Origin of the sequence: Bradyrhizobium sp. HKCCYLRH3099 (assembly GCF_051167855.1) — a bacterium.
Classification (GTDB): domain Bacteria; phylum Pseudomonadota; class Alphaproteobacteria; order Rhizobiales; family Xanthobacteraceae; genus Bradyrhizobium.
The window spans coordinates 394,792-446,397 of record NZ_JBNPTW010000002.1 but is presented as its reverse complement, the minus strand read 5'-3'; the positions used below and the strand labels follow the sequence as shown (position 1 = coordinate 446,397).

Genomic DNA, 51,606 nt, shown 5'->3' with positions numbered 1-51,606 from the left:
GTTGTTGCAAACCCGACATCGGAACGCTTCGCAAGATCGCGCGCGGGGCCGCGCTGTCCGAAACGACACAACGGCCGCTGTTTTCCTGCGGAATCGGAGCCGGAACGGGATTTGCTAGATCCTCGTCGCAGCCTTGCGGCCAAGGATCTTGCGATTTGAGGAGGATGCGATGCAGATCGGAGTTGAAACGGCGAAAGCGGTGGACCAGCGGCGCGTGTTCGTGATCGACGATGACGAGATCACCCGCGCCGCCCTGCAGTTCATGCTGCACGATGAGATCGAGACTCACGAGCTGGCGACACCGGAAGAAGCCTATGAGAAGGGCGTCGACTGGCTGGCGCCGAACGTGGTCCTGCTCGGGGTCTCCTTTCTCAAGCAGCGCGGGCCTGAGCTGGTGCGCGAGATCGCCGCCAAGTTCAAGGGCGTTCGGATCCTGATCGTGACCGCGAAGGCGGACGAGGCGATCGCCATCGAAGGGCTGAAGGCGGGCGCGCATGGCGCAGTGGTCAAGCCGCTCACCATCGAGTCCGTGCGCAAGAAGGTCGACACCATTCTCGGCCGCGCCGGCGGCGCGCAGTTGGTCCAGCTCGGCGGGCTCTGACGTGGCCACCGTCGTGTTCTACGAGAAGCCGGGCTGCGGCACCAACGCCCGGCAGAAGCTGATGCTAACGCGCGCCGGCCACGAGGTCGTCGCGCGAAATCTCCTGACCGAACCGTGGACCGGCGAGCGGCTGCGCGCCTACTTCGCCGGAACGCCGGTGTGGTCCTGGTTCAACCCGGCCTCGCCGCGCGTCAAATCCGGAGAAATCGAGCCGGAGGCGACCAACGCGGTCGCAGCCATCGACCTGATGCTGGAGGACCCGCTGCTGATCCGGCGTCCCCTGATCGAGGCCGGCGGCCAGTGCTGCGCCGGCTTCGATCGCGAGCCGGTGCTGTCGCTGCTGCAGCGGGAGGATGATCTCGACGACGTCCAGGGCTGCACGCGGCCCGAGGCCTCACCCTGCCCGGAGCCGCGCTGAGCGGCTCCGGTCGAAGCCTCAGCGCTTCAGCACCATCACCAGCCGGTCGACGCGCTTGCCTTGCTTGAAGTGGGATTCGACGATCTCGTCGATATCCTCGGGCTTGGTCGGCCGATACCAGATGCCATCGGGATAGACCACCATCATCGGCCCGGCGCTGCAGAAGCCGAAGCAGCCGGCCGCGGTGACACCGACATCCGTCAGCCGCTGCGCCTCGATCGTCTTGGTCAGCCGGTCCCACAGCGGCTGCACGCCGAGCGCGCCGCAGCTGCCGCGCGGATGGCCCGGCGGACGCTGCGTCAGGCAGACGAAGGCGTGATATTTGTAGAGCTGCGGAATCTCGAAATCGTCATCCGCCTCTGCGACACCGCCGTCGCTCATGATGCGGCCGCCTTGATGCCCTTGTCGGCCAGCAGGGTCGCGAGCTCGCCGGCCTGGAACATTTCGCGCACGATGTCGCAACCGCCGACGAACTCGCCCTTGATATAGAGCTGAGGAATGGTCGGCCAGTTGGAGAACTCCTTGATGCCCTCGCGGATGAAGGGATCCGCCAGCACGTTGACGCCTTCATAGGGGACGTCGAGCTTAGCCAGGATCTGCGCAACGGCAGCCGAGAAGCCGCATTGCGGCGCCGCCGGCACGCCCTTCATAAAGAGAACGATGTCATTGCTGTCGATCAGCTTCTGAATGCGTTCGGATGTCGACATTGTATTATCCTTTCGTCCCTGGATGTGTCGCGGCAGCGATCATTTCGGCAATGACGTCTCGAGCGCCAGCGCATGCAGCACGCCGCCCATCTGGCCCTTGAGGGCCGAATAGACCATCTGATGCTGCTGCACCCGGCTCTTCCCGGCGAAAGCCTGCGAGGTGACGCGTGCCGAATAATGGTCGCCGTCACCGGCCAGGTCTTCGATCACGACGACTGCATCCGGGAACGCCTCCTTGATCAGACGTTCGATATCAGTTGCTGCCATCGCCATCGTTGTGTCTCCCGCTGGATTGATGATGGCGTCATGCAAGCTCCGAACCAGCGATTTGCGGGTACCGGACGCTGTCCCGGCTCTGCTCAAGCGGCGATTTGACGACGAGCGCGTCGGCTTTGCGACAAGGACGACGATGCGACCCAGGCTCGGCGTTCAAAATCCAACAGGCCCGCGCGTTTTCGCCGGCTTCGCGGCGATGACGGCCTCCGCTGCACCACCGCAAAACGGTCCGCGTCTTGCAACGATTTGATCGAGGTCAATGCAGATGCTCGAACTCGTCAGTGAACCCGACACGATCAACTTCGGCGATCTTCCCGAGGAGATCGACGCGCTGCTGCAGCAGGGCGTGGCGGCCTATCGCCGCGACCACGCCCGCGCCGACCGGCTGTTTCGCCAGGCGCTCGCTGCCGCCCCGCAGGAGCTGCCGACCTATTTCTGTCTCTATAAGATTCACACTTATCAAGGCCACCTCGACGAGGCCAAGGCCGTTGCCGAGCTCGGCCTCGCCGAGGCGGCGCGCCAGGCTGGCTGGTCTTCGGATTGGCGGCAATGGGTGCCGCAAGATCCGCTGCCCGACGGCGCCGGCCGCTTCGCGCTTTACACGTTGAAGGCACTGGCCTTCATCCATCTGCGCAAGAACGATCCCGACAGCGCGGCCGAGATGCTGGCAGCGCTGCGCCAGCTCGACCCGTCCGGCGCGGTCGGATGGCCGGTCGTGGCGGCGCTCGCCGACGGGCTCGGTGCGGAGTGAGGCCCCGGCCATGCAGCATCCCACGCGCGATCTCGACAGGACTTCCAACGACCATCCCCCGGTGCGAACCAGGACAATGAGAGGACCCAACGCATGATGAGCATGCACGCCGCTCCCCCTCCCTCCCCGTCGCAGAGCGCGCTGGCGACCGGCTCCCAGGATGCCGCCGAGAGCGTGATCGCCGCGCTACGGACGGTGTACGACCCGGAGATTCCGGTGAACGTCTACGACCTCGGTCTGGTCTATCGCATCGCGCATGAAGGCGGCGGCGCGGTCGAGATCGACATGACGCTCACGGCGCCCGGGTGCCCGGTCGCGAGCGAGATCGTCCGCATGGTCGAGGACGCGGTGCAGGCCGTCGAAGGTGTCGTCTCCGTCAAGGTCACGCTCGTGTTCGAGCCGCCGTGGGACAAGTCGCGGATGTCGGAAGAGACCGCCCTGGAGCTGGGCTTGTTGTAACGCGCGCGGGCCGCGCCGAACGAAGCAGGAGCATCACATGGCTACCGAGAGCACCATCAAGCTCACCGCTCATGATGGACACACCTTCCAGGCGTTTCGTGCCGATCCAGCCGACACGCCCAAAGGCGCCATCGTCGTGCTGCCGGACGGCAACGGCAGCAGCAAGGTCCGCAAGGTCGCCGACGCCTTCGCCGCGAGCGGCTATGTCGTGATCGCGCCGGAGCTGACACCGCCGGCGGCGGTCGAGACCACGGCAGACGGCGAGGCGCCGGCAGCGGCACAGGATCCGGTCGCCCCTCTGCTTGCAGAAATCCAGTCGACCGTCGACAGCGTCAAGGACTGCGGCAAGGTGGCCGTGGTCGGCTACGGTGCCGGCGGCGGCCTCGCCTACAACGCCGCGAACCGCGTGTCCGGGCTTGCCTGCGCCGTCAGCTACTACGCGACCGGCGTGGTCGACGCCGCCGGCGCCAAGCGCAAGGTCCCGACCTTGCTGCACTTCGGCGAAGCCGATGCGGTCGTGCCGTTTCCAGCCGTGAGCATGTTCCGCGCCGATCATCCCGAGGTCAGCGCCTTCTCCTATCCGAACGCCGCCCACGACTTCGACGCCGAGGGCGAGACCTATGATGAGACCGCAACGGCCCTCGCCCAGGAGAGAACGCTCGCCTGGATCTCGCAATACGTGGTCGGCCAGCCACCAATCACCTTGAAGAACGCCGGCGCCTATGCGCTCGCCAAGGTCGACAAGAAAAAGAAAAAGAAGACCGATGACGACATGGGACCTCCGGCTGATTGAAGACGCGATGGAGTGAGAGCACGCGATGCTGCCGACCACCATCCTGATCGACGAACGGCCGCGCTGCGTGGTGCGGCCCAACGACACCAAGGACCTCAACCGCTTCATCCGCAACGGCAAGACCTATCTGCTGGCGGAGATACCGGACGGCAAGATCACTCATCGCAACGCCAGCGACGCCGAGCTGATGCAATGGCAGAACGCGCTGGCCTTGCACCGGGCCTGGGGCGGCGACGATGAGAGCTTTTTCGGGGTACCGTTGTATTAGTTGAGCTCACGGAGAATGGGCAAAGGCGCCACCGGCGGTCGTGAGTTAGCACCGCAGTGCGCCTTGCCCACCACCCCGACGCCGGCGTCTGTTGATCGGGCCGCGGTGGGCACGCTTCGCTTTGCCTACCCTACGCCTCGTATCTCCGTCATTGCGAGCGAAGCGAAGCAATCCAGTTGCTAAACTGCACATCCTCTGTGTTGCCGCTTGATCGCTTCGCTGACGCTCGCGATGACGACTATGATTAACGCTCCGCTGTCATGCCCGCGCAGGCGGGCATCCAGTACGCCGCGGCCTCCCGGTGGACCCACAGGCGTCTCGGCGTACTGGATCGCCCGGTCAAGCCGGGCGATGACCGTGGCGGGGCGACACTGTCCACCATCGTCATTGCAAGCATAGCGGCGAAGCGAAGCAATGCAGAGTCCCGGGACGACTCTGGATTGCTTCGTCGCCTTCGGCTCCTCGCAATGACGCCTGGGACGGTGACCCGGCCTCACGGCCGCGCGGTACGTGCATCATGCGGATTGCCAGCCTGGTTGCGCATCCAATCCGCGAGCTTGGACATCGCGGCGTCGACATCCTGCCGCGCGGCAACATCCGCCACCGTCTCCTCGAGCGCGCCGCGCATGCAGAGCAGCCAGGCGTCGCGCTCGGCGTTGCCGATGGCAAATCCCATGTGGCGCTGGCGCAGCCGCGGATGGCCCTTCTCGGGCGAGTACAATTTCGGGCCGCCGAGCCATTCGGAGAGATAACGCTTCAGCACGACCTTGATTGGTCCGAGATTGGTGCCGTGCATGTCGCGGATCGTCTTGGCCTCGGGCAGCGTATCCATGCGGTGGTAGAACAACTCGACCAGGCGGTCGACCACGACGGCGCCGCCGATCCGCTCATAGGGCGTAATCACCGGCCCTGCCGCCGACGTGTCCGTCTCTGTCGTGCCTGCGTCCGCCATCGCTCCGTTCCGTCTCTATTCGTCCAAGCTAGGCTGCAGGATCACCTCGGCCGGCGCGCCCGGCCCCTGCTCGGCCACGAGCTCCAGCGCGTCGACCCGCGACAATCCGGCGCCGGAGTCCATCAGCACGATAGCGTCCTTGGGCATGCTGGCAAGGGCCTCGATCAGCTTGGCGACGGTCACGGCGCTTCCCTCATGCGGCGTCCTGGCCGGCAACGGCTGCGCCGGTCTCATCGAAATGCAGTGTCGCCGGCTCCTCGTCGAGCATGACGATCTCGGCGCTGCGCAACGCTCCGTTGGCATGGTAGCTGTAGCGGTGCGTCAGCTCGACCTCGCCATACACCACCTTCTCGAACCCGGTCAGCACGCCGGCGGCATTGAAATAGCCGCGGATGAACGTGTTGCGGTTCGAGAGCTGCTCCGGCGCGATCGGCGTCACCAGCCGCAGCGGCAGCTTGACGCCCGTATACGAGACGAAGAACTGACAGTCCTGTCCTGTATCCGTCATCGCGCCGCCGCTTCGCTCTTGGTTGAGGACGCAACCGATCAGGCCGCGGTCTTCAAGGCCTCGATCTGTTCGCGCGTGGTCTTGAATACGCCGCGGCCGCCGGCAAAGGTCTGGTAGGCCTTCAGGCCGATCGCCTCGCTGAGCTTGTTGAACCATTGCTGCGGCGTCAAGGTCGCCGGCCGCTCGCTGATCTCGGCGACGGTGCCATCCGGGGCGAAACGAACGTGAAGCGTGACATTGTCCATGATGTCCTCCTGTTACAGACCTGACGAGAAGCCGAGCAGCTCGATCTTGACGTTCTCGGTGCCGAGGATCGTCGCCTGGCACGCGAGGCGGGACTTGGAGCCGACGCCGACGATGGTATCCAGCTTCTCGTTCTCGAGCTTGCTGACCTTCGACACGCCCTTGCGTCCCTCCTGCAGGAAGATGTGGCAGGAGCCGCACTTGGCCTGGCCCTCGCACTTATGCGGGATCTCGACCTCGGCCGCGAGCAGCGCCGCGAGAATGGTGGTGCCCTCGCCCACCTCGATCGTCTTTCCAGAGGGCATGACCGTCAGAGTTGCCATTGATGTTCTCCTTTAGTGGGTTGAGTTCATTTCACGTCAGTAGATCGCAGCGCCCGCTCCGACATTGACCGAGGCGTCCTTCATCGTCGCGACGATGAAGGCGATCTGGTCGGTGGTCAGATGGACGTGGAACGGCAGGGCCACCACGCGATCGGCGACCTTCTCGGTCACCAGATAGTCGCCGCGCCTGTAGCCCATGTCGAAATAGTGGCGCTGCAGGTGCAGCGGATTGGAATAGGCGACAGCCTCGACCTGCTCGACGCGGAGATCCTCGACGATCGAGTCGCGGCTGGACTTCGAGAAGCGAGTCCCCAGATGCACCTGGTACAGGAACCAGTTCACCTCGGTGACATCTGGACCGACATAGGGATCCTTGATGCCCTCGAAGGACTGCACCTGGCTGTAATAGATCTGCTCGATCAGCCGGCGCCGTTCGAGGATCTCGTCGATCCGCTTGAGCTGCGCGAGCCCGAGCGCCGCGGTGACGTCGCTCATGACCGCCTGATGCGACGGCGTACCGCTGACCACGACCGAGCTCCGCTCGTCGAGCCGGTGCGAGCGGTGGCGCCGCACCGCCACGGCGATGTCGACATCGTCGGTCACGACCATGCCGCCCTCGCCGCAGGTCAGCGCAAACGGCTGCGAGAAGTCGAACACCGAGGCCGCGCCGAAGGTGCCGACCAGCGCGCCCTTGTACTTCGAGCCAATCGCCTCGGTCGAGTCCTCGAGCAGCGTCAGGCTGTGCGCCTTGGCGATCGCGTGCAGCTCCGACCACTTGGCCGGATGGCCATTGGTGTTGCCGGCCAGAATCGCTTTGGTCTTGGCCGTGATCCGCGCCTCGATCTTGCTCGGCGCCAACGTGCCGGAATAATAGTCGATGTCGGCGAACACCGGCTTGGCGCCGACGATGCTGATCGCATGCGCGACCTCGCGGAACGAATAGGACGACGCGATCACTTCGTCGCCGGGACCGATTCCCAGGCCCTTCAAGACCAGGACAAGGCCGAGTGTTCCGCTCGGCACAGCAATGGCGTATTTGCGCCCGAGATAGGCGGCGAACGCCGCCTCGAACTCCTCGACCAGCGGCCCGTGGGACAGCCGCGGCGAGCGCAACGCGGCATCCACGGCCGCGATCTCCGCCGTCGTGATATCCGGATCGGACAGCGGGATGAAGCTCGCCTCGACCGGCGTCAGCTCGGCCTCGTCCTGCTCCTGCCGGTCGGCGTCATGCACCAGATAGGGCTTGGTCATGATCAGCCCCGCTTCGCCAGGATGAGGCCGGTGGCCTTGGCCGGGTCGTCCGTGACTCCCGCGCAGTGCTCGCTGGCGTCGAGCAGATGCAGGTCGAACGCCGCGTAGCTGCGGAACGGCACTTCGGTGACATCCGAGGCATCGCACCGCGTCAGAACCAGCTTGGGAAAGCGGCGGCGCAGCTCGCCGAACGCGGTGCTCCCGGCGTCAGGTTGCTCGAGCACCTGGGCGATCTCATTCAGTTCCTGCTCGGCCAATGCCATCTCACCCGTCCTCCTCGTTACTGCCAGAAGATCCGCTCGGGGTCGGCGTTCAGCTCGTCGACCGCCGCGGTCAACCGCTGGTGCACACTGTGCAGCTCCCAGATCCCCTTCGCGTGATCTCTCCAGAACAGCTTCCACATCGTCTTCGCGGGATCATGACGCAGCAGCGCCACGTCGATCACTCCGCCGTCCTTGTCGATGTTGCGCGAGCAGCACGGACTGCGGACCTGATAACCTTCATCGACCGGCACGACCGTCGGCTCGACGTAGCGGTAGCGTTTGCGCGACTTCAGCGCGCGCTCGATCCGCTTGCGATCCAACTCGTTGGGATGCGCAGGCAGGACGAAGCTGGGCTTAAGCGCGGCTGCCACCATGATCGATCATCGCCCTCAGACCGGGACGATCTCCTCCTCGAGACACCCGACGACGAGCTGCTCGCCGAATTCGACGAGATAGATCGGCATGTTCGCTTCGGTATGGGTGCCGACCTGCACGATCTCGCCCATGTCGCCGATGCCGACCAGCTTGGCTTCCGCCGGCGCATTCGGGAACGAGCCGTCATTGACGAGGTCGATCAGCGCCTTGACGCGCTGGCCCCATTGGTATTTCGGCATCCGCGGTTCGATCATGATCTGTACGCTCCCGGCAGCGGCAGCTCGTCCTCGGCCTCCCCGCGGGGAACGGTGGATTCGAGCTCCTTGCGTTTCATGCCGACGCGGTTTCCGCTTTCGAGAAACTCGACGCCGTAGATGTAGAACTGCTGCAGGAAGGAGCCGATCGAGACGACGTAGCCGATCTCCCCCTTCTTCGCGAGGATCTCGCCGATCTCCTTGCCCGCATAGGTGCCGTCGTTGCGGATGGTCCGCTTCGCCTTCACCTTCTCGCCGAAGGTGAAGTAGGGCGGCGCCGACAGCTCGACGACCTCGCTGTCACGAACGATGTTGCTCATGCCGGTTTCTCCATCGCAGCTCCCGAACGGTTCTCGAGCCGGCCGCGCGCCATCTCCTGCACCAGCGGATCCTCATCCCGCGCGAGTTCGGCGAGTTCGCCGAGCGGGATGCGGCTCGCGACTTCGTGGCGCACGCGCCAGTCGGCATCCTTGCGCATCGCTGTCAGCAGATCCGGCGCCAGGCGCTCGGCGATCTCCAGGCGGACCCGCGCATCGGGATCGCTGATCATGCCGAGCAGCCAGTCGCTCGGAATGCGGCGCGCGACGACCCGGCGGACCTCGGCTTCGGGATCGCCCATCATGCGGCCGAGCACGGACGGCACGATCCGGCGCGCGACGACCAGACGGACGTAATAGTCGTCATCCATCATCATCGGCATCAGGTCTTCGGGATCGAGCACGGTGGCGATACGGATGCGGACCTCGCGATGCGGATCATGGCGCAGACGCAGCACCAATCGCTTCGGCAGCCGCCGCGCCGCATTCCAGCGCACCGTCTCCTCCGGGTCGTCGAGCAGCGGCGGCAGATAGAACGGGCTCGCATGCTTGGCCGCGATCGCCCGCACCTCGAAATGCGGGTGCTTGACGTAATCGTTGGCGAGCCCCGGATTCCAGTTGAAGAAACGGTCGATGCGCCGCGCATAGCGGTCGTGCACGCAGGCGTGGCGGAGCTTGCAGCCACCGGTCGCGCTCAGCTGCTCGTGGGCGCAGCCGGTGCAGCTGATCTCGTTACCCTGCCAGTCAATGGCTTCGTCGATGTCGTCACTCATCGTCGAGCTCCACCCGGTCGACGACCTCGAGCAGCACGCGCGCGCCGATCTTGTCGGTAGGATCGAGGTCGAGCAGCTTCTGCACCGCAAGCCGCCCCTCGACGAGATTGCCGAGCCGCATCTGCAAGTAAGCGTAGCCCTTCAAGGTGAACATGAAGAAGCGCGGCAGCATGTGGTCGAAGCTGCCGAACTCGGCATGCTCCGGCCGGACGTCGCGCCAATGCGGCGGCAGATGGTTTTCAATCGCGGCCTTGGCGAGGCAGCGCTTGGCGATGCGCAGCGCGTCGTTGAGCCGCCCCTTGTAGAAATAGAACCGATAGAAGCCGATCAGGACCGCGGCATGATCCGGCGCCAGCGCCTCGGCCTGCTTCAGATGCGCCTCGGCGATGTCGTCGAGGTGATAGCTTTGGCCCGCCTCCCAGAGATGTCGCTCGGCCTCCTCCGGCAGTCCGCCACCGAGCAGCGCGTCGGCAAGCAGCGCGTCCTCGATGGCAGTCTGGGAGCTGGGCCGGGCATCGGTCGGCATTGTTGGTTGTCCTAGTCCTGCAGCGCCTTCAGCGCGTGGCTGGAGCACGACACCTGCTTCGGGTCGTGGAACACGAGGCCGGTCTGGGTCGCGGTGTCAGCGAAATCGATCGTGACGCCGTCGAGCAGCAGGCGGCTTTCCGCCGGCAGGAACAGCTTGACGCCGTCGCGCTCGACCACGGCGTCGCCGGCGAGTGGCGTCGCGAGCACGCTGATGTCCGCGGCGAGACCCGAGCAGCCGCCGGGCGACACCGCGAGGCGGAAGCCAGCACCGGCGCCGCCGTCGGCCCTCAGCATCATGCGCATGAATTTCTGCGCAGCTGGCGTGAGCGTAAAGTTCATCGGGGTCTCCTCAGGCCGGCGGCTGATAGCGCGGGAACGAATTGTCGATGACGCAGGTGTTGTCGACCGGGCAGACCGCGGCGCATTGCGGCTCGTCGAAATGGCCGATGCACTCGGTGCACTTCTTGGGGTCGATCACGAAGGTGCCGTTCTTCTCGGAGATCGCCACGTTCGGGCATTCGGGCTCGCAGGCCGAGCAGCTCGTGCATTGCGAAGCAATGATCTTCAAAGTCATGAAACGCTCCTGTCGAAAGGGGCCGGCGGCGCCGGAGCGCCGCCGGGATCGGATCTCACGCCGCCGAGGTCAGAGCGCCCTGGCGGATCTCGGCGTCACCGCGCACGACGTGCTGGATCTCGCCGCTGTTGACCTTGTCGAGATAGCTCTTGAACCAAGCGATCGCCGACTTCTCGATGAACTCGTGGGCGAACTGGTCGACCGGCTCGATGCCGGCGGCCTGCAGGTCGCTCTTCGGGCAGCCGCCGATCTTGGCCACGAACACCGCATGGCAGTCGTTGATGGCGCGGATCACGGTCTCCAGGCTGTCCTCGTCGCCATAGCCGCCCTGGCAGTACAAATCGACGCGGCGGTGACCGACGAACTTCGCACCGGCCGTGGAGAGTTCGTAGACCTGGAACTCCTTGGCGTGGCCGAAATGCTCGTTGATCAGGCCCGAGCCCTTGGTCGCCACCGCGACCAGCAGCTTGATGTCGCTGGACTGGCCGGCGAGCGAAGCAAGCTCCTCCTGGCGGGCGACGACCTTGGCGACGCGCTCGCTTTCGACCGCCTCCTGATAGGCCTTGCGGCTGTCGATGTCGTAATTCACCTCCATCGCCATGATCTTGTCAGTGGTGAACTCCGCCGAGCGGTCCTCGCCGAGCAGGCCGACGGCGTCGGCGCGGCACTGGCGGCAGTGCCGCATCATGTTCATCTCGCCTTCGCACTCGTCCTGCAGAGCCTTCAGCTCCTGCGCGGTCGGGCCGCGCTGGCCGGTCAGGCCGAACACGGTGCCGTGCTCTGGCGAGGAGATCAGCGGCATGATGTTGTGCAGGAAGGCGCCACGCGACTTCACCGCCTTGTTGACCTCGACGAGGTGCTTGTCGTTGACGCCGGGGATCATCACCGAGTTGACCTTGCAGAGGATGCCGCGCTCGGTCAGCATCTCCAGGCCCTGCAGCTGGCGGTCGGTGAGCAGCTTGGCCGCTTCGACGCCGGTATAGCGCTTGTGCTTCCAGAACACCCAGGGATAGATCTTGGCGCCGATCTCGGGATCGACCATGTTGATGGTGATCGTGACGTGGTCGACGTTGAAGCCGGCGATGGTGTCGACATGGTCGGGCAGCGCGAGACCGTTGGTCGACAGGCAGAGCTTGATGTCGGGCGCGGTGCGCGCGATCAGCTCGAAGGTCTTGAAGGTCTTCTCGGGGTTGGCGAGCGGATCGCCCGGGCCGGCGATGCCGAGCACGGTCATCTGCGGAATGGTCGAGGCGACGGCCAGCACCTTCTTGGCGGCCTGCTCCGGCGAGAGCTTCTCGCTGACGACGCCCGGACGCGACTCGTTGGCGCAGTCATATTTGCGGTTGCAGTAGTTGCACTGGATGTTGCAGGCGGGCGCCACCGCGACGTGCATGCGCGCGTAGTGATGATGCGCCTCCTCGCTGTAGCAGGGATGGTTCTTCACCTTCTCCCAGATCTCCGGCGGGAGGTCGTTCTCGCCGGCGCCGGAGCCGCAGCTCGCCTTGCCGCTGCCGCCCGAGGTGCCGCAGCCCTTGTGTTCTGCGATGGTCTGCATCACCGAGCTCAGCTTGTCGCTGTCCGGTATCGTCGCCTGTTCGTGCTGCACTGACGCGTCCATGTCCGCTCCTTAACGTTGCTGGCGAGCCGCAAACCGCCTTGGTAAGGAGTTCAGCAACTCGCGTGCCACGCGCCGGACAAGATCATTCCTGCGAACTATCAACGCCTTAGCAAAATCATCGCGGCTGTCGCCTTGCCAACATGCGAAAGCCTCTCGTTTGATGCGTTGTTAGAAACGTTACAGACTCGGATCGCGGAGACGACGCACAGCAAAACAGCGCGGCCTTGGGCCGCGCTGTTCGTGATTGAAACGCATCGCGTTCAGCCGCCGATGATGATCTCGGTGGCGCGGGCCAGCGGAATCGCGATCGGCGTCAGCCGCTCGGCGATGAAAAATTTCAGCTCGTTCTTCGACAGCGTATCAGGCTCGACCAGGACGTAGTGCTCGGTGCCCGACCGCTTGATGACCTGGCGGCCGTAGGTGCGCAGCAGCTGGTCGTTGAAGCGGCAGCCGATGAACAGGAATCCGCGATCGGTGCGGCGATCCTTCACGGTGTCGGGAATCGGCGTCTGGATGTCGATGTCGGTCAGGACCTCGACATAGTCGGCGTCGGTGATCAGGAAATTCTTCGCCGGCGTGATGCCGCCATGCGGCTTGTACAGCAGCGTGGTCCAGCCGTTGGCCTTCTCGCGATCGCTCTCGCCGCCATCAGCGTCGTAGAAGCGATACCAGCGGTCTTCGCCGATATGGGCGCGGGTGATGCCCTGCACCTCGCCCCAGTCGCTGCGGCCGGCCAACGCAGTGCGCATCGCGCCGTCATACCAGCTGTCGACGATCATCGGCAGCGGCAGCGACGCGAGATGCTGCTGCAACGGCGTCGGCGCGACCGGCGCCGCGAAAGCTTCCGCCATCAGCGCTGTCACCGTCGAGCGGTGCCGCGTGCTCTCGATATGCTGTGCCGAGGCCCAGGCATTTCCCTTCGCGCGGCGCGGCAGCGCCACCTTGGTGCCGAAGAACGCGGCCAGCGCCTCCGGATTCATCGGCACGGCGGCGCCGGACTGCTCCGACACCGCGGGACCGAGGAACGGAACGATTTTGCCAGCCTTGAGCTTGGCGACGACGTCCTTCAGCAGCGCCTCGGCGTCGGCCTGCTTGATGATGTCGATATGAGGAAGCGGCGCATTCATCACTCGTCCCCTTCTCCACCGCGCTTGCGCGCATTGATCGTGATCGGCAGCCGCGTGTCGGCGGCCATCTGCGGCAGCTCGAGCACCCAGCCATTGGCGATGCGGATCCAGCCGCCCCACAGGGTCTCGTGCTCGGTCTCGACGATCGGCTCCTCCAGGTCCTTCTTGGGGACGTAGATGGAGAGGCCGGTTTCCGGCGAGCGGCGGATCATGACTTTCATTGCGTAAGCTCCGTGGGACGAAGGGCGTCCGCCGCGTTTGACGGATGATGTTGCAGCCAGGACGGCGAGGTCTCGCGGAGACGGCTGACGATGTCGGGCAGCACGGCCAGCACGCGCGTGATGTCGTCGTCGGTGGTGTCGCGCGACAACGAGAAGCGCACCGCGCCGCGCAGCAGCTCCGGCGGCACGTTCATTGCCCTGAGCACGTGCGACGGCTCCATCGAGCCGGAGGCGCAGGCGGAGCCGAGCGAGGCGGCGATGCCGGCCTGGTTCAGCCGCATCACGATCGGCTCGCCTTCGAGATGCAGGAACGCGATATTGGCGGTGTTCGGGAGGCGCTGCGCAACATCGCCGAGCACGGCGCAATGGCCGACGCCCTGGATGATGCCCTGCTCCAGCCGGTCGCGCAGCGCGCGCACCCGGCCCTGCTCGTCGGCGAGATGCTTCGCGGCGAGTTCGGCCGCCTTGCCGAGGCCGATGATGGCGGGAACATTCTCGGTGCCGCCACGCCGGCGGCGCTCCTGCGGGCCACCGCGCACCAGCGGCGCGAACGGCGTGCCTTTCCTGACATAGAGCGCACCGATGCCCTTGGGCCCGTGCAGCTTGTGTCCAGACAATGACAGCATGTCGACGCCGGCAGATTTCAGGTCAATGGCAATCTTGCCGACCGCCTGCACGGCGTCGGTATGGAACAGCGCACCAGCATCATGTGCGAGCTTCGCCAGTTCCGGAATTGGATTCAGAGTACCGGTCTCGTTGTTCGCCCACATCACGGAGGCGATCGCGGTGCGCGGCCCAAGCGCGCGCTTGTAGGCGTCGACATCGAGCCGCCCGGCGGCATCGACACCGATCAGGTGCACCGTCACTCCACGCTTGTCCCTGAGATACTCGACCAGCGACAGGATTGCGGGATGATCGACCGCGGTGGTGACGATCTCGTCACGCCCCTCCTGCGTCTCCAGCGCCGACAGGATCGCGGTGTTGTCGGATTCCGTCCCACCCGAGGTGTAGACGATCTCGTGGTCGAAGGCGGCGCCCAGCAGCGCCTGCAGGCTCTTGCGCGCCTGGCGGACGGCGCCCGCGACCTCGCTGCCGAAGGCATGCGAGGACGAGGCATTGCCGAACTGGTCCGTGAAGAACGGCAACATCGCCGCGACGACATCGGGGTCGACGCGCGTCGTGGCGTTGTTGTCGAGGTACACCGGACGCACGGCCGCTCCTTAATGCCGCGCCTTCGCAGCGCCGGCCACCGGAATGAGACGGACGAATTCGCCGAGCTTCTCGATCATGCGGGCCTGGATGCCTTCCAGGGTCGCGCTGGCGAGCTTGCAGAAGATGCAGGCGCCGGCGAGCTTGACCATGATCTTGTTGCCGTCGATCTCGACGAGTTCGCAATCGCCGCCGTCGCGCTTGAGGTTCGGACGAACCTCCTCGATCACGGCCCGGATGATCCGCTCGCGTTCGCTCATCTGAGCCGGCGCCTCGACGACGCCCTGGGTTTCGACCAGCATGATGTCACTTCTCTCGTGTTGATGGATCAAGCGAAGGATTTAAACGAACGACTGCTCAGGCGAAGGACTTGCCGCAGCCGCAGCTCGACTTGGCGTTGGGGTTCTCGAAGGTGAAGCCGGAGCCTTCCAGCGCGACGACGAAATCGATCGTCGTGCCCTCGAGATATTCGAGGCTCTTGTGATCGACGAGCACGCGCACGCCCTCGCGCTCAATCACGGTGTCCTCCGGCTCGCTGCCGCTGACGAGACCCATGTTGTATTTGAGCCCGGCGCAGCCGCCGGCTTCGACCATGATCCGCAGGCCGTCGACCGGCTTGTCGGAGGTCGTGATCGCGTTGCGTACTGCGTTGACGGCGCTGTCAGTCAGGTTGATCATCATCGTCTGGCCTTTCCCATTCGGCTGTTGCGAACGGAATTGGCAAGTCTCGTGCCATGCATCAATCGCCTGAAAGAACACGGCTTTTCGCGATGTCGCTGTGGCGTTTCCGACGCGTGTCGGCTTTGCGACAGGCGCGCCTCGCGTCGTGTCGCGCCCGTGACGTCAGAATGTCGCGGCGCAAACGCGACAATCGGCCGGCCCGGCGGACGAAAATCTCAAGCAAATCAACGCGCAACAAACATCGGCAGACAACTTGCATCACCGCCTTTTGACCGCGCCGTGCGGCGAACGGCTCATGAAGGACATGCGAGGGGATTGCTGATGACGACATTGGAGAAGACGGTTGCGATCGAGACCACCGCGCTCGCGCAGCTCGACAAGGAGGGCCGGCTGCTCAACGCCGTGCTGAAGGCGCCGACCACGAAGCCGGGCCGGTTCGGCTTCCGCGGCGACATCGCGCTGAAATTCCAGACCCAGGTGGCCGACGAGAAGCGCCCGCCGGATTTCTCGATCGAGCAGGTGCTGACGATCGTCAACGACGGCGAGCCGACCATCCCGGTGCTGGTCGGCTACATCCACTCGCTGGCCTACCTCGAGACGGCGGTGGAGGTTCTGAAGGGCCTGCTGAAGCCTGACGGCAGCTACTTCATGTTCTGCAACAACATCGACCTGCTGGCGAAGTATCGCATCAAGATGGGCGATGTGACGTTCTACGTCCTGCCGTGCGATGAATCGACGGTCTGGAAGGAGATGATGGATCTGTTGTCGATCGACAAGAACGACATCAAGAAGCTCGATACCGCCGGCAAGCTGGACTACGTGCTCGACGACGCCGTGAAGTTCAGCGAGAGCTATGAGCTCATTGCCTATGCCGACGCGCTGGCCAAGATGGAGCCGGTGAAAAACCGCAACGAGAACCGGCCGGTTTGACCGCCGTCTCCTCCTCACACGCCAAGTGAAGTCCCGGTCCTTTCGCCGGGACTTCATGTGAGACCTCAACCTTCCTCACACTGCATACCGGCCTCTTCCTCGTCGTCCTCGTCATCCTCCACCAGGGTCACGCCGGTGACGCAGATGTCACCGTCGATCACCGACAAGGCCACTGGCGTCAGGCTCTCGCCCTTGCAGGGGCCGTCGACACACATCCCGGTGCCGATCTCGAACAGCGAGCCGTGCTTGCCGCAGAGGATGCGCAGGCCGTTGCCGTCCATGAACTGGTTGCGCTCCCAGTCCAGATTCACCTTGTCGTGCGGGCACATGTTCAGATAGCCGAACACCTGCTTGCCCCAGCGGATCACGAAGATCGGCCACGGGCGATGGCTGCCGTCCTCCGCGACGATCATGAGCTGGAAGCCCATGGCGCGGCGGCTCGGGATGTCGTTGAAGCTGCAGATGGCGTAGGCGACGTCGGTCGTCATGTCAGGCCTCATCGATGTCTGGCGCATGTCCGACATTGCCGCTTTCGGTGCGATGAGAGCGGCGGTCGGCTCGCTGACGGATCACGTTGCAAGATTCGCGCAACTCCGCGTTCCGGCATCTGTCTCGCTGTTGCGAGAGACTGGCACAGAATTTGAAAATTTCTCCTGCAAAGGCCTCTCTTTGTAAGGAGATCGACATGAACGTGACATTGGACTTCGTCGAAAGCTCGCTCGACGACATCAAGGCCGCTTTGGACGGCGGCACGCTGACCGTCTACTCGGTGGCGCGTCCGACCACCGCCGACAAGGCGGTCGACCGCAGCGGCGTGCTCGCGACCTTCACCTTCGCCTCGCCCGCCTTCGGACCCGCGGTCGACGGCCTGGAGCAGCCGAATTTCGTCGCCGCCGCCGTGCCCGCCGCCACCGTCGGCACGCCCGGCTTCGCCCGCGCCCGCAAGGCCGACGGCACCACGGTCGCCGATTTCTCGGCCGGCCCCGGCGAGCGCGAGATCAAGTTCACCGAAGTGTCCTGCTCGCCCGGCGCGCCGGTGACGGTCGCGACCTTCAAGATCATCGCCGATGGCGGCTGGCCGGAGCGCCCGGAATATTACGACAGCCATCCGCGCCCGGGCTACGCGATGCCGAAGACGCTCTGACGCGCTTTGCGCGTCAGCCTTTCCGTTGGCCCCTCATCGAGAGCGCATGCATGAGCAGAGATCCATCCGACGCCCTGGTCAGCTCCGAATGGCTGGCGCAGCATCTCGCCGATCCCGGCATCAAGATCCTCGATTGCACCTGGCATCATCCGAGCACCAATCTCGACGGCCGCACACAGTATCGCGGCCGGCACCTGCCGGGCTCGGTGCATTTCGACATCGACCAGGTCGCCGACAAGACCAACCCGCTGCCGCATATGCTACCGACGGCGGAGGATTTCGCACACAAGGTCGGGCTGCTCGGCATCAGCAATGCCGATCGCGTCATCGTCTATGACCGCCACTATGGCGGTTCGGCCGCAGGCCGCGTGTGGTGGATGTTCCGCGTCTTCGGCCACGACAATGTCGCTCTGCTCGATGGCGGCTTCGGCAAATGGACCAAGGAGAAGCAGCCCGCCGAGATGACGCCGGTGCGCCCGGCGCCGGCGAGCTTCACGGCGAGCTTCCGGCCCGAGCTGGTTGCGACCTCGGCGCAGGTGCAGGCCGCGCTGCAGAGTGGCGCGCAGCTCGTGGACGCCCGCGGCCCCGGCAAGTTCGACGGGACGCAGCCCGACGTCTTCACCTTCAAGCGCCAGGGTCACATTCCCGGCGCCATCAACCTGCCCTGGGCCGATCTGGTCGATCCCGATACGGGCGTGCTGCTGCCGCCCGACGCACTCGCCGCGCGCTTCGCGGCCGCTGATATCGATCTGGCGAAGCCGATCGTCACCACCTGCGCCTCGGGCATCACCTCGTGCATGCTGGCGCTGGCGCTGTACCGCCTCGGCGTTCCCAGCGCCGCCGTCCATGACGGCGCCTGGGCGGAATGGAGCCAGCTCGACGACACGCCGGCGGCGGCGTGACCTCAGGACATCAATGACGGGAGCACAGGCATGGCAAAGACGTTGGTCAAGACCACGCAGGACGGCCGCAAGGTCGAGGTGATCGGCCTCGCGATCTGCCTCGACGGCGAGCTCGAGGCGTTCGAGCTGGTCGAGGTCAAGCTGCATCCGAACCGGCGCAAGATCTGGGAGGCCGCCCCCGACGCCACCCACATGGCCGGCCGGATCACGTTGACGAAAGAGGAAGCCGCGATCGTCGAGGGCGCCTTCGCCGGCGCCCAGTCCGAGATCCTGGCCAGCCCCGCCGCGATCAACGAACGCTTCCGGATCGCCGCGATGTGGAAGGCCAGGGAACAGGGGATCGAGTAGGTCCCATCTCCAGAACAGCCCGCACCTCTCCGTCATTCCGGGGCGCGCACAGCGCGAGCCCGGAATCCATAGGCACAGGCGGTGATGAAGCGCGAGTTGCGTGTGGCGCTTTTCTCGAAGGACAATATCCGTTCGTGGATATGGATTCCGGGCTCATCGCTCCGCGATGCCCCGGAATGACGGGAGGATAGATGTTGCCCACCATGGTCGCTCCGCGCGTGCGGACAGACGGTGGGCACGGCGCGTGAGACTGAGCGCTTAACGAAGGACCACCCAGGCGCCTTTGCCCACCCTACTGGCTACCAACGTCATCGCGAGCGCAGCGACGCGATCCAGGGCCGCGCGGAGTTCTGGATTGCTTCGTCGCCTGCGGCTCCCCTCGCAATGACGGCTATGGCTGGATATCCAGTCGACTATTGGAAAACCCGCCCGCGGTAATGATAGCTCCCGCCATCATCCACATCGAACAGCTCGCCGATGTCCGGATGCTTCACCGGGTCGCCTGAGACGTCCGCGATCAGGTTCTGCTCCGGCACGTAGGCGATGTAGCTGCTATCGCCGCATTCGGCGAGCAGGTAATAGAACGGCTGCTCCTTGTCGAGCCGCTTGTCCATCGTGATGGCGCGCCAGCCTTCCTCCTCGGAGAAGGACAGGTCGACATCGAACACGACACCGCGCAGGTCGTAGACGCGGTGCCGGGTCACCTGGCCGATCGTGAATTTTGCTTCCATCCGCAGCATGCCCGCACGCTCGATAGGATCACGCCGGCGAATGGGTCTGGCAGTTGGTCGGGCAGACCCGGGCGCAGGCGCCGCAGCCGATGCAGGCGCCGGTGTCGTGCATGACCATGATCTTCTTCTCGACCTCGTCATCCTCGTCGTCGTCGAGCTCGACGAACTCGCCCTCGTCGTTGATGCCCTTCAGGGTCATCACCTCGCGGCCGCAGACCTTGTAGCAGCGGCCGCAGCCGATGCACTTGGCCGCGTCGATGGCGACCAGATAGTCCGGCCGCCAGTCGCGGCCGTCGCGGGTTGAATTGGACATGGTGACAGGTCCTTGTGCGGGCTTTACGCGGCCTCGAGCTTCTTCAGCTCGGCCCGCTTCTTCTCCAGCTCGGCGAATGCCTCGTGCGCCTTCTGCGCGGTCGGCAGGATCTGGTCCCAGTTGACGGGCAGTTCCTCCGACAGATCGTGCAGGTTCATCTTGGCATCCATGGCGCGGGCCGACAGCTTCTTGATCTCGGCCTTCAATGTATCCAGGTCGCTCATCTCTCTCATCCTCGCCGTTAGTAATTCGCGACGTCCTTGAACTTTTCGATCATCTCGACGCCGGCCTTGACGAACTTGTCGCCCTCGTCGGCCAGCTTGCCGAGATTGTCGAAGCCGAAGCGGTGCACGTCGCGCAGCTGCTTGTTGACCACGATCAGCCGGCCGCCGATCAGCACCATGCGGCCAAAGCCCTCATGGCTCATCTTCAGCATCGGCGAGATCATCACGCCGGTGGCCTTCTCGATCGACAGCGCGATCGCGTTAAAGAACAGCTCGAGCCGCCAGATCGTCTCCGGATCGGGGTCGCCGATGATCGGCAGCGCACGGCGCTTCTCCTTGTCCAGGATGTAGGGCTCGAGCAGCTCGACGTCCTTCTTGCCCTCCCAGGCGCCATGGGTGTCCTGGGCGCGCCAGACCTTGATCAGCTCCTTGACGAAAGGCCGCTGCTCGGCGGGGACGACTTCTTCTACGACTGCGGTATCAGACATGTTCGTTTCCTCATTCCTCGAAATCGAGCGCGCGTTCCTGGCCTTTTGCCAAGGCTTTGCGCAGCCACGGCGGCGGCGTGCCCTTCAGCACCGCCTGCAGCTTGCCGAGGAGATCGGTGATGTCCTCGGGCTGGGTGACCTTCATGGGGTGGATGTTGTTGGCGACCACGCGCGCCGCGCCGGAGCCGCCGATCGCGGCGACATAGAGGATCGCGCAATCCTTGATCGCCTCGATCTTCGGCGCCAGCTTGTCCTCGTTGCCGTCTTCCTTGAGATCGCCGTCGAACTCGACGGTCTCGACGAAGCGGTAGCCTTCGGGATCGAGATCGTAGATCGCGATGTTCTTGGCCCAGCCGAAATGGGCGTCGACGCGTTTCAGATCCTGGGTAGCGAATGCGACTTTCATGTCGTCGGTCCTTTCTCCTGACGCGTCAATGCAGCGGTGCCACGACCGCCGGCTCCGGCGAGACCTGCTGGAAATCCTTCCAGGGATCGATCCAGGTGTCCGGCGTCGGCTGATGGTTGTCCTCGCGGTCGGCGATGATCAGGTTGGCGAGCGCAAACACCAGGTCGCGGGTGCCGCGATAGCCGACGGTCAGCAGATGCCCAGCGCCCAGCCGGTCGAACATCGGGAAGCCGACCCGGTAGAACGGGATCTTCAGCCGCGCCGCCGCCTGGCGGCCGTGCGAATGCGTCATCATCAGGCCGCAGTCGCGCGCCTTGGCGAGGTTCTCCAGATCCTCGAGGTCGCCGATCAGCACCTCCTCGCAGGGCATCCGCTCCAGCACCGGCGACTGCGTGGTGGTGACAGCGACCGAGATCTCGGCGCCCATGTCGTGCAGCATGCTGGCGACGTCGAACAGCAGGTCCGGCTCGGCGCCGATGGCGAGCTTGCGGCCGCCGATGTGAAAATGCGCGTCCAGCATCGCGTCCGCGAGCTGGCCGCGCTGGCGGCGATATTTCGCCGGCACCGGACGGCCCGAGATCTCGCTCAGGAAGGACATGAACTCGTCGTTCGGCAGCAGGCCGCAGAGCCGCTCGAACAGCCGGTACGGCACGCCGGTCTTCGCCTGCATCGCCTCCGCCGCGCGCTTCATCTGCGCGCCGATCGCGATCGTCCAGGACGCGCTGCCCATGGTCGCGATCTCTTCGAGACCGATGCCGCCGATCGTGGTCGGCGTGAACTCGTCGGGGATATGACCATCGAGCGAGCCGCCGATGTCCGGCAGGAACGACGGCTCCAGGCCGAAATCCTCGAAGATGGTGCGGAGCTCCTCGATGTCCCCTGGTGTCAGATGGCAGCCGGGCAGCACGTTGACCCTGGCGGGATCGCGCCGGGTCGAGGTCGGCTTGTCGACGAGTACCTCGACCATCTTGGCGACGGTCTTGTCCCAGCCGTCCTGGAACGCATCCTTGAAGTCCGGGGTCGAGACATAGACGAGCGGATAATTGGCGAGCTCCGGATGCTTCTCGCGGATCAGCTTGATGTAGCCGTCGACGTCGTCGCCCTTGGTCTCGGTGACGCCGGTCGAGCAGATGCCGATGATCTCCGGCTTCTGCTTCTTGTAGATGTTGAGGATCGCCTGCTCGACGTTCTCGTAGCCGCCGAGCACAGTGGCGACCTCGCTCATCGCCGTCGTCTGCATCGGCACCGCTTCCTTGAAGTGGCGCACGAACAAAGTGAGGCCGAACGAGGTGCAGCCCTGCGAGCCGTGCAGCAGCGGCATCGCGCCGCGCAGGCCGAGGAAGGCGAACGAGCCGCCGATCGGCTGGCTCATCTTGAGCGGATTGACCGCGCAGGCCTTCTTTCCAATGGTGACCTTGGCCATGAGCGCCGCCCTATTCCGCTGCCTGCAAGAGCGGCGCAGCCGGTGCCTTCTGCGCCGCAAGAATGTCCTCGACCCGGCCGGCGCAGGCGCCGCAGCCGCCCGAGGCGTTGGTGTGGGTCCGGACGCCGGCGACGTCGGTCAGGCCGTGCGCCTTGATCGCATCCTCAATGGTGCCGAGATCGACCGACTTGCAATGGCAGATCTTCTTGGCGCGGCGCGCGGCTTCCGCCGCCACGGGATCAGCCGCGAGCGCAGCAGCTTCCGCATCGGCCTGCGCAATCGCCTTGGCCTGCCAGTTGTTGCTGGCGCTCTCCCAGGGCGCCCGCTTGCGCAGCTGCTCCCACATCGGGTTGTAGATCGCCTTGTCGATCTCGGCGACCAGCTTCACCATGCCGATATAGCCCATGAAGGCGTGCGAGCGCTCCTGGTTGATGTCGAGCCAGGGCATCGCGGCCTTCAGCGCCACGAACTGCGACTTGCCGCCGGAGAGCATGATGTCGGCCTTGGCGTCCTTGAGCATCTTGTACATCTCGCGGGGCGCCATATCGTCGATCATGTGAGCGTCCTGGCCCATCAGTTCCTTGATGCGCTCCTTGTCCTCCTTGGTGGACTTCTTCACGGAGGTGCCGACCAGCTCCATGCCGGCCTCCTGCAGCGCCGCCACGACCGACCACGACTTCACGCCGCCGGTGATCAGCAGGACCTTCTTGCCGGTGAGCCGCTTCTTGAACGGCTCGATCGCGGCCCAGGCTTTGGCTTCTTCGCGGGCGATCACCGCCTCGGTGCGGTCCAGCAGATCCGCCGGCGCGCCGCGCTCGACCAGGAGACGCGCGATCTCGCGCAGCGAGTCCGAGGAGTCCTGGATGCCGTAGAACGAGCCCTCGAAGAACGGAATGCCGTAGCGCTCCTCCATCTTGCGGGCGACGTTGATCATCGCCTTGGAGCACACCATCATCGCCGCGCGGGCGCGGTGCGACGACGCGACCTCCTTGTAGCGGCCGTCACCGGAGATGCAGGCGGAGATGCGGATGCCGAGTTCGTCGAACAGCGGCTTCACCTGCCAGAGCTCGCCGGAGAGATTGTATTCGCCGATGATGTTGAGGTCGTAGGGCGTCGTGACCTCCGGCTCGACGGTGCCGATGACGTGGTCGAGCAGCGCCTCGCCGGCCAGCTTGTTGCCGAGATTCTTAGGGCCGACGAAGCCGGGCGAGTTGACCGGAATGCAGGGCTTGCCGAACTTGGCCGAAGCCGCCTTGCAGACCGCGTTGATGTCGTCGCCGGTCATGGCGGGCACGCAGGTCTGGTAGACGAAGACCGCCGGCGGATCGTATTTCTCAATGATTTCCTTGATCGCCTTGTACAGGCGCTTCTCGCCGCCGAACACGACGTCGGTCTCGTTGATGTCGGTGGTGAAACCGGTGCGCCAGATCTGCGAGCCAGACGAGGCCGCGCCGCGGTTGTCCCAGGAATTCCCTTCGCAGGCGATCGGTCCGTGCACGAGATGCGCGACGTCGGTCAGCGGCTGCAGGGCGACCTTGGCGCCGTCGAAGGCGCAGCCACCGGCCGCGCCGCCCGGCTGCAGCTGCTTGGTGCAGCCCTTCTTGCGCTCGGCCTCGGACTTGTTGGCGTTCTTGCCGCAACCCGGCTCGTTGAAGACGTTCTGGATCGTGGCAGACAGCGAGCTCATCGGCTTCTCCTGTTGGCGGACGTTCGGCGCGTCTTGGTGGAATGAGGCGGCTCAGGCTTGGTGCCTTCCCACGAGCCGCATCGTCCAGAGCGAAGCGCGGCGGCCCCTGGGGACCGCCGCGCGCCGTGACTTAGCGGATGATGTCGAAGCTGTAGTCCGACTTGGCCGGCACGTTGGTGTTGCGATCGATCTCGTCGAAGATCTTGTCGAGGATCGTGACCAGCACGTTCAGGCCGCCCTGATAGCCCCACACCGGATAACGGTGCTTGTGGTGGCGATCGAAGATCGGGAAGCCGATGCGGATCAGCGGCGTGCCGGTGTCGCGCTCCAGATACTTGCCGTAGGTGTTGCCGATCAGGAAGTCGACCGGCTCGGTGAACAGCAGCGAGCGCATGTGCCAGAGATCCTTGCCGGGATACACGTGGCAGTTCTTGCCGAACGGCGAGGCATCGAACACCGCCTGCACGCGCTCCGCCCACTCCTTGTTGCCGTTGGTGGCGAGCACATGGGTCGGCTCGGCGCCGAGTTCTAAAAGGAACGAGGCCAGGCCGAGGCAGAGGTCCGGATCGCCGTAGATCGCGAACTTCTTGCCGTGGATGTGGGCGCTGGAGTCGGCGATCGCGTCCACCAGGCGGCCACGCTCGACGGAAAGCGATTCCGGGATGTCCTTGCCGGAGATGCGCGACAGCGCCATCAGGAAGGCGTCGGTGCCGGAAACGCCGACCGGGTGATGGAACGAGACCACTTCCTGGCCGTGATTGCCGATGAAGGGCAGCGTCTTCTCGGTGCAATAATGCTGCATCGAGATGGTCGCCTTGGCGTGCACGGCATTGGCCGCGTCCTCCAGGGTCGTGCCGCCCTCATACATGCGGAACTCGCCGTCGGTCGGCGTGTCGAACACGTTCGAGTTGTCGCCGAGTATAGTGTACTCGATGCCCATCTCCTCGAAGATGTGCTTGACCTCACGGATGTTGCCGACGGTGTAGCCGTCGAAGCCGCCGATGAAGTTGATCTTCTCGTTCGGAACGCGCTCCAGCTTCGGCGCGGTGCCGGCCTTGCCGTCCCAGAAGTGCTCGAGAATGCCCTTCATCGCATTGTCGTAGCCGGTAACGTGGCTGCCGACGAAGGCGGGCGTGTGGGCGAAGGGAACGTCGTACTCGGCTGGAACCGAGCCCTTTTCCTTTGAGGTCTTGATGAAGGCGTTGAGGTCGTCACCGATGACTTCCGCCATGCAGGTGGTCGAGACCGCGATCATCTTCGGCTTGTACATGTTGTAGGCGTTGGCGAGGCCGTCGATCATGTTGTTGAGGCCGCCGAACACGGCCGCGTCCTCGGTCATCGACGACGACACGCAGGAGCTCGGCTCCTTGAAGTGGCGCGACAGATGGCTGCGATAATAGGCGACGCAGCCCTGCGAGCCGTGCACGAACGGCAGGGTCTTCTCGAAGCCGACGGCGACGAACACGGCGCCGAGCGGCTGGCAGGCCTTGGCCGGGTTGACGGTCAGCGCCTCGCGGGCGAAATTCTTCTCGCGATATTCGGGCGTCTTGGCCCATTCGCGGATGCGCTCGACTTCCGCGGGATCGCGCGGATTTTCGAACATCTTCTTCTTGTTGGCCAGCATCTGCTGGTATTCGGGACCACGGAAAAGCTCGAAGTGATCGAGCACATGTTCGGCAGACTGTGTCATGGGAAAACCCTCTCTATGTTCCTGTGTCGATCAGGGAGCACTGGCTCTCCGCCGAAGGAGAGCCAGGCCGTGGGTGGTGCAGGTTACTTTGCCAGTTACTCGGCCGCCTGGAGCAGCGGCTTGGGAGCCTGCTTCCAGGGAGCCTTGGTCATCTTCCAGACCGGCGAGTTGATCGCCATGTCCATGTCGCGGGCGAAGATCGCGAACCCGTCATAGCCATGGTAGGGACCCGAGTAATCCCAGGAGTGCATCTGGCGGAACGGCACGCCCATCTTCTGGAATACGTACTTTTCCTTGATGCCCGAGCCGACCAGGTCCGGCTGGACCTTCTCGACGAATTTCTCGAACTCGTAGCCGGTCACGTCGTCATAGATCAGCGTGCCGTCCTTGACGTAGTGCTGGGCGGTGCGCTGATAGTCGTCGTTGTGGGCGAACTCGTAACCGGTGCCGACGACCTCCATGCCGAGGTCCTCGTAGGCGCCGATCACGTGGCGCGGACGCAGGCCGCCGACGAACAGCATCACGGTCTTGCCTTCGAGGCGCGGCCGGTACTTGGCGATCACGGCGTCCATCAAGGGCTGGTACTTGGCGATGACGCGCTCGGCACCTTCCTTGATCTTGTCGTCGAAATAGCTGGCGATCTTGCGCAGCGATTCGGCGATCTTGCTCGGCCCGAAGAAGTTGTACTCGCACCACGGAATACCGAACTTCTCTTCCATGTGACGCGAGATGTAGTTCATCGAGCGGTAGCAGTGCAGCACGTTCAGCTTCGCCTTCGGCGTCGCCTCGAGCTCGGCCAGCGAGCCGTCGCCCGACCACTGGGCGATCACGCGCAGGCCCATCTCCTCGAGCAGGATGCGCGAGGACCAGGCGTCGCCGCCGATGTTGTAGTCGCCGATGATCGCGACGTCGTAATCCGACGGCTCGAAGCGCGGCGCGGCGTCGGCCGGCAGCTTGTCGAACACCCAGTCCCGGATCGCGTCGTTGGCGATGTGGTGGCCGAGCGACTGCGACACGCCGCGGAAGCCTTCGCAGCGGACGGGGACGATGGTCTTGCCGTCATACTCCTTGGACTTCGTCTTCGACACCGCCTCGATGTCGTCGCCGATCAGGCCGATCGGGCATTCCGACTGCACGGTGATGCCGTTGTTCAGCGGGAACAGCTCCTGGATCTCGTCCATGATCTTGGCGAGCTTCTTGTCGCCGCCGAACACGATGTCCTTCTCCTGGAAGTCGGAGGTGAACTGCATCGTGACGAAGGTGTCGATGCCGGTCGTTCCGATGTAGTAGTTGCGGCGCGCCGCCCAGGAGTACTGGCCGCAGCCGACCGGGCCGTGGCTGATGTGGATCATGTCCTTGATCGGACCCCAGACCACGCCCTTCGAGCCGGCGTAGGCGCAACCACGGATGGTCATGACACCCGGGATCGACTTGATGTTCGACTTGACGCCGCAGTCCGACTTGCCGGACTCGTGGACGTTGAGATGCTTGGCGCGGCGCTTGGCGGTCTTCTCGGGATAGACCTTGAGGACCTCGGCGATCAGTTCCTTGTTGCGTGCCTTGATCTCGGCAACGCTTTGTTTCTCGATAACGCTCATCTGGCTTTTTCCTCGATGATCGGTTGCGGAGATCGCCCGGCCCGTCGAACCGACGGGCCGGATGACCGGTGACGCTTCAGGCCGTGGCGGCGAGCTCGGCGGCGGTCTTGCCGATCTGGGTCTCGTCGACCGCCTTCATGATGCCGTGCTCCATCAGCATGTCCTCGAGCTCGTCCATCGTGATCGGGGTCGGGATGATGCCCTTGCCGGCATTGCCGTGGATCTTGGTCGCCAGGTTGCGGTAGTGGTTGGCCTGGACCGACTCCGGCGCATATTCCAGCACGGTCATACGGCGCAGCTCGGCGTGCTGCACGATGTTGTCGCGCGGCACGAAGTAGATCAGCTGGGTGCCGAGCTTCTTGGCCAGAGCCTCAGCCAGCTCCAGCTCCTTGTCGGTCTGGCGCTCGTTGCAGACCAGGCCGCCCAGGCGCACGCCGCCGGAGTTCGCATACTTCAGAATGCCCTTGGAGATGTTGTTGGCGGCATACATCGCCATCATCTCGCCGGACATCACGATGTAGATCTCCTGCGCTTTGTTCTCGCGGATCGGCATCGCGAAGCCGCCGCAGACCACGTCGCCGAGCACGTCGTAGGACACGTAGTCGATGTCCTCATAGGCGCCGTTCTCTTCCAGGAAGTTGATCGAGGTGATCACGCCGCGGCCGGCGCAGCCGACGCCCGGCTCCGGACCGCCGGACTCGACGCAACGGATGTCGCGATAGCCGACCTTCATGACCTCTTCGATCTCGAGGTCCTCGACGCTGCCGGCGGCAGCGGCCAGGCTCAGGATGGTGTCCTGGGCCTTGGCGTGCAGGATCAGGCGGGTCGAATCCGCCTTGGGGTCGCAGCCGACGATCAGGATCCGATGACCCATCTCGGCGAGTGCCGCCAGAGTGTTCTGCGACGTCGTCGACTTGCCGATGCCGCCCTTGCCGTAGAATGCGATTTGTCGAAGTGATGACATTCTGCTCTCCATCAACCGATTGCCAATGTCCCGCATGCGCCTTGCATGACCAGGACCGCGTCCTCTCTCCAGAACCGGCAGACGGGTTATTGGGAAGGAGAGCATCGCTCGTCCGAAGCGTCGGCGTGCACTCAGCCCTCAACCTTTGCCTGACCAGAGTTTTGCAACGGCTGTGCCAGAGCTTTGGAATCGTTAAAAAGGCCATGTTTTGAAAGAGATGCGGCCAAGCTCGAAGCTAGGATGACCTTGTTGCAAACCCGACATCTGGGTTTTTCACCCGACGCTCCCGCGACGTGCTGTCCGAAACGACACATGTCGTCGCAGGCTCCACGCAGCGCTGCAGCGATCCTCTCTCGCAGCGCATGTATGAAGCCTGCTCAGGCCGGCGGTACGGAGTTTGCTTGATGTAGATCAAACCCGCTTTACGAACGGGCCAGAAGGAGCATTTCGATGTCGAGCAGGACGTGCGTCTTTGTCATTGAATCCGATCAGGTGATCCGCTCGGCGCTCGGCTATATCCTCAGCGAGCGTCACGAGACCTTCACCTTCGCGGAGACCGCGGATGCGCTGAGCAAGGCGGCACGAGCGACACCGGATGCCGTGCTGGTCGGCAGCAGCATCCTGGAGGACGACGGCGCCGAGACCGTCGGCATGCTCGCCCGCAAGCTTCATCAGGCCGGCATCATCGTCGTGGCCGGCTCGACCAAATCACCGCTGGCGCTCGCAGGCCTGCGCCAGGGCGCCGAGGCGATCATCGCCAAGCCGATCACCTTCGACGGGGTGACTCACGCGGTCGACACGGTGCTGGCGCGCCGCGGCACTGAGCCGAGCCTCGCGACGTAGCCACGCCTCAAGGCGGATTGAGATCAGCAGACGACCAGGAGAGGATCATGTTGAAGATGGTGCAGACGGCAGCTCCCGCGAATCCGGATATCGAGGACATCGTCGAGAATTTTACCCTGCTCGACGACTGGGACGACCGCTACCGCTACGTCATCGAGCTCGGCCGCGGCCTGGCGCCCCTGCCCGACGCCGACCGCAACGACGGCAACAAGGTGCAGGGCTGCACCAGCCAGGTCTGGGTCGCCACCTCGGTGCGCCACGGTGCAGCGCCGATGCTGGACTTCGTCGGTGACAGCGACGCCCACATCGTCCGCGGCCTGGTCGCGATCCTCTTGGCGATGGTCTCCGGCCGCACCGCGCCCGAGATCCTCGCCGCCGATCCAATCGCGCTGTTCGAGAAGCTCGGCCTGCGCGAGCATCTGACCCCGCAGCGCTCCAACGGCTTCCGCTCGATGGTGAACCGGATCAAGGCCGATGCGCAGGCCGCGATGGCCGCGGCGGCGTAGATTTGATGAGCTGATTTGCTTGGTTGATTAGCCCGCCTCGCGCGGCGCATCCGGTCCAAGCCTCTCCCCGCGTGCGGGGAGAGGCCGGATTTCATCGCAGATGAAATCCGGGTGAGGGGGACTCTCCACGAGTCTGGTGCATATGTCACACCCACCGACCGTGCGGAGAGTCCCCCTCACCCCAACCCTCTCCCCGCAAGCGGGGCGAGGGAGCGCACCGCCGGCTTGGTGAGCGCTCGACTCCAACTTGCAAGATTTAAGTCAGGCGGGGCCTATTGCAGGGCGGTACACGAGCGGCTCTACGAGAAAAACTCCTGCGCCTTCCTCAGCGCGCGGACCAGCACATCGACCTCTTCCCGCGTGTTGTACATCGCGAATGACGCCCGGCAGGTCGCGGTCACACCGAACCGCTCCAGCAGCGGCATGGCGCAATGGGTGCCGGCGCGGACCGCGACGCCGGCACGGTCGATGACGGTGGCGAAGTCGTGGGCGTGGGCGCCCTGCATCTCGAACGACACGATGGCGCCCTTGTCGGCGGCGTTGCCGATGATGCGCAGCGAGTTGATCTCGCGCAGCTGCTCGGTGGCGTAGACCACGAGGTCATGCTCATGCGCGGCGATGCGCTGCTTGCCGATCGAGGCGACGTAGTCGATGGCAGCGCCGAGACCGGCGGCCTCGACGATCGGTGGCGTGCCGGCCTCGAAGCGGTGCGGCGGGTCGCCATAGGTCACGAAGTCGCGTGACACCTCGCGGATCATCTCGCCGCCGCCGTTGAACGGCGGCATCGAGGCCAGCAGCTCGCGCTTGCCATACAGCGCGCCGATCCCGGTCGGGCCGTAGATCTTGTGCCCGGTGATGCAGTAGAAATCCGCATCGAGGTCGCGGACGTCGACCTCCATGTGCACGGCGGCCTGCGAGCCGTCGATCAGCACCGGAATGCCGCGGTCATGCGCGATGCGGATGACCTCCTTGACCGGGACGACGGTACCGAGCACGTTCGACATCTGCGTCATCGCCACCATCTTGGTGCGCGGTGTCAGCAGCTTTTCGAACTCGTCGAGCAGGAAATTGCCGTCATCATCGACGGGAGCCCACTTGATCACAGCCCCCTGGCGCTCCCTGAGGAAATGCCAGGGAATGATGTTGGCATGGTGCTCCATGATCGAGAGCACGATCTCGTCGCCCGGCCCGATCCGCTCGCGTCCGAAGGTCTGCGCGACCAGATTGACGGCTTCCGTGGCACCGCGGGTGAAGATGATCTGCTCGGAGCTCTCGGCATTGAGGAACGTCGCCACCTTGGCGCGGGCGCCCTCATAGGCCTCGGTGGCGGCGTTGGCGAGATAGTGAAGCCCGCGATGCACGTTGGCGTATTCTGAGGTGTAGACCTGGTTCATCCGGTCCAGCACGGCCTGCGGCTTCTGCGCCGAGGCGGCGTTGTCGAGATAGACCAGCGGCTTGCCGTGGACCTGCATGCCGAGAATGGGAAAATCCGCCCGGATGCGGCCTACGTCGTAGCCGCTCCCGTTCACCGCTGCATACATCGTCTACTCCCGTCGTCCGAGCCAGCCCAGCAGCGCCCCGGTCAGCGCGTCGCGCACGCTCTCGTTGGCCGCGCCCTCGATGATCTCGCCGATGAAGGCCTGGATCAGCAGCGCCTTCGCTTCTGCCGGCGGGATGCCGCGCGCCATCAGGTAGAACAGCAGCTCATCGTCGATCGCGCCGGTCGTGGTGCCGTGGCCGCACTGCACGTCGTCGGCGAAGATCTCGAGCTCCGGCTTCGAGTCCGCCTCGGCCTCATCGGACAGCAGCAGCGCCCGCGACATCATCTTGGCGTCGGTCTTCTGCGCACCGGGGGCGACCGTGATCTTGCCCTGGAACACCGCGCGGGCGGTGTCGCCGACGACCGCCTTGAAGGTCTCGCGGCTCTGGCCGTTCTCGGCCGCATGCTCGATCGACAAGGTCGTGTCGGCGTGCTGCGTCCCCGACAGCAGCGAGCCGCCGCGGATGTCGGCGACGGTGCCCTCGCCCGCGAGGCGGACGAAAAGCTGGTTGCGCACCAGGCTGCCGCCGGCGATGAAGCCGAGCTGATTGAAGGTCGCGCGCGCGCCGATATTGGCGAGCAGCGAGCCGATGTGCAGCGCGCTGCCGCCCTCGCTGACGACCTTGACATGGTCGATGCGCGCCTCGTCACCGACGACGAGCTGCATCGCGGTGTTGACTTGGTACTCGCTGCCGTCAGGTCCCTGATGCGACTCGACGATGGTGGCGCTGGCGCCGGCGCCGATATTGACCAGAGAGCGGGTGAACATCGAGGTCGCGACCCAATTGGTCGCGACGAAGGCGACATGGATCGGCCGGCTCAGCGCGGTGCCCGGCGCGACCAGGATGACGACGCCGTTGGCAGCCAGCGCGGTGTTGAGTGCCAGCGCCGGATCGTCATCCGGCACGATCGCGCCGAGGCGCTGCGACAGCAGCGGCTTGTCGGCGGCGAGCGCATCGGCCATCGGCTGGATGGTGAGGCCGGGCTCGAGCGCCGCAAGATCCGACAGTTCCGGCACGAAGGCGCCATCGACGATGACGAGCTTGCGGAAGCCCGCGCTGGCGAAGAGATCCTTCGCCTCGCGCGCCTTGGTTTTGGCGGCGTCGTCGGGCAGCGAGGCAAGCCGCTTGGCTTCTTTCATCTGCGTGCGCAGATCGGTGTAGCGCCAGGCCTCGACGCGCCGGTGCGGCAGGCCGACCGCAGTGAAGCGGTCGAAGGCGGCAGCACGCACCGCGGTGATCTCCTCGCCGCCCGGCAAATAGCGGCGGGCGCCCTGGTACAGATCGGCCAGCCCGAGCTCGGCCTTGGTCTTGCGGATCGCGACGCCCATGCTGCTGCTCCCCGCGCCTTACGCCGCTTCGCTCTGGTACTGCGCGTAGCCGGTCGCCTCGAGCTCGCGCGCGAGATCCGCGCCCCCGGTGCGAACGATGCGGCCCGCCGCGAAGACATGGACGATGTCCGGCACGATGTAGTCGAGCAGCCGCTGGTAGTGAGTGATCACGATCATGCCGCGCTCGGCCGAGCGCAGCGCGTTGACGCCGTTGGCGACCACCTTCAGCGCGTCGATGTCGAGGCCCGAATCCGTCTCGTCGAGCACGCAGAGCGAGGGCTGCAGCAACGCCATCTGCAGGGTCTCGTTGCGCTTCTTCTCGCCGCCGGAGAAGCCGACATTGAGCGGCCGCTTCAGCATCTCCGAGTCAATGTTCAAGGTCTTGGCGATCTCGCGCACGCGCTTGATCAGGTCCGGCGAGGACAGCTCCTCCTCGCCGCGCGCCTTGCGCTGGGCGTTGAAGGCCGCCCGCAGGAACGTGAGCGTCGCGACGCCCGGGATCTCCAGCGGATATTGGAACGCCAGGAACACGCCCTTGGCGGCGCGCTCGTCGGCCGACATCGCCAGCAGGTCCTCGCCATTCAGATAGACCTCGCCGGCAGTGATCTCATAGCCGGGCTTGCCGGCGAGCACGTAGGACAAGGTCGACTTGCCGGCGCCGTTCGGGCCCATGATGGCGTGGATCTCGCCCTTGTTCACGGTCAGGTCCAGGCCCTGGATGATCTTGCGACCACCGGAGATCTCGGCATGGAGCCCCTTGATTTCGAGCAAGGCCGTCATCGAACACTCCTCATCTGTTGTCGCCGCGCGCGACGTCCTTATCCGACTGAACCTTCGAGGCTGATCGAGATCAGCTTCTGCGCCTCGACCGCGAACTCCATCGGCAGCTGCTGCAGCACGTCCTTGACGAAGCCGTTGACGACGAGCCCGACCGCCTCTTCCTGCGAGAGGCCGCGCTGGATGCAGTAGAACAGCACGTCCTCGGAGATCTTCGACGTCGTCGCCTCGTGCTCGAACACCGCCGAGGAGTTCTTGGCCTCGATGTAGGGCACCGTGTGCGCGCCGCATTTGTCGCCGATCAAGAGCGAGTCGCAGGCGGTGAAGTTGCGGGCGCCGGAGGCCTTGCGATGGGCGCTGACGAGGCCGCGATAGGTGTTCTGCGACTTGCCGGCGGCGATGCCCTTGGAGATGATCCGGCTCGACGTGTTCTTGCCGAGATGGATCATCTTGGTGCCGCTATCGACCTGTTGGAAGCCGTTGGAGATCGCGATCGAGTAGAATTCGCCGCTGGAATTGTCGCCGCGCAGGATGCAGCTCGGATATTTCCAGGTGATCGCCGATCCCGTCTCGACCTGGGTCCAGGAGATCTTGGAATTCGCGCCGCGGCAGTCGCCGCGCTTGGTCACGAAATTGTAGATGCCGCCCACGCCCTCGGAATTGCCGGGGTACCAGTTCTGCACCGTCGAATACTTGATCTCGGCGTCATCCAGCGCGACCAGCTCGACGACGGCGGCATGCAGCTGGTTCTCGTCGCGCTGCGGCGCCGTGCAGCCCTCGAGATAGGACACGTAGGCTCCCTTGTCGGCGATGATCAGCGTGCGCTCGAACTGGCCGGTGTTGCGCTCGTTGATGCGGAAATAAGTCGACAGCTCCATCGGGCAGCGTACGCCCGGCGGGATGTAGACGAACGAGCCGTCGGAGAACACCGCCGAATTGAGCGTGGCGAAATAATTGTCGGTGGTCGGCACGACCGTGCCGAGATATTTTTGCACCAGGTCCGGATGCTCGCGCAGCGCCTCGGAGATCGGCATGAAGATCACGCCGGCCTTCCTCAGCTCCTCCTTGAAGGTGGTTGCCACCGAGACCGAGTCGAACACGGCGTCCACCGCGATCTTGGTGCGCGGCGCGGCCGCCTCGCCATCCTCGGATTCCGCGGCCGCGGTGGGACGCTCGACGCCTTCGAGGATCTCGACCTCGCGCAGGGGAATGCCGAGCTTCTCATAGGTCTTGAGAATCTCGGGATCGATCTCGTCGAGCGAGGCAACCTTCTTCTTCGGCTTCGGCGCCGAATAATAATAGAGATCCTGATAGTCGATCTTGGGATAGCCGACGCGCGCCCAGGTCGGCTCGGCCATGGTCAGCCAGCGGCGATAGGCCTCGAGCCGCCATTCCAGCATCCAGGCCGGCTCGTTCTTCTTGGCCGAGATGAAGCGGATGGTGTCTTCCGACAGCCCCTTCGGAGCCTTCTCGGATTCGATCTGCGTCTCGAACCCGTAACGATATTGATCGACGTCAATGCCCTTGACGCGATCAATGGTCTCCTGAACCGCTGCCATCTCTCACTCCGCTTCCAAGCTGTCGACGAGGCGCCCGCGTCAGGCGGGCACGCAGGTGTCCGGCACCGGACAGACGGCAGCGCATTGCGGCGCGTCGAAATGGCCCTCGCACTCCGTGCACTTCTTCGGGTCGATGATGTACATGTCGTTCTTGAGCCGGATGGCCGCATTCGGACATTCGAACTCGCAGGCTCCGCAGACCGTGCATTGTGAGGCGATGATCTTGTAGCTCATGTGCCGCTCCCCGTGCTCTCAGCGACATCGGGCGATGTCATTCGGGCATCATCTTTCAAGCGCCGTGCCAGAGCGCATTTGGTTGATTTCTAAGGAGGATTTTAAATGTCGCTGATCGCAGCCAGCTGTCGCGCTCCCGACAGCATGTCGTAAGTGCGACAGGAGCGGTGGATGGACGTGCGCTCGGTTGGAGTCGAGCTATTCGCCGCACGACCGGTGAGCTCCCCTCCCCCTTGCGGGGAGGGGTCGGGGGTGGGGGTCTCCGGGCGCTGATGTTTGTGAATCGGATGGATTGCTATGCGTTCTCTCAAACCACGAATACCCGACTTATCCAGCGTCCGATCCATCGACGAAGACCGATGATTCCGACAAAGTGGGATCAGTTTGTATCACGCGCAGTGTGCTCGTGGACCCCCACCCCCGACCCCTCCCCGCAAGGGGGAGGGGAGTCTACCGTCGCCCGGGGAATAGTTGGGGCTCTCATGACGACAGCAGTGATCGAACCGAGAAAGCCTGACGACTTGAGCATGGCCTCAAGCAAAAAAGGGCGCGCATCCGCGCGCCCTTTCATCCGTCCAGAATCAATCCACTCAGAACCGCTTGACCTCGATGTTGTACTTCTTCAACGCGTAGCCGATCTGCCGCGGCGTGAGCCCCAACAGCCGCGCGGCCTTGGCCTGGACCCAGCCGGAGCGCTCCATCGCCTGAACGATGCGGTCGCGCTCGGGAACGGCGCCGCCGTCCATCGCCTCGGAGTACTCGCCGTCGTCCGCCTCGGACGCCGGCAAATCGACGGGAGTCTCGATCGGCGCCGAGGTGCGCGGCAGGATCGGCAGCGGCACCATCGGCTGGCCGCGTGGCGGTGGCGGGGTCACCGTGTTGCCCTTCCACAGGATTGCGGACATGCATTCGTTGCGGCTGCAGGCGAAGTCGTGCTGGCCGATCGCCGATCCCGCGGCCAAGGTCGCTGTCCGCTGCACGCAGTTCTCCAGCTCGCGTACATTGCCGGGGAAGCCGCAATGCATCAGCACCTCGATGGCGCTGACGTCGAAAGTGAGATCGCGCTCGTTCTCGCAATTGAAGCGACGCAGGAATTCGCGCGCCAGCTGCGGGATATCCGTGCGCCGGTCGCGCAGCGGCGGCAGTTTGATCGGCACGACGCTGATCCGATAGTACAGGTCGGCGCGAAACTCGTTGCGCGCCACCGCCTCTTCCAGATTGCGGTTAGTCGCGGTGACGATGCGCACGTCGACCTTGATGGTCTGGTTGCCGCCAACCCGCTCGAACTCCTGCTCCTGCAGCACGCGCAGGAGCTTGGCCTGGAACGCCGGCGAAATCTCGCCGATCTCGTCGAGGAACAAGGTGCCCTTGTCGGCGAGTTCGAAGCGGCCCTTGCGCGCATTGATCGCGCCGGTGAAGGCGCCCTTCTCGTGGCCGAACAGCTCGGACTCCAGCACCGTCTCCGGCAGCGCCGCGCAGTTGATCTTGATGAACGGCCGCTTGGCGCGGTTCGACAGTTCGTGAATCGCCTTCGCCACAAGCTCCTTGCCGGTGCCGGATTCGCCGCGCAGCAGCACCGGCGCGTTCGACTTGGCGACGACGTTGATCTTGTCGAGCAGCGCGCGCAGCGCCGGGCTGTCGCCGACGATGCCGTCGACCAGCACCTTCTTGCCCTTGGCCGGCGCCGGCTTCAGCTCCAGCAGCTCCTTCTGCAACCGGTGGCTTTCCGCCATCAGCCGCTCGCGGTCGCGCGCGACGACGCGGTGCAGCTTGATAGTCTGGCCGATCAGGTTCGCCACCATGGTCAGGAAGCGGACATCGGAGTCGAGCCGGAAGATGGCGCGGCCATCCCAGACGCGGTCGATCGTCAACGTTCCGACGACGCGCTGATCGATGCGGATGGGAACGCCGAGAAACGACACCCGTGTGCCGGCGTCGGCCCCGAGCGTGGCCGCATCTGCGGCGCTGAACGCGGGATGATCCGACACGTTTTCCGCGATCAGCGGCACGGCAGTGGCGACGATCTGATCGATCGCCTTCTGCGGCAGGCGCTCGCGATAGCGCTGGTCGCTGCCTTCGCTCCATCCGGCGCCGACGGCAAGATCGGGAATGCCGTCATCGGCGAGCAACGACACCACGCCATGGCGCATCTGCATGAACGACTGCAGCAGGTTGACGACGTTGGCGAGGGTGATTTCCAGCCGCGTCGGCGCGGCCAGGATTTTCGATATTTCGAAAATTCCGGTCAGCGCGATCTCGCTGAGCGGTATCGGGGCAGCATTGGACCTGACGTCCTGAGCTTCGACCTGACGTGTTTCCGTTTGGACCATGGTCGCTTCTCTGATGGTCACGGACGCTCTTTACGAGATCGCCCGCGATTGTAGGCGTTCTAACATCCTCCCTTAACTGCAGATGATTGTCGTGCCTAACTTTGCTGCATTGCCGCAGAAGTAGTGTGCAACCAAAAGAACAGAAAAGCTGCAGAACTTCATGATCTTAACAAATTAGTTTGCAGCCGGCGCGACGCGCGCATTGCACGGGCCGCGCGTGGATTGACGTCGCGGCCGGCTGACAAATCCGTTGTGTTTCCGACACCTAATAAGCGCGCAACGGCCTGCTTGTTGCGAAGACATCGCAAGCATCCGAACTGTTCACAAAGTTTCCAGTCACCGCATGGCACTCGCTTCGCTTGATTGCCAACAACGTCGGCCAATCTCAGGAGACGGCGTCAAAACGCCGCTGAGCGGTCGGTCAACCTAGAGATGCTGTCCGCCATTGATCTGAATCTCCTCGCCCGTCACGTAGCTCGCCGCATCCGAGCAGAGGAAGAACAGCACCTTGGCCACCTCCTCCGGCGCGCCGATCCGGCGCATCGGAATCAGTGGCGAGAACCGTGCCTCGGTCTCGGGCGACACCATCTCGGTCTTGATCTCGCCCGGCGCGATGGCGTTGACGCGGATGCCATGCGGCGCGAAGTCGTGCGCCATCTCGCGGGTGAGACACGCCAGCGCCGCCTTGGACGTCGCATAGGCCGTGCCGGCAAAGGGATGCACGCGCGTGCCGACGATCGACGTCACGTTGACGACCGCACCCTGCCCGCACTTCAGCTCCTCGAACAGGCCGCGCGCCAGCAGGATTGGTCCGAGGAAGTTGACGTGGAAGACCGTCATCCAGGTCTCGACCGAGGTCGCCAGCGAATCCAAGCGGCCGCCGTCCTCCGCTTTCGGCGAGATCGCGGCATTGTTGATCAGCGCATGCAGCGGCGCGCCGTCGAGCCGCGCCTTGATGTCGGCAATCGCACGCGGGATCGCCTTGCGATCGCTGAGATCGACCTGGACATGATTGTCGGGCCCGGCATCCCAGGGGCAACGGCCGCCGTCGAACGGGTGCCGCGAGCAGGTGATGATGCGCCAGCCGGCGTCGGAAAACAGCTTGGCCGTCGCGTGGCCGATGCCGCGCGAACCACCGGTCAACACCAGCGTCTTCTGCTCGCTCCGCGCCAGTCGCTCGGCCGCCGCCATGTCTCGATGAGCCATGTCCCGGTGAAATGGGCACGACGCGATGTCAGCGGTATCCTCGGCCGCGTTTACCGCGGGCTCGCGAACGTCCTGGTCGAGGTCGAGGCTCACCGCATTCGTCCTGATCCTGCACCGCGCGTCCCTGAAACCCGCGCGGTATCGTCATGCGGCGGTTGTGCAGATTCCGGGCCAGCGAAATCCACGCGCATGCCCGCAATTCCCTGTCGGGTTCGCGACAGATTGGCGGATTCGGGACATGGCCGGCGTCAGCTTTCCGCCGCGCCAAGCCCGGGACCTTCAGAACCGCCGCCAGAACCAAGACGTTCAAACGGCGATCATTTTTCGCCAGACCCGGCGCTGGTCCAACTCTTGCTGACCGAACGTCTCATTCGAACTGGAAGATGGCTTTCCACTCTCGCGACGGAGAGCCACGTGACGCCGAACGCCAAATGGACCGGGACATGGGGACGACTGCAGTGCGCTTCGCCGTGGTCCTCGGGACCAACGACGTCGCGTCCGCGATCGCCGTGCACCTGCATCGCGCGGGCTTCTGCGTGGTGCTGTCGCACGATCCCAATCCGCCGGTCATGCGGCGCAAGATGGCATTTCACGACGCGCTGTTCGGCGACTGCGTCCGTGTCGAAAACGTGATCGGCGAACGCATCGACAGCACGATGGACGTGTTCAAGGCGCTCGGCGATCCCCGCCATGTCCTGGTCACCGCCCTCGGCCTCATCGATCTGCTGCCTGTCCGCGCCATCGACGTGCTGATCGACGCCCGGATGCAGGCGCATGAGGTGACGCCGAACCTGCGCGGCATGACGCGCCTGTCGATCGGCATCGGTCCCGGCTTCTCGCCGTCGGCCAATTGCGACGTCGCGATCGAGACCCGGCCGGACCGGCTCGGCCAGATCGTGGTAGACGGCTGGACCTTGGCGAAGGACGACGTCGGCGAGCTCGGCGGCGTCGGCGCCGAGCGGCTGGTGCTGTCGCCGCACGAAGGCCGCTGGCATACGCCGGTCGAGATCGGCACGCGCATCTACAAGGGTTTTGTCGTCGGCCATCTCTCCGGCGAGCCGGTCACGGCGCCCACCGACGGCATTCTGCGCGGCGTGGTCCGCGACGGCAGCGACGTGCCGGCGGGTGTCGCGCTGGCCGAGATCGATCCACGTGGCCGCCATGCGCAATGGACCGGCATCGATGCGCAGGGCCAGGCGCTAGCCCAGGCGACGCTGGCCGCGATCCGGCTGCACGCCGCCGATCGCATCCGCGCGAGCGCAGCCGACTCACGCTGATCCCCGCTTTCGAACGATTCTGATTAGGCCGCGTCGCGAGCGTCCGCCTTGGCATTGCCGTTGCTTATCGTTGGCAGGAGCGAGCAACAGCCATGATCATTTGTTCCTGCAACGTCATCAGCGACGCGGCCATTCGCGACATCGTCACGACGGCCGACATCACCTTCGGCTCACCGGCGCAAGTGTATGATTGTCTTGGCTGCTCGGTTCAGTGCGGGCTCTGTTCGCGCTCGGTGAAGCGGATTCTGGACGAACGGACGGGAGAGACGGCGAGCGCGGCCGTCTGGCCGGTGCAGACAGAGACCGCGCCCTGCGCGCTGATGTCGGCAGCGTGAGCGGTCATCGCGCCCGACATGTCGCATCGCGTGCTGTCGGATGTCGGACAAAGCCGACACGGGCACCGAGACCGCAGAGCTTCGGGATAGTGGCGATATACACCCGCATCACCCCGCCCGTCATTCCGGGGCAAGGCCGCAGGCCTTGAACCCGGAATCTCGAGCTTGTCTTGCGACCCTTCACAATCTCCAGATTCCGGGTTCGGTGTGTTGATGCAGTCCGACGATACCGATCCTCAAATGAACGGCTTCCCGCCCGTCACCGCCACCGTCGTCCCCGACGTGTAGCTCGACAACGGGTCCGCCAACATCACATAAGCGGTGGCGAGCTCCGCGGGCTGCCCGGCGCGCTTCATCGGCACCTGCTGGCCAAAGTTCTTCACCCGCTCTTCCGACATCGTCGAGGGGATCAGCGGCGTCCAGATCGGGCCGGGCGCCACCGCATTGGCGCGGATACCTTTCTCCGCCAGCATCTGCGCCAGCCCGCCGGTGAAATTCTGGATCGCGCCCTTGGTGGTGGCGTAGGCGAGCAGGCTCGGATTGGGCATGTCGGAGTTCACTGACGCCGTGTTGATGATGGCGCTGCCCGGCTTCATGTGCGGCACCGCGGCCTTGGTGAGATAGAACATCGCATGGATGTTGGTGCGAAAGGTCGTCTCCCATTCTTCATCCGAGATGTCGCCGATGTCGCTGAAGGTCGCCTGGTGCGCGGCGTTGTTGACGAGGATGTCGATGCCGCCGAGCTCGTCAACGGCGCGCTGGATGATCGCCCGGCAATGCCGGGGGTCCTGGATGTCGCCGGGCATCAACAGCGCTGTTCGTCCCTCTTTCTCGATCAGCTGCTGCACCTCGCGGGCGTCGTCTTGCTCATCGAGATAGGCGATCAGGATATCGGCGCCCTCGCGCGCATAGGCGATCGCCACCGCGCGCCCGATGCCGCTGTCGCCGCCGGTGATGACAGCCTTCTTGCCGGTCAGCTTGCCAGAGCCCTTATAGCTGGTCTCGCCATGATCGGGCCTCGGCCGCATCTCGGCCGTCGTGCCCGGCATGGCCTGCTGCTGCGGCGGAAACGGCGGCTTGGGGTATTGGTCGGACATCGGTGATCTCCTGGCGTTTGATCAAGCATCAATCGCAGCCCCGAAGCCGCGTTCCTGCGCAGGGCACCGCCGCGGCGGTCAGTTCGTTGTAAGGAACGTCATCACCTTCGCCCGCATTGCTCTCTCATGAGGCGACGAGGAAGGAGCGAGCCATGGCGAATGATCTTCCCATCAACGGACGCGAACCCAGCCGCTCCGAGGACGACATCCAGCGCGATCAGCTCGGCCCGCGCGGCGTACCCGGCGGAGAGGATCCGGCAAAGATGACGCCGCAACGGGAGAAGAAGACGCCGGATGATGTCGATCCCGGGCACACGGCATGACGGCGCTGATGCGAGCTGGGTGAAGAGATTGAGGTCTACCACTCGCACCACCCGTGCCGCTGCCCCTCACCCCGACCCTCTCCCCGTGAAGAACGGGGAGAGGGAGCGCAGCGCCGCTGGCGCTAATACAAGAGCTCACAATGAACACGCGGATCGATTGCCACCATTACTGCAGCCATGCTGCAGATACGGTCAAGCAGACGAACTGACGGCTGATAGTTCTGTAATTTTCACAGATGTGCAGATGTGAAGCGAGCTCTCGCCCCGCATGCGGTGCGCTCCCTCGCCCCGTTCTTACGGGGAGAGGGTTGGGGTGAGGGGCAGCCACACGGGAGGTCTCAACGATTCCCACCGGCCGCCTCTCGCCGCCGATACTCACCTCAATGGGTGTTGCTCTCGCCCCACTGCTCCAGATCCTTCGCCGCTTCAGAGCGCTGCTCCTTCTCGGGCTTCTCGGCCCAGGGCTTGTCCGTCTGCTTCAGCGAGCCCCAATCACTTTCCTTGCGGGGATCGTCCTTCGGTGTTTCCTTGCTCATCAGTCCATCCTTCTCGTTCGACCGGTCAGGTCGGCAGCATGGTCGGCGGGGGCGCCGTGGCCTGGTCGTGCAGCTCCTGCATGTCGCGGACCTCCTGCTCGGCCTGATACCAGAACTCATGCTCGCGACCGTCCGGACGCCCGGACTGCTCCCACAATCGATGGGCGCGTTCGCGAATCCTGTCTTGCAGACTTATGTCGCTGCCCTGTTCCATGATGCTCCTCGCAAGACGGCCGTCGTGGCCTGACCGACGGGGCAATCATCGGGACAAACTGATGTTCCAAAGGCAGACGACGCCGCGGACGATCGGCCGCAGCGCAGCCTGCCGCATGACCACCCGCGTCAGCTCAGGTTGCCGGGCATGAAGCAGCGGATCGAGGTGCCGAGCGAGCCTTTGATCGGCCACACCATCGTGCGCCCGGCGCGGTTCGGCTCCGTGATCACGGCATCGTCGGGCACGACGATCCATTCGCCGTCGAGCCGCACACGGTAGTGCGTACCCTGCAGATCCCAGTCCGGATCCGATACGGCCAATCCATCCGCATCCGAGCAGCACGGGCCTCGGCCGCTCCTCAGGCCGTCGAACCAATCTTTGAGCGGCGAGTTGGCATAGCGGCCGTCGTCGCGCGCAGCGGCATGGTCGACACACAGCACGGCCGCCAGCGCGGCGCCGCTCAGCGCAAGCAAGGTTCTGATCATCTGGTCACCGCAAGCTACCGCGCGTGCTCCAGACTGCGGCTCGCGCGGATTCACCGAGACGACCGATGAATGCGCTCCGAGGTTGAATGTTCCTCGCGGTGAACTCAAGCGGCGTCGGCGGGCACCATGGCATCGGTCGGCACCAGCGCCTCGATGGTGACCCCCGAAGCGGTCGAGGCCACCGTCAAGGTACCGCCGAGCGCCAGCAGCCGCTCGCGCATGCCGGTCAGACCGAAGCCGAGCTTGTGCTCGGCCTTCAGCCCGCGGCCATCATCGCGGACGCACACCCGCGTGTAGAGGCGGCGCTGTCCTCCGGCCGTCTGCTGCAGCGGTTCGATGACGACATCGACCGCGGTCGCCTCGGCGTGGCGGAACACGTTGGTCAGCGCCTCCTGCACCACGCGATAAATCGTCAGCTCCGCGGTCTCGTTGCTGCGCACGCCCGTCTCGGCGAAGCTCGTGGCGATCGCCACCTCAGGGCGCGACTCCCGCCACAGCCGCACCAGCGCGCCAAGCGCCTCGCGCAGGCCGAGTTCGGCGAGCCCCACCGGACGCAGCCGCTCCAGGATGCGGCGATTGAATTGCTGCACGGCGTTGACCTGGTCGAGGATCGCCTGGCCGTGCCGGCGCATCGCCGCGAGGTCGAGCGCCGCGGCTTCAGGCAGCCGCATCAAGGCGCTGGCATGGGCGCGCAATGCGAACAGATGCGGTCCGAACTCGTCATGCAGCTCGCGCGCGATCTCCTTGCGTTCGAGATCCTGCAGCGACACGGTGCGCTCGGCGAGCCGCCGCTTCTCCTCTACCGCCTCGCCGAGCGCGCCGGCGAGATGATTGAGCTTGGCGCAGAGCGCGGCAAGCTCGGGCGCGCCGCCCGGCTTGACGCGGGCGTCATACGCGCCGTCCTCGATCCGGCTCATGGCCTCCGAGAGATCGCCGAGCGGCGCCAGCGCGCGACCGACCACGAGCGTCGTGATGCCGAACAGCGCAAGACCGACGAGCGAGCCGACGATGAGCTGGGTGACGATGCCGTCCCAGATCTCGGCGATCTCGTCGTCGGGATGCGAGGTGATCACCAGCGTCTCGGCGCGGCCTGCGACGATCACGGGCATGATGACGGACGTCTTGTCCGGATGCACCAGCGCGATGAACCAGGCCGGCGCCGCCCGCGCGCCTTCACCCGATGGCGGCCGGAGGTGTGCCGCCGCAGACGTCCTGCTCACGCTGACATGGCGCAGCTGCTCGAGCTCCCCGACGATCCGGTTCAGCCGGGCATCCGGATCCGGTGCCTCATTGACCTCGTCCATGATGGTCTCGAGGAAGGCGCGGGTCAGGCGGATGACGCTCTGATCCTCGGCGAGCACCCGTGGCGCGGCCTCCAGCACCAGGCGGCCGATGTTGATGGCAAGCCCCAGCATCAGCACCAGCGCGAGCAGCACGTTGATGCGCCTGCGCAACGACCAATTCTGCCACATTCTCTCCGCCTCAATGCCACCGTGTTCCTGCGCACTCACATTGACAGACAAATGCGCCGGCGATCTAATTGCAACATGATGTAACATCGCGCGGCATGCATCCATGATGCATCGCAACAATGACGCGAGTTGGAATTCCGGGACCCCAAGTTCATGCGCGTTCTGATCGTCGACGATCATCCCATTGTGGCATCCGGCTGCCGTGCCCTGCTGTCGGGCGATCCCGACGTGGTGCTGCTGGAGGCCGCCGACGCCGAGAGCGGCGAGACCAGCTTCATCGCCGAACGGCCTGATGTCTGCGTCATCGACATCAATCTCCCGACCGTGTCCGGCTTCGAGCTGGCGCGCCGCATCCTGGCGCGCGACGCCCAGGCCCGGCTGATCATGTTCAGCATGAACGACGACCCGGTGTTCGCCGCGCGCGCCATCGACATCGGCGCCAAGGGCTATGTGTCGAAGAGCGGCGATCCGAACGATCTCACCGAGGCGATCCGCGAGGTCGCGCGTGGCGGCAGCTATCTGCCGCCGGCGATCGCACGCAGTATCGCATTTGCGGGCGCGGCGGTGGCGCAGAGCCCGCTGGCCAAGCTGACCTCGCGCGAGCTGGAGATCCTGCGCCTGCTCAGCGCCGGCAAGAGCCTGTCGGAGATCGCCTGGCTGATCCACTCGTCCTACAAGACGGTCGCCAACACCTCCTCGATCATCCGCCAGAAGCTCGGCGTGAGAACCTCGGGCGAGTTGGTGCGTTTGGCGATCGAGAACGGCGTCGCTTGACATCAGGCGCTTGACATCCGGCCAGTGGCGCGCTCCGGTCCGCCGCTTCCATCGCGAGTCCGACAGGTGATCCCATGACGCTCACGACCGTGTCCCAGAACAAGTCCCACGGCGGCGTCCAGGGCGTGTACCGCCACGCCAGCCAGGAAACCAAGACCGAGATGACGTTCTCGGTGTTCGTGCCGCCGCATGCGCCGGACGCGAAACTGCCCGTCGTCTGGTATCTCTCGGGCCTCACCTGCACCCACGCCAATGTCACCGAGAAGGGCGAGTTCCGCGCCGCCTGTGCCGAGCTCGGCCTGATCTTCGTCGCGCCCGACACCTCGCCGCGGGGCGATGGCGTGCCCGGCGATGCCGACAACGCCTATGATTTCGGCCTCGGCGCCGGCTTCTATGTCGATGCCACCGAGGCGCCGTTCGCCAAGAACTACCGGATGTGGAGCTACGTCACCGAGGAGCTGCCGCATGTGGTCGCGGCGAACTTCCCGGTCGATCCGCGGCGGCAATCGGTGATGGGCCATTCGATGGGCGGCCATGGCGCGCTGACGGTGGCGCTGCGCAACCCCGACCGCTACCGCGCCGCCAGCGCCTTCGCGCCGATCGTCGCGCCCTCGCAGGTGCCGTGGGGCGAGAAGGCGCTCGGCGGCTATCTCGGCAGCGACAAGGCGGCCTGGCGCAAGCATGATGCGATCGCGCTGATCGAGGACGGCGCCCGCGTCTCCGACATCCTGGTCGACTATGGCGATGCCGATCCGTTCCTGACGCAGCAGCTGCGCCCGGAGCTGCTGAAGGCGGCCTGCGAGAAGGCGAACATCCCCCTGCTGCTGCGCAAGCAGGAAGGCTACGACCACAGCTACTATTTCATCTCCACCTTCATGGCCGACCACCTGCGCTGGCACGCGGCGCGTCTCGGTCGCTGAACGGCAGGACGTGATTTGCCCGGCGGGCGCGAGGACGCGCCCGCGCGTCGTGATCGAGGCGCGTTGCAGAGCTCTCGTCTATCAGCGCGTCGACGGCGATTTTGCCAGGCGGCACAACGCGTTCACCCCTGTCCAGTCCTCCGGCGAAAAAGATTTCTCTTTCGTTTTTCCGAAGTTCATGATTGTATCGCTCCGTCCTGCCTCGTCGAGAGGGCGTATCGCGGTCGTCACGAACGTGGAGTGCGGGATGCGGTGGACGCCGGCGGCGCGCAGCATGTTCGCAAGAATGTGCCGACGAACGCACCACGGCGTACGGCCAAGTCGCGTGGTCCTGGCATCCCGACGCTGATGCCCCCGCGGCGGCGCGCTCACGGCGTGTCGTTGCGCACGGTGACCAGAAAGCCCGGCGCACCGGGGAGAACGCGAAGCAACCGTTAAGACCATCGCGCAGGGAGGGCCGGGATGTCCCCAGCCGAACCTGTGGTACCTGCCGCCTGCACTTTCTTCTGCAGGCGGGCCATGGGGGCGGCAGGCTCCCGGCCTTCCCTGCGCCTCTCTGTTGGAGAGAGGCGATCGAGACCGCAAAGCTCGGGCGCGATGCGCCGCGAGGACGTCGAGTCATGTCCGAGCGCGATAAGCAGCAGCGGGGGCCTCATGGTTCGAGACGCGCCATCGGAGACGCCGTTGGTGTGGCCGGCTGCAGCGCATGGCGCTCCTCACCATGAGGGGAAACACCGAAATGGAGCGCACCACACTCTCCGCCCTCGTCCTGAGGAGACCGCCGCAGGCGGGCGTCTCGAAGGACGGCCACGGGCGCCCTGCCAGCGCGACGCCCGATGCGGTCGTCGTCTACTGCGCCTGCGCGCCGTCCTTCGGGGCCAGCACGCGGTTGCGGATTAGCCAGGCCATGGTTCGCGTCCAGGATTCGTCGGTGTTGCCGCGCATGTCGGCGGTCATGGCCGCGACCGGCTTTCCGGTGTGAGCGTCGCGCAGATAGATGTTCATGTTGAGGATGAGATTGGAGACCTTCTGCACCGTCCCGGTGATGGCGAGATCGGCGCCGATGTCGGACGCCAGCTTGACGTCGCAGCCGCCGCAGGCCTGCAGATTGCTATGGTGCGCCGCATCGTTGACCGGCGCGATGTCGAGCACGCGAAATTGGCCGGAGTCCTGCAGCGCCGTTCGCAGCTGCTCGGCCGCATGCGCCAGCCGCTCCTGCTCGTCCTGCCGCGGCCCCTGCACCTCGCCCTGCAGGCTGGTGTCGATCAGCTCGAAATCGAACACCGCCACCTTGGGCGGCTCGGCGCGCGCTGATGTTGCAGACATCAGGATCAGGGACGCGAGGAGAACAGTCAGTTTCAAGGTCGTGATCCGAATGACGCCATAGCGGCCAAAAGTGGGGTTGAAAGCTAGGCCAATTCGGTCATCTTGCAAGACGAAACCTCGCCGGCACAGGACGGGGAACAATGGGAGGACATGTGGTCCTGGGAGTTCTGGCCCGATTCCTGATCGGCGCGACCGGCCTCATCGCCGCTGCAACTGCCGCTGCCGCGGCTGACACGGTCGACATTGCGATCGGCTATCTCGGCCGCGCCGGCGTGCCGCAGACCTTGTCGCCGCTCGACCAGCCGGCGGCCGACGACGGCATTGCCGGTGCGAAGCTCGCGATCGAGGACAACAACACCACCGGCAAGTTCCTCAACCAGCGCTTCAGCCTGATCGACCGCCGCGTCAAGGATGATGAGGATGCGGCACAGGCCGCGAACGAACTCGCGGACAAGACCGGCTTCATCCTCGCCGACCTGCCGGCGGATACGCTGCTGAAGGTCGCCGATGGCCTGCGCGGCCGCGGCATCATGCTTCTCAATGTCGGCGCCACCGACGACCGGCTGCGCGAGCAGGACTGCCGCGCCAATGTCATCCATGTCGCGCCGACGCGCTCGATGCTGGCCGATGGCCTCGCCCAATATCTGGTGTGGAAGCAGTGGAAGCGCTGGCTGCTCGTCACCGGCTCGCACGACAAGGACAAATTGTTCGCCGATGGGCTGCGCCGCGCCGCCACCCGCTTCGGCGCCAAGATCGTGGAGGAACGCACCTTCGAGGATGCGGGTGGCGCGCGGCGCACCGACTCCGGCGTCACCCTGATCCAGCGCCAGATGCCGGTGTTCACGCAGAAGGCGCCGGCCTATGACGTGCTGGTCGCCGCCGACGAGAGCGAAGTGTTCGCCAACTATCTGCCCTATCGCACCTGGGACCCGCGTCCCGTCGCCGGCTCCGCGGGGCTGCGTCCGACCAGTTGGGATCCGGCGCAGGACCAGTGGGGCGCGACGCAGTTGCAGAACCGTTTCATGAAGCTCGCCTTGCGCCGCATGGATGCGTTGGACATGCAGGCCTGGATGGCCGTGCGCATGGTGGGCGAAGCCGCGTCGCGCACCAACTCCGGCGATGCCACGGCGATGACGGACTATCTGAAGAGCCCGAACTTCACCATCGCCGCGTTCAAGGGCACGCGTCTGTCGCTGCGCGACTGGAACCTGCAACTGCGCCAGCCGATCCTGCTCGCCGACGGCCGCATGATCGTCTCGGTCTCCCCGCAGGAAGGCTTCCTGCACCAGGTCTCCGAACTCGACACGCTCGGCGTCGACCGGCCCGAAACCAAATGCAAGCTGCAATGACGTCGGATGGGATGATGGTGATGAAGATGCTTTTCGGCCCGGCGTCTCCCCTCACCCTGAGGAGCCCGCTGCAAGCGGGCGTCTCGAAGGGCGAGGCCCGGCTGGGGCCTCATGGTTCGAGACGCGCCGAAGACGGCGCTCCTCACCATGAGGGTCTTGAGCGTGCTTGGCTCAACAAAGAGAGGCTTGCACGTCGCCCCCCGCTCAGTCCTCGTCCCGACGAGCCCGCCGTAGGCGGGCGTCTCGAAGGACGGCCACAACTTCGAACGCGCTTCAAGGTAGCCGCCGGCCTGCTCACCGCCGCGCTCGCGTTGGCCTCCATCACCCCCGCCTCCGCCTATGTCGCCTTCGTCTCCAACGAAAAAGGCAACACCGTCTCCGTGATCGACACCGACACCTGGACGGTGACCAAGACCATCAAGGTCGGCCAGCGGCCACGGGGCATTTCGTTCACGCGGGACGGCAAGTTCGTGATGGTCGCGGTCGGCGACGACGACACCATCCAGGTGATCGACGCCAAGAAGATGGAGGTCGTCGACACCCTGCCCTCCGGGCCCGATCCCGAACTGTTCGTGCAGGACGCCCAGGGCAAGACGCTCTACGTCGCCAACGAGAACGACAACACCGTCACGATCCTGGATCTGGAGAAGCGCGTCCGCATCGGCGATGTCCAGGTCGGCGTCGAGCCGGAGGGCATGATGCTGAGCCCCGATGGCAAGACCCTGATCTGCACCTCAGAAACCACCAACATGGCGCACTTCATCGACACGTCGACGCGCCAGATCGTGGCGAACGTGCTGGTCGATGCGCGGCCGCGCTACGCCGAGTTCAAGACCGACGGCTCGGAGCTGTGGGTGTCGGCGGAGATCGGCGGCACCGTCTCGATCATCGACCCGGCCAAGCGTGAGATTACCAGGAAGATCAAGTTTGCCGTGCCCGGTTTGCGCAGCGAAGCGATCCAGCCGGTCGGCATTGCGCTGACCAAGGACGGCAAGACCGGCTTCGTCGCGCTCGGCCCTGCCAACCGTGTCGCTGTGGTCGATGCCACCACTCATGAGGTGAAGAAATATCTGCTCGTCGGCCAGCGCGTCTGGCACATGGAGTTCACGCCGGACGAGAAATATCTGCTCGTGACCAACGGCGTTTCCAACGACGTCTCGGTGATCGACGTCGCCGCGCAGAAGGTGATCAAGACCATCCAGGTCGGCGAGCTGCCCTGGGGCATCACGATTGCACAGCCATGAGCACGCAGAACGCACCCGCTCTCGACACCACGAACCCTACGCGGCAGCAGGCGCCTGACCCGGTCCCGGCGCTGTCGATCGCCGGCGTCAGCCATTCCTATGGCGCGCGCAAGGCGCTCAGCGACGTCTCTTTCGTGGTGAAGCCCGCGAGCTTCACCGCCCTGCTCGGCCTCAACGGCGCCGGCAAGAGCACATTGTTCTCGCTGATCACCCGCCTGTTCGCGGTTCAATCGGGCGAGATCGACATTTTCGGCCATGACATCGGCCGGACGCCCGGCGAGGCGCTGCGGCTGCTCGGCGTCGTGTTCCAGCCGCGTACGGTCGATCTCGATCTGTCGCTGCGGCAGAACCTGCTCTATCACGCCGCGCTGCACGGCATCGCGCGCCGCGAGGCCCGCGCGCGCAGCGAGGAGCTGCTGGCGCGCATTGGTCTTTCCGACCGCGGCGGCCACAAGGTGCGTGACCTCTCCGGCGGCCAGATGCGCCGGCTGGAGATCGCCCGCGCTTTGCTGCATCGGCCGCGGCTGCTGCTGCTCGACGAGGCCACCGTCGGCCTCGACGTCAAGGCGCGCGCCGATATCGTCGGCCATGTCCGCCAGCTCGTCGCCGAGCAGGGCATCGGCGTGCTCTGGGCGACGCATCTGTTCGACGAGATCGCCCCGACCGACGACCTCGTCGTGCTGCATCAGGGTCGCGTGCTGGCGCGCGGGCCGGTGCCGCAGGTGATCGCCGAGGCCGGTGCGTCCGACGTCAACGCGGCGTTTGCGCGGCTGACGACCCAGGCCAGCCCAGGCAGCGCCAGCCCGGCACGGAGTGCGGACGCATGACCGTCACCACCGTTCACACCTCGACCCCAACCCGCAGCGGCTTCTCCGCGGGCGAGTACATCACCTGCCTGATCGGCATCGTCTGGCGCGAGGGCCTGCGCTTCCTGCATCAGCGCGAGCGCTTCGTCTCGGCGCTGGTGCGCCCGCTGGTCTGGCTGTTCATCTTCGCCGCAGGCTTCCGCCAGGTGCTGGGCATCTCGATCATCCCGCCCTACGAGACCTACATTCTTTACGAGGTCTATATCGCGCCAGGATTGATGGCGATGATCCAGCTGTTCAACGGCATGCAGTCGTCGCTGTCGATGGTCTACGACCGCGAGATGGGCAATATGCGCACGCTGCTGGTGAGCCCGCTGCCGCGCGGCTATCTCTTGTTCTGCAAGCTGCTCGCCGGCACCGCCGTCTCGGTGCTGCAGGTCTACGCCTTCCTGGTCATCGCCTGGTTCTGGGACATCACGCCGCCGCCGATGGGCTATCTCACGGTGCTGCCGGCGCTGCTCCTGTCCGGCCTGATGCTCGGCGCGCTGGGCATGCTGATCTCCTCCGGCATCAAGCAGCTGGAGAATTTTGCCGGCGTCATGAACTTCGTGATCTTCCCGATGTTCTTCGCTTCCTCGGCGCTCTATCCGCTCTGGCGCGTCGAGGAAGGCAGCCCGTGGCTGGCCTATCTCTGCGAAGCCAACCCCTTCACCCACGCGGTGGAGCTCATCCGCTTCGCGCTGTACGGCAAGCTGAACTTGGTGTCGCTCGCCGTGGTCGGCGGC

General features: G+C 65.0%; 68 protein-coding genes (1 of these 68 only partly in view). 21 read left to right on the top strand and 47 right to left on the bottom strand.

The window, feature by feature from the left end; translation table 11 throughout:
- The first annotated feature begins 169 nt into the window (after nt 1–169).
- Nucleotides 170–601: a response regulator transcription factor gene (locus ACQR1Y_RS07410; protein ID WP_041756928.1), complete on the top strand. Its 432-nt coding sequence runs from the start codon at nt 170–172 to the stop codon at nt 599–601.
- A 1-nt stretch (nt 602) separates the two neighbouring features.
- Complete coding sequence (locus tag ACQR1Y_RS07405) at nt 603–1,019, top strand: ArsC/Spx/MgsR family protein (protein WP_434859285.1); 417 nt, start codon at nt 603–605, stop codon at nt 1,017–1,019.
- Nucleotides 1,020–1,037: 18 nt separating this feature from the next.
- On the opposite strand, the gene ACQR1Y_RS07400 is transcribed toward ACQR1Y_RS07405, so the two are convergent.
- From ACQR1Y_RS07400 to ACQR1Y_RS07390, 3 genes are read right to left on the bottom strand one after another with little or no spacing between them, the layout of a single operon-like run.
- Nucleotides 1,038–1,400 (bottom strand): (2Fe-2S) ferredoxin domain-containing protein, encoded by a 363-nt coding sequence (locus tag ACQR1Y_RS07400; protein ID WP_434859284.1) that lies wholly within the window; start codon nt 1,398–1,400, stop codon nt 1,038–1,040.
- The gene (gene grxD / locus ACQR1Y_RS07395; protein ID WP_434859283.1) at nt 1,397–1,726 is read right to left on the bottom strand and encodes a Grx4 family monothiol glutaredoxin; all 330 of its coding nucleotides are present in this window, start codon (nt 1,724–1,726) and stop codon (nt 1,397–1,399) included. The genes ACQR1Y_RS07400 and grxD overlap by 4 nt, the downstream gene beginning before the upstream one ends.
- Nucleotides 1,727–1,765: 39 nt before the next feature.
- The gene (locus ACQR1Y_RS07390; protein ID WP_006609694.1) at nt 1,766–1,999 is read right to left on the bottom strand and encodes a BolA/IbaG family iron-sulfur metabolism protein; all 234 of its coding nucleotides are present in this window, start codon (nt 1,997–1,999) and stop codon (nt 1,766–1,768) included.
- Nucleotides 2,000–2,261: 262 nt separating this feature from the next.
- Between ACQR1Y_RS07390 and ACQR1Y_RS07385 the strand changes: the two genes are divergently transcribed.
- From ACQR1Y_RS07385 to ACQR1Y_RS07370, 4 genes are all read left to right on the top strand, one after another.
- Nucleotides 2,262–2,753 (top strand): tetratricopeptide repeat protein, encoded by a 492-nt coding sequence (locus ACQR1Y_RS07385; protein WP_434876466.1) that lies wholly within the window; start codon nt 2,262–2,264, stop codon nt 2,751–2,753.
- Between the two features lie 96 nt (nt 2,754–2,849).
- Nucleotides 2,850–3,212: an iron-sulfur cluster assembly protein gene (locus tag ACQR1Y_RS07380; protein ID WP_434876671.1), complete on the top strand. Its 363-nt coding sequence runs from the start codon at nt 2,850–2,852 to the stop codon at nt 3,210–3,212.
- 37 nt (nt 3,213–3,249) lie between these two features.
- A complete protein-coding gene (locus ACQR1Y_RS07375) occupies nt 3,250–4,005 on the top strand; it encodes a dienelactone hydrolase family protein (RefSeq protein ID WP_434876467.1) in 756 nt (251 codons plus the stop codon).
- Nucleotides 4,006–4,030: 25 nt separating this feature from the next.
- The gene (locus tag ACQR1Y_RS07370) at nt 4,031–4,273 is read left to right on the top strand and encodes a hypothetical protein (RefSeq protein ID WP_434876468.1); all 243 of its coding nucleotides are present in this window, start codon (nt 4,031–4,033) and stop codon (nt 4,271–4,273) included.
- Between the two features lie 493 nt (nt 4,274–4,766).
- Here ACQR1Y_RS07370 and ACQR1Y_RS07365 read toward each other — a convergent pair whose 3' ends face one another.
- The 20 genes from ACQR1Y_RS07365 to ACQR1Y_RS07270 all read right to left on the bottom strand — a co-directional run bounded on the left by ACQR1Y_RS07365 (nt 4,767) and on the right by ACQR1Y_RS07270 (nt 15,487).
- A complete protein-coding gene (locus ACQR1Y_RS07365) occupies nt 4,767–5,225 on the bottom strand; it encodes a group II truncated hemoglobin (RefSeq protein WP_434876469.1) in 459 nt (152 codons plus the stop codon).
- Nucleotides 5,226–5,240: 15 nt separating this feature from the next.
- Nucleotides 5,241–5,408, bottom strand: a complete 168-nt coding sequence (locus ACQR1Y_RS07360) for a hypothetical protein (protein WP_006609688.1) — start codon at nt 5,406–5,408, stop codon at nt 5,241–5,243.
- Nucleotides 5,409–5,418: 10 nt separating this feature from the next.
- Nucleotides 5,419–5,733, bottom strand: coding sequence for a DUF6156 family protein (locus ACQR1Y_RS07355; RefSeq protein ID WP_434876470.1), 315 nt, complete (start codon nt 5,731–5,733; stop codon nt 5,419–5,421).
- 38 nt (nt 5,734–5,771) lie between these two features.
- Nucleotides 5,772–5,978 carry a hypothetical protein gene (locus tag ACQR1Y_RS07350; protein WP_434876471.1) on the bottom strand — a complete coding sequence of 69 codons (207 nt, stop codon included), beginning with the start codon at nt 5,976–5,978 and terminating at the stop codon, nt 5,772–5,774.
- 12 nt (nt 5,979–5,990) lie between these two features.
- Entirely contained in the window at nt 5,991–6,299 is a 309-nt protein-coding gene (locus ACQR1Y_RS07345; protein ID WP_172185768.1) for a 2Fe-2S iron-sulfur cluster-binding protein, read from the bottom strand.
- 36 nt (nt 6,300–6,335) lie between these two features.
- A complete protein-coding gene (locus ACQR1Y_RS07340) occupies nt 6,336–7,550 on the bottom strand; it encodes a DegT/DnrJ/EryC1/StrS family aminotransferase (protein WP_434876472.1) in 1,215 nt (404 codons plus the stop codon).
- Nucleotides 7,551–7,552: 2 nt separating this feature from the next.
- Nucleotides 7,553–7,813: a hypothetical protein gene (locus ACQR1Y_RS07335; protein ID WP_434876473.1), complete on the bottom strand. Its 261-nt coding sequence runs from the start codon at nt 7,811–7,813 to the stop codon at nt 7,553–7,555.
- Nucleotides 7,814–7,830: 17 nt separating this feature from the next.
- Nucleotides 7,831–8,187, bottom strand: coding sequence for a DUF3024 domain-containing protein (locus tag ACQR1Y_RS07330; protein ID WP_434859274.1), 357 nt, complete (start codon nt 8,185–8,187; stop codon nt 7,831–7,833).
- A gap of 15 nt (nt 8,188–8,202) precedes the next feature.
- Nucleotides 8,203–8,442: a nitrogen fixation protein NifZ gene (locus tag ACQR1Y_RS07325; protein WP_012029017.1), complete on the bottom strand. Its 240-nt coding sequence runs from the start codon at nt 8,440–8,442 to the stop codon at nt 8,203–8,205.
- On the bottom strand, nt 8,439–8,762 hold the full coding sequence (locus ACQR1Y_RS07320; RefSeq protein ID WP_434876474.1) for a nitrogen fixation protein NifZ: 324 nt from the start codon (nt 8,760–8,762) through the stop codon (nt 8,439–8,441). The genes ACQR1Y_RS07325 and ACQR1Y_RS07320 overlap by 4 nt, the downstream gene beginning before the upstream one ends.
- Nucleotides 8,759–9,532 (bottom strand): 4Fe4S-binding leucine-rich repeat protein, encoded by a 774-nt coding sequence (locus tag ACQR1Y_RS07315; RefSeq protein WP_434859272.1) that lies wholly within the window; start codon nt 9,530–9,532, stop codon nt 8,759–8,761. The genes ACQR1Y_RS07320 and ACQR1Y_RS07315 overlap by 4 nt, the downstream gene beginning before the upstream one ends.
- On the bottom strand, nt 9,525–10,058 hold the full coding sequence (locus ACQR1Y_RS07310; protein WP_434859271.1) for a hypothetical protein: 534 nt from the start codon (nt 10,056–10,058) through the stop codon (nt 9,525–9,527). The genes ACQR1Y_RS07315 and ACQR1Y_RS07310 overlap by 8 nt, the downstream gene beginning before the upstream one ends.
- 11 nt (nt 10,059–10,069) lie before the next feature.
- Nucleotides 10,070–10,399 (bottom strand): HesB/IscA family protein, encoded by a 330-nt coding sequence (locus ACQR1Y_RS07305; RefSeq protein WP_315721320.1) that lies wholly within the window; start codon nt 10,397–10,399, stop codon nt 10,070–10,072.
- 10 nt (nt 10,400–10,409) lie between these two features.
- A complete protein-coding gene (locus ACQR1Y_RS07300; protein ID WP_006609676.1) occupies nt 10,410–10,634 on the bottom strand; it encodes a YfhL family 4Fe-4S dicluster ferredoxin in 225 nt (74 codons plus the stop codon).
- Between the two features lie 55 nt (nt 10,635–10,689).
- Nucleotides 10,690–12,252: a nitrogenase cofactor biosynthesis protein NifB gene (gene nifB, locus ACQR1Y_RS07295; protein WP_434859270.1), complete on the bottom strand. Its 1,563-nt coding sequence runs from the start codon at nt 12,250–12,252 to the stop codon at nt 10,690–10,692.
- A gap of 260 nt (nt 12,253–12,512) precedes the next feature.
- Complete coding sequence (locus ACQR1Y_RS07290; protein ID WP_434859269.1) at nt 12,513–13,379, bottom strand: SIR2 family NAD-dependent protein deacylase; 867 nt, start codon at nt 13,377–13,379, stop codon at nt 12,513–12,515.
- On the bottom strand, nt 13,379–13,600 hold the full coding sequence (gene nifT, locus ACQR1Y_RS07285) for a putative nitrogen fixation protein NifT (RefSeq protein ID WP_012029022.1): 222 nt from the start codon (nt 13,598–13,600) through the stop codon (nt 13,379–13,381). Before nifT ends, ACQR1Y_RS07290 begins: the two co-directional genes overlap by 1 nt.
- Nucleotides 13,597–14,811, bottom strand: coding sequence for a cysteine desulfurase NifS (gene nifS / locus ACQR1Y_RS07280; RefSeq protein WP_434876475.1), 1,215 nt, complete (start codon nt 14,809–14,811; stop codon nt 13,597–13,599). The genes nifT and nifS overlap by 4 nt, the downstream gene beginning before the upstream one ends.
- A gap of 9 nt (nt 14,812–14,820) precedes the next feature.
- A complete protein-coding gene (locus ACQR1Y_RS07275) occupies nt 14,821–15,111 on the bottom strand; it encodes a NifU family protein (RefSeq protein ID WP_434859267.1) in 291 nt (96 codons plus the stop codon).
- A gap of 55 nt (nt 15,112–15,166) precedes the next feature.
- A complete protein-coding gene (locus ACQR1Y_RS07270) occupies nt 15,167–15,487 on the bottom strand; it encodes a HesB/IscA family protein (RefSeq protein WP_006609670.1) in 321 nt (106 codons plus the stop codon).
- Between the two features lie 324 nt (nt 15,488–15,811).
- Between ACQR1Y_RS07270 and ACQR1Y_RS07265 the strand changes: the two genes are divergently transcribed.
- Nucleotides 15,812–16,420, top strand: coding sequence for a hypothetical protein (locus ACQR1Y_RS07265; RefSeq protein ID WP_434876476.1), 609 nt, complete (start codon nt 15,812–15,814; stop codon nt 16,418–16,420).
- Between the two features lie 65 nt (nt 16,421–16,485).
- Here ACQR1Y_RS07265 and ACQR1Y_RS07260 read toward each other — a convergent pair whose 3' ends face one another.
- The gene (locus ACQR1Y_RS07260) at nt 16,486–16,908 is read right to left on the bottom strand and encodes a Rieske (2Fe-2S) protein (RefSeq protein WP_035654868.1); all 423 of its coding nucleotides are present in this window, start codon (nt 16,906–16,908) and stop codon (nt 16,486–16,488) included.
- Between the two features lie 197 nt (nt 16,909–17,105).
- Between ACQR1Y_RS07260 and ACQR1Y_RS07255 the strand changes: the two genes are divergently transcribed.
- The 3 genes from ACQR1Y_RS07255 to ACQR1Y_RS07245 are packed head-to-tail and all read left to right on the top strand — an operon-like array spanning nt 17,106 to nt 18,814.
- Complete coding sequence (locus ACQR1Y_RS07255) at nt 17,106–17,564, top strand: hypothetical protein (RefSeq protein ID WP_006609667.1); 459 nt, start codon at nt 17,106–17,108, stop codon at nt 17,562–17,564.
- Between the two features lie 50 nt (nt 17,565–17,614).
- The gene (locus ACQR1Y_RS07250) at nt 17,615–18,466 is read left to right on the top strand and encodes a sulfurtransferase (RefSeq protein WP_434876477.1); all 852 of its coding nucleotides are present in this window, start codon (nt 17,615–17,617) and stop codon (nt 18,464–18,466) included.
- Nucleotides 18,467–18,496: 30 nt separating this feature from the next.
- Nucleotides 18,497–18,814, top strand: coding sequence for a hypothetical protein (locus ACQR1Y_RS07245; protein WP_008965769.1), 318 nt, complete (start codon nt 18,497–18,499; stop codon nt 18,812–18,814).
- Nucleotides 18,815–19,227: 413 nt separating this feature from the next.
- Here the strand turns inward: ACQR1Y_RS07245 and hspQ are convergent, their stop codons facing one another.
- From hspQ to nifH, 10 genes are all read right to left on the bottom strand, one after another.
- Nucleotides 19,228–19,554 carry a heat shock protein HspQ gene (gene hspQ / locus ACQR1Y_RS07240; protein WP_434876478.1) on the bottom strand — a complete coding sequence of 109 codons (327 nt, stop codon included), beginning with the start codon at nt 19,552–19,554 and terminating at the stop codon, nt 19,228–19,230.
- A 19-nt stretch (nt 19,555–19,573) separates the two neighbouring features.
- Complete coding sequence (gene fdxB / locus ACQR1Y_RS07235) at nt 19,574–19,858, bottom strand: ferredoxin III, nif-specific (protein WP_434859261.1); 285 nt, start codon at nt 19,856–19,858, stop codon at nt 19,574–19,576.
- 23 nt (nt 19,859–19,881) lie between these two features.
- Entirely contained in the window at nt 19,882–20,082 is a 201-nt protein-coding gene (locus ACQR1Y_RS07230) for a CCE_0567 family metalloprotein (RefSeq protein ID WP_009032148.1), read from the bottom strand.
- A 17-nt stretch (nt 20,083–20,099) separates the two neighbouring features.
- A complete protein-coding gene (locus ACQR1Y_RS07225) occupies nt 20,100–20,570 on the bottom strand; it encodes a NifX-associated nitrogen fixation protein (RefSeq protein ID WP_006609661.1) in 471 nt (156 codons plus the stop codon).
- Between the two features lie 10 nt (nt 20,571–20,580).
- Entirely contained in the window at nt 20,581–20,976 is a 396-nt protein-coding gene (nifX, locus tag ACQR1Y_RS07220) for a nitrogen fixation protein NifX (RefSeq protein ID WP_172134705.1), read from the bottom strand.
- A 25-nt stretch (nt 20,977–21,001) separates the two neighbouring features.
- Nucleotides 21,002–22,399 carry a nitrogenase iron-molybdenum cofactor biosynthesis protein NifN gene (nifN, locus tag ACQR1Y_RS07215; RefSeq protein WP_434876479.1) on the bottom strand — a complete coding sequence of 466 codons (1,398 nt, stop codon included), beginning with the start codon at nt 22,397–22,399 and terminating at the stop codon, nt 21,002–21,004.
- Between the two features lie 10 nt (nt 22,400–22,409).
- On the bottom strand, nt 22,410–24,086 hold the full coding sequence (gene nifE, locus ACQR1Y_RS07210; protein WP_434859259.1) for a nitrogenase iron-molybdenum cofactor biosynthesis protein NifE: 1,677 nt from the start codon (nt 24,084–24,086) through the stop codon (nt 22,410–22,412).
- Nucleotides 24,087–24,216: 130 nt separating this feature from the next.
- Complete coding sequence (nifK, locus tag ACQR1Y_RS07205; RefSeq protein ID WP_434859258.1) at nt 24,217–25,776, bottom strand: nitrogenase molybdenum-iron protein subunit beta; 1,560 nt, start codon at nt 25,774–25,776, stop codon at nt 24,217–24,219.
- Between the two features lie 95 nt (nt 25,777–25,871).
- Nucleotides 25,872–27,374: a nitrogenase molybdenum-iron protein alpha chain gene (gene nifD, locus ACQR1Y_RS07200; protein ID WP_012045819.1), complete on the bottom strand. Its 1,503-nt coding sequence runs from the start codon at nt 27,372–27,374 to the stop codon at nt 25,872–25,874.
- 76 nt (nt 27,375–27,450) lie between these two features.
- The gene (nifH, locus tag ACQR1Y_RS07195) at nt 27,451–28,338 is read right to left on the bottom strand and encodes a nitrogenase iron protein (RefSeq protein WP_434876480.1); all 888 of its coding nucleotides are present in this window, start codon (nt 28,336–28,338) and stop codon (nt 27,451–27,453) included.
- 450 nt (nt 28,339–28,788) lie between these two features.
- Here nifH and ACQR1Y_RS07190 point away from each other — a divergent pair, with 450 nt between their 5' ends.
- Entirely contained in the window at nt 28,789–29,181 is a 393-nt protein-coding gene (locus tag ACQR1Y_RS07190; protein ID WP_434876481.1) for a response regulator, read from the top strand.
- 47 nt (nt 29,182–29,228) lie between these two features.
- Nucleotides 29,229–29,687 carry a SufE family protein gene (locus ACQR1Y_RS07185; RefSeq protein WP_434876482.1) on the top strand — a complete coding sequence of 153 codons (459 nt, stop codon included), beginning with the start codon at nt 29,229–29,231 and terminating at the stop codon, nt 29,685–29,687.
- 299 nt (nt 29,688–29,986) lie between these two features.
- Here ACQR1Y_RS07185 and ACQR1Y_RS07180 read toward each other — a convergent pair whose 3' ends face one another.
- The 7 genes from ACQR1Y_RS07180 to ACQR1Y_RS07150 form a co-directional block, all read right to left on the bottom strand.
- A complete protein-coding gene (locus ACQR1Y_RS07180; RefSeq protein ID WP_434876483.1) occupies nt 29,987–31,228 on the bottom strand; it encodes a cysteine desulfurase in 1,242 nt (413 codons plus the stop codon).
- 3 nt (nt 31,229–31,231) lie between these two features.
- Nucleotides 31,232–32,557: a Fe-S cluster assembly protein SufD gene (gene sufD / locus ACQR1Y_RS07175; protein WP_434876484.1), complete on the bottom strand. Its 1,326-nt coding sequence runs from the start codon at nt 32,555–32,557 to the stop codon at nt 31,232–31,234.
- Between the two features lie 18 nt (nt 32,558–32,575).
- Nucleotides 32,576–33,337 (bottom strand): Fe-S cluster assembly ATPase SufC, encoded by a 762-nt coding sequence (gene sufC, locus ACQR1Y_RS07170; RefSeq protein WP_006609650.1) that lies wholly within the window; start codon nt 33,335–33,337, stop codon nt 32,576–32,578.
- 38 nt (nt 33,338–33,375) lie between these two features.
- Nucleotides 33,376–34,893 carry a Fe-S cluster assembly protein SufB gene (gene sufB, locus ACQR1Y_RS07165; protein ID WP_434876485.1) on the bottom strand — a complete coding sequence of 506 codons (1,518 nt, stop codon included), beginning with the start codon at nt 34,891–34,893 and terminating at the stop codon, nt 33,376–33,378.
- 39 nt (nt 34,894–34,932) lie between these two features.
- Entirely contained in the window at nt 34,933–35,127 is a 195-nt protein-coding gene (locus tag ACQR1Y_RS07160; protein ID WP_009031096.1) for a 4Fe-4S dicluster domain-containing protein, read from the bottom strand.
- 590 nt (nt 35,128–35,717) lie between these two features.
- Nucleotides 35,718–37,457: a nif-specific transcriptional activator NifA gene (gene nifA, locus ACQR1Y_RS07155; RefSeq protein WP_434861480.1), complete on the bottom strand. Its 1,740-nt coding sequence runs from the start codon at nt 37,455–37,457 to the stop codon at nt 35,718–35,720.
- Nucleotides 37,458–37,883: 426 nt separating this feature from the next.
- On the bottom strand, nt 37,884–38,756 hold the full coding sequence (locus ACQR1Y_RS07150) for an SDR family NAD(P)-dependent oxidoreductase (RefSeq protein WP_434876486.1): 873 nt from the start codon (nt 38,754–38,756) through the stop codon (nt 37,884–37,886).
- A 350-nt stretch (nt 38,757–39,106) separates the two neighbouring features.
- Here ACQR1Y_RS07150 and ACQR1Y_RS07145 point away from each other — a divergent pair, with 350 nt between their 5' ends.
- Together ACQR1Y_RS07145 and ACQR1Y_RS07140 are read left to right on the top strand one after the other, a co-directional pair.
- Nucleotides 39,107–39,940, top strand: a complete 834-nt coding sequence (locus tag ACQR1Y_RS07145; protein ID WP_434876487.1) for a xanthine dehydrogenase — start codon at nt 39,107–39,109, stop codon at nt 39,938–39,940.
- A gap of 92 nt (nt 39,941–40,032) precedes the next feature.
- The gene (locus ACQR1Y_RS07140; protein ID WP_434876488.1) at nt 40,033–40,275 is read left to right on the top strand and encodes a (2Fe-2S)-binding protein; all 243 of its coding nucleotides are present in this window, start codon (nt 40,033–40,035) and stop codon (nt 40,273–40,275) included.
- Nucleotides 40,276–40,511: 236 nt separating this feature from the next.
- Here the strand turns inward: ACQR1Y_RS07140 and ACQR1Y_RS07135 are convergent, their stop codons facing one another.
- The gene (locus ACQR1Y_RS07135) at nt 40,512–41,372 is read right to left on the bottom strand and encodes an SDR family oxidoreductase (protein WP_434876489.1); all 861 of its coding nucleotides are present in this window, start codon (nt 41,370–41,372) and stop codon (nt 40,512–40,514) included.
- Nucleotides 41,373–41,524: 152 nt separating this feature from the next.
- On the opposite strand from ACQR1Y_RS07135, the gene ACQR1Y_RS07130 reads away from it, so the two are divergent.
- Nucleotides 41,525–41,695 (top strand): hypothetical protein, encoded by a 171-nt coding sequence (locus tag ACQR1Y_RS07130; protein WP_434861475.1) that lies wholly within the window; start codon nt 41,525–41,527, stop codon nt 41,693–41,695.
- A gap of 380 nt (nt 41,696–42,075) precedes the next feature.
- Here ACQR1Y_RS07130 and ACQR1Y_RS07125 read toward each other — a convergent pair whose 3' ends face one another.
- From ACQR1Y_RS07125 to ACQR1Y_RS07110, 4 genes are all read right to left on the bottom strand, one after another.
- On the bottom strand, nt 42,076–42,231 hold the full coding sequence (locus tag ACQR1Y_RS07125) for a hypothetical protein (protein WP_434876490.1): 156 nt from the start codon (nt 42,229–42,231) through the stop codon (nt 42,076–42,078).
- A gap of 25 nt (nt 42,232–42,256) precedes the next feature.
- On the bottom strand, nt 42,257–42,445 hold the full coding sequence (locus ACQR1Y_RS07120; RefSeq protein ID WP_434876491.1) for a DUF2934 domain-containing protein: 189 nt from the start codon (nt 42,443–42,445) through the stop codon (nt 42,257–42,259).
- 128 nt (nt 42,446–42,573) lie between these two features.
- Nucleotides 42,574–42,930: a hypothetical protein gene (locus ACQR1Y_RS07115; RefSeq protein WP_434876492.1), complete on the bottom strand. Its 357-nt coding sequence runs from the start codon at nt 42,928–42,930 to the stop codon at nt 42,574–42,576.
- A 104-nt stretch (nt 42,931–43,034) separates the two neighbouring features.
- Nucleotides 43,035–44,402 carry a histidine kinase gene (locus tag ACQR1Y_RS07110; protein ID WP_434876493.1) on the bottom strand — a complete coding sequence of 456 codons (1,368 nt, stop codon included), beginning with the start codon at nt 44,400–44,402 and terminating at the stop codon, nt 43,035–43,037.
- 153 nt (nt 44,403–44,555) lie between these two features.
- Here ACQR1Y_RS07110 and ACQR1Y_RS07105 point away from each other — a divergent pair, with 153 nt between their 5' ends.
- Both ACQR1Y_RS07105 and fghA read left to right on the top strand, forming a co-directional pair.
- The gene (locus tag ACQR1Y_RS07105) at nt 44,556–45,176 is read left to right on the top strand and encodes a response regulator transcription factor (protein WP_434876494.1); all 621 of its coding nucleotides are present in this window, start codon (nt 44,556–44,558) and stop codon (nt 45,174–45,176) included.
- Between the two features lie 74 nt (nt 45,177–45,250).
- The gene (gene fghA, locus ACQR1Y_RS07100; protein ID WP_434876495.1) at nt 45,251–46,096 is read left to right on the top strand and encodes an S-formylglutathione hydrolase; all 846 of its coding nucleotides are present in this window, start codon (nt 45,251–45,253) and stop codon (nt 46,094–46,096) included.
- Nucleotides 46,097–46,945: 849 nt separating this feature from the next.
- Here fghA and ACQR1Y_RS07095 read toward each other — a convergent pair.
- The gene (locus ACQR1Y_RS07095) at nt 46,946–47,422 is read right to left on the bottom strand and encodes a DUF3280 domain-containing protein (RefSeq protein ID WP_434876672.1); all 477 of its coding nucleotides are present in this window, start codon (nt 47,420–47,422) and stop codon (nt 46,946–46,948) included.
- 140 nt (nt 47,423–47,562) lie between these two features.
- Between ACQR1Y_RS07095 and ACQR1Y_RS07090 the strand changes: the two genes are divergently transcribed.
- From ACQR1Y_RS07090 to ACQR1Y_RS07075, 4 genes are all read left to right on the top strand, one after another.
- Nucleotides 47,563–48,771 (top strand): ABC transporter substrate-binding protein, encoded by a 1,209-nt coding sequence (locus ACQR1Y_RS07090; RefSeq protein WP_434876496.1) that lies wholly within the window; start codon nt 47,563–47,565, stop codon nt 48,769–48,771.
- Between the two features lie 290 nt (nt 48,772–49,061).
- Complete coding sequence (locus tag ACQR1Y_RS07085) at nt 49,062–50,015, top strand: YVTN family beta-propeller repeat protein (RefSeq protein ID WP_434876673.1); 954 nt, start codon at nt 49,062–49,064, stop codon at nt 50,013–50,015.
- Nucleotides 50,012–50,842 (top strand): ABC transporter ATP-binding protein, encoded by an 831-nt coding sequence (locus tag ACQR1Y_RS07080; protein ID WP_434861466.1) that lies wholly within the window; start codon nt 50,012–50,014, stop codon nt 50,840–50,842. The genes ACQR1Y_RS07085 and ACQR1Y_RS07080 overlap by 4 nt, the downstream gene beginning before the upstream one ends.
- Nucleotides 50,839–51,606 carry the 5' portion of an ABC transporter permease gene (locus ACQR1Y_RS07075; RefSeq protein WP_434876497.1) on the top strand. The gene runs 87 nt beyond the window's last position, so 768 of the gene's 855 nt are visible here — the first part of the coding sequence; it begins with the start codon at nt 50,839–50,841; its stop codon lies beyond the right edge, outside the window. Before ACQR1Y_RS07080 ends, ACQR1Y_RS07075 begins: the two co-directional genes overlap by 4 nt.

Bases quoted from the DNA above. Each gene is read 5' to 3' on its own strand.
- ACQR1Y_RS07110 (WP_434876493.1), bottom strand. From the start codon at position 44,402: ATGTGGCAGAATTGGTCGTTGCGCAGGCGCATCAACGTGCTGCTCGCG.
- ACQR1Y_RS07245 (WP_008965769.1), top strand. From the start codon at position 18,497: ATGGCAAAGACGTTGGTCAAGACCACGCAGGACGGCCGCAAGGTCGAG.
- nifX (WP_172134705.1), bottom strand. From the start codon at position 20,976: ATGAAAGTCGCATTCGCTACCCAGGATCTGAAACGCGTCGACGCCCAT.
- ACQR1Y_RS07335 (WP_434876473.1), bottom strand. From the start codon at position 7,813: ATGGCATTGGCCGAGCAGGAACTGAATGAGATCGCCCAGGTGCTCGAG.
- fghA (WP_434876495.1), top strand. From the start codon at position 45,251: ATGACGCTCACGACCGTGTCCCAGAACAAGTCCCACGGCGGCGTCCAG.
- ACQR1Y_RS07275 (WP_434859267.1), bottom strand. From the start codon at position 15,111: ATGCTGGTCGAAACCCAGGGCGTCGTCGAGGCGCCGGCTCAGATGAGC.
- ACQR1Y_RS07340 (WP_434876472.1), bottom strand. From the start codon at position 7,550: ATGACCAAGCCCTATCTGGTGCATGACGCCGACCGGCAGGAGCAGGAC.
- ACQR1Y_RS07120 (WP_434876491.1), bottom strand. From the start codon at position 42,445: ATGGAACAGGGCAGCGACATAAGTCTGCAAGACAGGATTCGCGAACGC.
- ACQR1Y_RS07230 (WP_009032148.1), bottom strand. From the start codon at position 20,082: ATGAGCGACCTGGATACATTGAAGGCCGAGATCAAGAAGCTGTCGGCC.
- ACQR1Y_RS07410 (WP_041756928.1), top strand. From the start codon at position 170: ATGCAGATCGGAGTTGAAACGGCGAAAGCGGTGGACCAGCGGCGCGTG.
- ACQR1Y_RS07180 (WP_434876483.1), bottom strand. From the start codon at position 31,228: ATGTATGCAGCGGTGAACGGGAGCGGCTACGACGTAGGCCGCATCCGG.
- nifA (WP_434861480.1), bottom strand. From the start codon at position 37,457: ATGGTCCAAACGGAAACACGTCAGGTCGAAGCTCAGGACGTCAGGTCC.
- nifN (WP_434876479.1), bottom strand. From the start codon at position 22,399: ATGGCCAAGGTCACCATTGGAAAGAAGGCCTGCGCGGTCAATCCGCTC.
- ACQR1Y_RS07365 (WP_434876469.1), bottom strand. From the start codon at position 5,225: ATGGCGGACGCAGGCACGACAGAGACGGACACGTCGGCGGCAGGGCCG.
- ACQR1Y_RS07400 (WP_434859284.1), bottom strand. From the start codon at position 1,400: ATGAGCGACGGCGGTGTCGCAGAGGCGGATGACGATTTCGAGATTCCG.
- ACQR1Y_RS07090 (WP_434876496.1), top strand. From the start codon at position 47,563: ATGGGAGGACATGTGGTCCTGGGAGTTCTGGCCCGATTCCTGATCGGC.
- ACQR1Y_RS07140 (WP_434876488.1), top strand. From the start codon at position 40,033: ATGATCATTTGTTCCTGCAACGTCATCAGCGACGCGGCCATTCGCGAC.
- nifH (WP_434876480.1), bottom strand. From the start codon at position 28,338: ATGTCATCACTTCGACAAATCGCATTCTACGGCAAGGGCGGCATCGGC.
- ACQR1Y_RS07370 (WP_434876468.1), top strand. From the start codon at position 4,031: ATGCTGCCGACCACCATCCTGATCGACGAACGGCCGCGCTGCGTGGTG.
- ACQR1Y_RS07375 (WP_434876467.1), top strand. From the start codon at position 3,250: ATGGCTACCGAGAGCACCATCAAGCTCACCGCTCATGATGGACACACC.
- ACQR1Y_RS07260 (WP_035654868.1), bottom strand. From the start codon at position 16,908: ATGACGACCGACGTCGCCTACGCCATCTGCAGCTTCAACGACATCCCG.
- sufB (WP_434876485.1), bottom strand. From the start codon at position 34,893: ATGGCAGCGGTTCAGGAGACCATTGATCGCGTCAAGGGCATTGACGTC.
- ACQR1Y_RS07145 (WP_434876487.1), top strand. From the start codon at position 39,107: ATGGGGACGACTGCAGTGCGCTTCGCCGTGGTCCTCGGGACCAACGAC.
- ACQR1Y_RS07345 (WP_172185768.1), bottom strand. From the start codon at position 6,299: ATGGCAACTCTGACGGTCATGCCCTCTGGAAAGACGATCGAGGTGGGC.
- ACQR1Y_RS07330 (WP_434859274.1), bottom strand. From the start codon at position 8,187: ATGGTGGCAGCCGCGCTTAAGCCCAGCTTCGTCCTGCCTGCGCATCCC.
- ACQR1Y_RS07290 (WP_434859269.1), bottom strand. From the start codon at position 13,379: ATGAATGCGCCGCTTCCTCATATCGACATCATCAAGCAGGCCGACGCC.
- nifE (WP_434859259.1), bottom strand. From the start codon at position 24,086: ATGAGCTCGCTGTCTGCCACGATCCAGAACGTCTTCAACGAGCCGGGT.
- sufC (WP_006609650.1), bottom strand. From the start codon at position 33,337: ATGACGGCCTTGCTCGAAATCAAGGGGCTCCATGCCGAGATCTCCGGT.
- ACQR1Y_RS07130 (WP_434861475.1), top strand. From the start codon at position 41,525: ATGGCGAATGATCTTCCCATCAACGGACGCGAACCCAGCCGCTCCGAG.
- ACQR1Y_RS07080 (WP_434861466.1), top strand. From the start codon at position 50,012: ATGAGCACGCAGAACGCACCCGCTCTCGACACCACGAACCCTACGCGG.
- ACQR1Y_RS07135 (WP_434876489.1), bottom strand. From the start codon at position 41,372: ATGTCCGACCAATACCCCAAGCCGCCGTTTCCGCCGCAGCAGCAGGCC.
- ACQR1Y_RS07160 (WP_009031096.1), bottom strand. From the start codon at position 35,127: ATGAGCTACAAGATCATCGCCTCACAATGCACGGTCTGCGGAGCCTGC.
- grxD (WP_434859283.1), bottom strand. From the start codon at position 1,726: ATGTCGACATCCGAACGCATTCAGAAGCTGATCGACAGCAATGACATC.
- fdxB (WP_434859261.1), bottom strand. From the start codon at position 19,858: ATGTCCAATTCAACCCGCGACGGCCGCGACTGGCGGCCGGACTATCTG.
- ACQR1Y_RS07255 (WP_006609667.1), top strand. From the start codon at position 17,106: ATGAACGTGACATTGGACTTCGTCGAAAGCTCGCTCGACGACATCAAG.
- ACQR1Y_RS07265 (WP_434876476.1), top strand. From the start codon at position 15,812: ATGACGACATTGGAGAAGACGGTTGCGATCGAGACCACCGCGCTCGCG.
- ACQR1Y_RS07125 (WP_434876490.1), bottom strand. From the start codon at position 42,231: ATGAGCAAGGAAACACCGAAGGACGATCCCCGCAAGGAAAGTGATTGG.
- ACQR1Y_RS07390 (WP_006609694.1), bottom strand. From the start codon at position 1,999: ATGGCGATGGCAGCAACTGATATCGAACGTCTGATCAAGGAGGCGTTC.
- ACQR1Y_RS07320 (WP_434876474.1), bottom strand. From the start codon at position 8,762: ATGAGCAACATCGTTCGTGACAGCGAGGTCGTCGAGCTGTCGGCGCCG.
- ACQR1Y_RS07310 (WP_434859271.1), bottom strand. From the start codon at position 10,058: ATGCCGACCGATGCCCGGCCCAGCTCCCAGACTGCCATCGAGGACGCG.
- ACQR1Y_RS07385 (WP_434876466.1), top strand. From the start codon at position 2,262: ATGCAGATGCTCGAACTCGTCAGTGAACCCGACACGATCAACTTCGGC.
- ACQR1Y_RS07300 (WP_006609676.1), bottom strand. From the start codon at position 10,634: ATGACTTTGAAGATCATTGCTTCGCAATGCACGAGCTGCTCGGCCTGC.
- ACQR1Y_RS07225 (WP_006609661.1), bottom strand. From the start codon at position 20,570: ATGTCTGATACCGCAGTCGTAGAAGAAGTCGTCCCCGCCGAGCAGCGG.
- nifT (WP_012029022.1), bottom strand. From the start codon at position 13,600: ATGAAAGTCATGATCCGCCGCTCGCCGGAAACCGGCCTCTCCATCTAC.
- ACQR1Y_RS07270 (WP_006609670.1), bottom strand. From the start codon at position 15,487: ATGATCAACCTGACTGACAGCGCCGTCAACGCAGTACGCAACGCGATC.
- ACQR1Y_RS07250 (WP_434876477.1), top strand. From the start codon at position 17,615: ATGAGCAGAGATCCATCCGACGCCCTGGTCAGCTCCGAATGGCTGGCG.
- ACQR1Y_RS07305 (WP_315721320.1), bottom strand. From the start codon at position 10,399: ATGAACTTTACGCTCACGCCAGCTGCGCAGAAATTCATGCGCATGATG.
- nifK (WP_434859258.1), bottom strand. From the start codon at position 25,776: ATGACACAGTCTGCCGAACATGTGCTCGATCACTTCGAGCTTTTCCGT.
- ACQR1Y_RS07355 (WP_434876470.1), bottom strand. From the start codon at position 5,733: ATGACGGATACAGGACAGGACTGTCAGTTCTTCGTCTCGTATACGGGC.
- ACQR1Y_RS07190 (WP_434876481.1), top strand. From the start codon at position 28,789: ATGTCGAGCAGGACGTGCGTCTTTGTCATTGAATCCGATCAGGTGATC.
- ACQR1Y_RS07185 (WP_434876482.1), top strand. From the start codon at position 29,229: ATGTTGAAGATGGTGCAGACGGCAGCTCCCGCGAATCCGGATATCGAG.
- nifD (WP_012045819.1), bottom strand. From the start codon at position 27,374: ATGAGCGTTATCGAGAAACAAAGCGTTGCCGAGATCAAGGCACGCAAC.
- sufD (WP_434876484.1), bottom strand. From the start codon at position 32,557: ATGGGCGTCGCGATCCGCAAGACCAAGGCCGAGCTCGGGCTGGCCGAT.
- ACQR1Y_RS07115 (WP_434876492.1), bottom strand. From the start codon at position 42,930: ATGATCAGAACCTTGCTTGCGCTGAGCGGCGCCGCGCTGGCGGCCGTG.
- nifB (WP_434859270.1), bottom strand. From the start codon at position 12,252: ATGGACGCGTCAGTGCAGCACGAACAGGCGACGATACCGGACAGCGAC.
- ACQR1Y_RS07380 (WP_434876671.1), top strand. From the start codon at position 2,850: ATGAGCATGCACGCCGCTCCCCCTCCCTCCCCGTCGCAGAGCGCGCTG.
- ACQR1Y_RS07350 (WP_434876471.1), bottom strand. From the start codon at position 5,978: ATGGACAATGTCACGCTTCACGTTCGTTTCGCCCCGGATGGCACCGTC.
- ACQR1Y_RS07095 (WP_434876672.1), bottom strand. From the start codon at position 47,422: ATGTCTGCAACATCAGCGCGCGCCGAGCCGCCCAAGGTGGCGGTGTTC.
- ACQR1Y_RS07315 (WP_434859272.1), bottom strand. From the start codon at position 9,532: ATGAGTGACGACATCGACGAAGCCATTGACTGGCAGGGTAACGAGATC.
- ACQR1Y_RS07325 (WP_012029017.1), bottom strand. From the start codon at position 8,442: ATGATCGAACCGCGGATGCCGAAATACCAATGGGGCCAGCGCGTCAAG.
- ACQR1Y_RS07105 (WP_434876494.1), top strand. From the start codon at position 44,556: ATGCGCGTTCTGATCGTCGACGATCATCCCATTGTGGCATCCGGCTGC.
- hspQ (WP_434876478.1), bottom strand. From the start codon at position 19,554: ATGCTGCGGATGGAAGCAAAATTCACGATCGGCCAGGTGACCCGGCAC.